The 56932-nt window shown below is 67.3% G+C and carries 51 protein-coding genes (1 of these 51 running past the window's edge); 22 read left to right on the top strand and 29 right to left on the bottom strand.

Going from position 1 to position 56932, the window contains the following annotated elements:
• The 6 genes in view from J2W36_RS12505 to otnI are tightly spaced (at most 41 nt apart) and all read left to right on the top strand, a layout consistent with a single transcriptional unit that may run on beyond the window.
• On the top strand, window positions 1–1247 hold the 3' portion of the coding sequence (locus J2W36_RS12505) for an MFS transporter (protein ID WP_307690062.1). Its footprint begins 67 nt before the window's first position; only the last 1247 of its 1314 coding nucleotides appear in the window; its start codon lies off the left edge, out of view; the stop codon is at window positions 1245–1247.
• A 31-nt stretch (window positions 1248–1278) separates the two neighbouring features.
• On the top strand, window positions 1279–2166 hold the full coding sequence (ltnD, locus tag J2W36_RS12500; protein ID WP_307690061.1) for an L-threonate dehydrogenase: 888 nt from the start codon (window positions 1279–1281) through the stop codon (window positions 2164–2166).
• Between the two features lie 41 nt (window positions 2167–2207).
• Window positions 2208–3233: a D-erythronate dehydrogenase gene (gene denD, locus J2W36_RS12495; protein ID WP_307690247.1), complete on the top strand. Its 1026-nt coding sequence runs from the start codon at window positions 2208–2210 to the stop codon at window positions 3231–3233.
• 4 nt (window positions 3234–3237) lie between these two features.
• On the top strand, window positions 3238–4509 hold the full coding sequence (otnK, locus tag J2W36_RS12490) for a 3-oxo-tetronate kinase (RefSeq protein ID WP_307690060.1): 1272 nt from the start codon (window positions 3238–3240) through the stop codon (window positions 4507–4509).
• Window positions 4506–5168: a class II aldolase/adducin family protein gene (locus J2W36_RS12485; protein ID WP_307690059.1), complete on the top strand. Its 663-nt coding sequence runs from the start codon at window positions 4506–4508 to the stop codon at window positions 5166–5168. The genes otnK and J2W36_RS12485 overlap by 4 nt, the downstream gene beginning before the upstream one ends.
• 23 nt (window positions 5169–5191) lie before the next feature.
• Window positions 5192–6004 (top strand): 2-oxo-tetronate isomerase, encoded by an 813-nt coding sequence (gene otnI, locus J2W36_RS12480; protein ID WP_307690058.1) that lies wholly within the window; start codon window positions 5192–5194, stop codon window positions 6002–6004.
• Window positions 6005–6009: 5 nt separating this feature from the next.
• Here otnI and J2W36_RS12475 read toward each other — a convergent pair whose 3' ends face one another.
• Complete coding sequence (locus tag J2W36_RS12475) at window positions 6010–7632, bottom strand: MFS transporter (protein ID WP_370869308.1); 1623 nt, start codon at window positions 7630–7632, stop codon at window positions 6010–6012.
• 190 nt (window positions 7633–7822) lie between these two features.
• On the opposite strand from J2W36_RS12475, the gene J2W36_RS12470 reads away from it, so the two are divergent.
• Window positions 7823–10846, top strand: a complete 3024-nt coding sequence (locus J2W36_RS12470; protein ID WP_307690056.1) for an autotransporter outer membrane beta-barrel domain-containing protein — start codon at window positions 7823–7825, stop codon at window positions 10844–10846.
• Window positions 10847–10880: 34 nt separating this feature from the next.
• Here the strand turns inward: J2W36_RS12470 and J2W36_RS12465 are convergent, their stop codons facing one another.
• Window positions 10881–11357, bottom strand: a complete 477-nt coding sequence (locus tag J2W36_RS12465) for an Lrp/AsnC family transcriptional regulator (protein ID WP_307690055.1) — start codon at window positions 11355–11357, stop codon at window positions 10881–10883.
• Between the two features lie 178 nt (window positions 11358–11535).
• Between J2W36_RS12465 and J2W36_RS12460 the strand changes: the two genes are divergently transcribed.
• The gene (locus J2W36_RS12460) at window positions 11536–15141 is read left to right on the top strand and encodes an indolepyruvate ferredoxin oxidoreductase family protein (RefSeq protein ID WP_307690054.1); all 3606 of its coding nucleotides are present in this window, start codon (window positions 11536–11538) and stop codon (window positions 15139–15141) included.
• 75 nt (window positions 15142–15216) lie between these two features.
• Here the strand turns inward: J2W36_RS12460 and J2W36_RS12455 are convergent, their stop codons facing one another.
• Window positions 15217–15828: a glutathione S-transferase N-terminal domain-containing protein gene (locus J2W36_RS12455; protein WP_307690053.1), complete on the bottom strand. Its 612-nt coding sequence runs from the start codon at window positions 15826–15828 to the stop codon at window positions 15217–15219.
• 162 nt (window positions 15829–15990) lie between these two features.
• On the opposite strand from J2W36_RS12455, the gene purB reads away from it, so the two are divergent.
• From purB to J2W36_RS12435, 4 genes are read left to right on the top strand one after another with little or no spacing between them, the layout of a single operon-like run.
• Window positions 15991–17370, top strand: a complete 1380-nt coding sequence (gene purB, locus J2W36_RS12450; protein WP_307690052.1) for an adenylosuccinate lyase — start codon at window positions 15991–15993, stop codon at window positions 17368–17370.
• An 18-nt stretch (window positions 17371–17388) separates the two neighbouring features.
• Entirely contained in the window at window positions 17389–17679 is a 291-nt protein-coding gene (locus J2W36_RS12445) for a nucleotidyltransferase family protein (RefSeq protein ID WP_307690051.1), read from the top strand.
• Window positions 17676–18023 (top strand): HepT-like ribonuclease domain-containing protein, encoded by a 348-nt coding sequence (locus J2W36_RS12440; protein WP_307690050.1) that lies wholly within the window; start codon window positions 17676–17678, stop codon window positions 18021–18023. Before J2W36_RS12445 ends, J2W36_RS12440 begins: the two co-directional genes overlap by 4 nt.
• A 4-nt stretch (window positions 18024–18027) precedes the next feature.
• Window positions 18028–18588, top strand: coding sequence for a YaeQ family protein (locus tag J2W36_RS12435; protein WP_307690049.1), 561 nt, complete (start codon window positions 18028–18030; stop codon window positions 18586–18588).
• Between the two features lie 119 nt (window positions 18589–18707).
• On the opposite strand, the gene J2W36_RS12430 is transcribed toward J2W36_RS12435, so the two are convergent.
• Both J2W36_RS12430 and J2W36_RS12425 read right to left on the bottom strand, forming a co-directional pair.
• A complete protein-coding gene (locus J2W36_RS12430) occupies window positions 18708–19007 on the bottom strand; it encodes a putative signal transducing protein (protein WP_307690048.1) in 300 nt (99 codons plus the stop codon).
• 4 nt (window positions 19008–19011) lie between these two features.
• A complete protein-coding gene (locus J2W36_RS12425) occupies window positions 19012–19470 on the bottom strand; it encodes a DUF3717 domain-containing protein (protein WP_307690047.1) in 459 nt (152 codons plus the stop codon).
• Window positions 19471–19895: 425 nt separating this feature from the next.
• Between J2W36_RS12425 and J2W36_RS12420 the strand changes: the two genes are divergently transcribed.
• From J2W36_RS12420 to J2W36_RS12410, 3 genes are all read left to right on the top strand, one after another.
• Window positions 19896–20630 (top strand): TerC family protein, encoded by a 735-nt coding sequence (locus J2W36_RS12420; protein ID WP_307690046.1) that lies wholly within the window; start codon window positions 19896–19898, stop codon window positions 20628–20630.
• Window positions 20631–20701: 71 nt separating this feature from the next.
• Window positions 20702–21166 (top strand): hypothetical protein, encoded by a 465-nt coding sequence (locus tag J2W36_RS12415; RefSeq protein ID WP_307690045.1) that lies wholly within the window; start codon window positions 20702–20704, stop codon window positions 21164–21166.
• A gap of 64 nt (window positions 21167–21230) precedes the next feature.
• Window positions 21231–21581, top strand: coding sequence for a phage holin family protein (locus J2W36_RS12410; RefSeq protein WP_307690044.1), 351 nt, complete (start codon window positions 21231–21233; stop codon window positions 21579–21581).
• A 46-nt stretch (window positions 21582–21627) separates the two neighbouring features.
• Here J2W36_RS12410 and J2W36_RS12405 read toward each other — a convergent pair whose 3' ends face one another.
• Window positions 21628–23241, bottom strand: coding sequence for a M48 family metalloprotease (locus J2W36_RS12405; RefSeq protein WP_307690043.1), 1614 nt, complete (start codon window positions 23239–23241; stop codon window positions 21628–21630).
• Between the two features lie 65 nt (window positions 23242–23306).
• Here J2W36_RS12405 and moaC point away from each other — a divergent pair, with 65 nt between their 5' ends.
• Window positions 23307–23786 (top strand): cyclic pyranopterin monophosphate synthase MoaC, encoded by a 480-nt coding sequence (moaC, locus tag J2W36_RS12400; RefSeq protein ID WP_307690042.1) that lies wholly within the window; start codon window positions 23307–23309, stop codon window positions 23784–23786.
• A gap of 18 nt (window positions 23787–23804) precedes the next feature.
• Here moaC and J2W36_RS12395 read toward each other — a convergent pair whose 3' ends face one another.
• The 7 genes from J2W36_RS12395 to sucC form a co-directional block, all read right to left on the bottom strand.
• Complete coding sequence (locus tag J2W36_RS12395; protein WP_307690041.1) at window positions 23805–25559, bottom strand: PglL family O-oligosaccharyltransferase; 1755 nt, start codon at window positions 25557–25559, stop codon at window positions 23805–23807.
• 42 nt (window positions 25560–25601) lie between these two features.
• On the bottom strand, window positions 25602–26126 hold the full coding sequence (locus tag J2W36_RS12390; protein WP_307690040.1) for a pilin: 525 nt from the start codon (window positions 26124–26126) through the stop codon (window positions 25602–25604).
• 183 nt (window positions 26127–26309) lie between these two features.
• Window positions 26310–27125, bottom strand: a complete 816-nt coding sequence (locus J2W36_RS12385; protein ID WP_307690039.1) for a 3',5'-cyclic-nucleotide phosphodiesterase — start codon at window positions 27123–27125, stop codon at window positions 26310–26312.
• Entirely contained in the window at window positions 27122–29395 is a 2274-nt protein-coding gene (locus tag J2W36_RS12380) for a CHASE2 domain-containing protein (RefSeq protein ID WP_307690038.1), read from the bottom strand. The genes J2W36_RS12385 and J2W36_RS12380 overlap by 4 nt, the downstream gene beginning before the upstream one ends.
• A gap of 82 nt (window positions 29396–29477) precedes the next feature.
• Window positions 29478–30161 (bottom strand): TerC family protein, encoded by a 684-nt coding sequence (locus J2W36_RS12375; protein WP_307690037.1) that lies wholly within the window; start codon window positions 30159–30161, stop codon window positions 29478–29480.
• 107 nt (window positions 30162–30268) lie between these two features.
• Window positions 30269–31162: a succinate--CoA ligase subunit alpha gene (sucD, locus tag J2W36_RS12370; RefSeq protein ID WP_286647620.1), complete on the bottom strand. Its 894-nt coding sequence runs from the start codon at window positions 31160–31162 to the stop codon at window positions 30269–30271.
• Between the two features lie 10 nt (window positions 31163–31172).
• Complete coding sequence (sucC, locus tag J2W36_RS12365; RefSeq protein ID WP_307690036.1) at window positions 31173–32336, bottom strand: ADP-forming succinate--CoA ligase subunit beta; 1164 nt, start codon at window positions 32334–32336, stop codon at window positions 31173–31175.
• 175 nt (window positions 32337–32511) lie between these two features.
• Here sucC and argC point away from each other — a divergent pair, with 175 nt between their 5' ends.
• Window positions 32512–33435, top strand: a complete 924-nt coding sequence (argC, locus tag J2W36_RS12360; protein WP_307690246.1) for an N-acetyl-gamma-glutamyl-phosphate reductase — start codon at window positions 32512–32514, stop codon at window positions 33433–33435.
• Here argC and J2W36_RS12355 read toward each other — a convergent pair.
• From J2W36_RS12355 to J2W36_RS12315, 9 genes are all read right to left on the bottom strand, one after another.
• Window positions 33432–34250 carry a M55 family metallopeptidase gene (locus J2W36_RS12355; RefSeq protein WP_307690035.1) on the bottom strand — a complete coding sequence of 273 codons (819 nt, stop codon included), beginning with the start codon at window positions 34248–34250 and terminating at the stop codon, window positions 33432–33434. The two genes, argC and J2W36_RS12355, sit on opposite strands and share 4 nt — an antisense overlap.
• Window positions 34247–35296 carry a DmpA family aminopeptidase gene (locus J2W36_RS12350; protein WP_307690034.1) on the bottom strand — a complete coding sequence of 350 codons (1050 nt, stop codon included), beginning with the start codon at window positions 35294–35296 and terminating at the stop codon, window positions 34247–34249. The genes J2W36_RS12355 and J2W36_RS12350 overlap by 4 nt, the downstream gene beginning before the upstream one ends.
• A gap of 2 nt (window positions 35297–35298) precedes the next feature.
• Window positions 35299–36183, bottom strand: coding sequence for a glutathione ABC transporter permease GsiD (gene gsiD / locus J2W36_RS12345; protein ID WP_307690033.1), 885 nt, complete (start codon window positions 36181–36183; stop codon window positions 35299–35301).
• Between the two features lie 10 nt (window positions 36184–36193).
• Entirely contained in the window at window positions 36194–37114 is a 921-nt protein-coding gene (gsiC, locus tag J2W36_RS12340) for a glutathione ABC transporter permease GsiC (protein WP_307690032.1), read from the bottom strand.
• A gap of 24 nt (window positions 37115–37138) precedes the next feature.
• Window positions 37139–38677, bottom strand: a complete 1539-nt coding sequence (gene gsiB / locus J2W36_RS12335; protein ID WP_307690031.1) for a glutathione ABC transporter substrate-binding protein GsiB — start codon at window positions 38675–38677, stop codon at window positions 37139–37141.
• Window positions 38678–38735: 58 nt separating this feature from the next.
• Window positions 38736–40631, bottom strand: a complete 1896-nt coding sequence (locus J2W36_RS12330) for a dipeptide ABC transporter ATP-binding protein (protein WP_307690030.1) — start codon at window positions 40629–40631, stop codon at window positions 38736–38738.
• A 12-nt stretch (window positions 40632–40643) separates the two neighbouring features.
• A complete protein-coding gene (locus J2W36_RS12325; RefSeq protein ID WP_307690029.1) occupies window positions 40644–41585 on the bottom strand; it encodes an isoaspartyl peptidase/L-asparaginase family protein in 942 nt (313 codons plus the stop codon).
• An 8-nt stretch (window positions 41586–41593) separates the two neighbouring features.
• Window positions 41594–42574, bottom strand: coding sequence for a MurR/RpiR family transcriptional regulator (locus J2W36_RS12320; RefSeq protein ID WP_307690028.1), 981 nt, complete (start codon window positions 42572–42574; stop codon window positions 41594–41596).
• Between the two features lie 253 nt (window positions 42575–42827).
• Window positions 42828–43625, bottom strand: a complete 798-nt coding sequence (locus J2W36_RS12315; RefSeq protein ID WP_307690027.1) for a tRNA-uridine aminocarboxypropyltransferase — start codon at window positions 43623–43625, stop codon at window positions 42828–42830.
• Window positions 43626–43761: 136 nt separating this feature from the next.
• On the opposite strand from J2W36_RS12315, the gene J2W36_RS12310 reads away from it, so the two are divergent.
• Window positions 43762–45888 (top strand): ankyrin repeat domain-containing protein, encoded by a 2127-nt coding sequence (locus J2W36_RS12310; RefSeq protein ID WP_307690026.1) that lies wholly within the window; start codon window positions 43762–43764, stop codon window positions 45886–45888.
• 61 nt (window positions 45889–45949) lie between these two features.
• Here the strand turns inward: J2W36_RS12310 and scpC are convergent, their stop codons facing one another.
• The 4 genes from scpC to recA all read right to left on the bottom strand — a co-directional run bounded on the left by scpC (window position 45950) and on the right by recA (window position 50143).
• Window positions 45950–47446 (bottom strand): succinyl-CoA:acetate CoA-transferase ScpC, encoded by a 1497-nt coding sequence (scpC, locus tag J2W36_RS12305; RefSeq protein ID WP_307690025.1) that lies wholly within the window; start codon window positions 47444–47446, stop codon window positions 45950–45952.
• 44 nt (window positions 47447–47490) lie between these two features.
• A complete protein-coding gene (locus tag J2W36_RS12300) occupies window positions 47491–48441 on the bottom strand; it encodes a bestrophin family protein (protein WP_307690024.1) in 951 nt (316 codons plus the stop codon).
• Window positions 48442–48554: 113 nt separating this feature from the next.
• A complete protein-coding gene (gene recX / locus J2W36_RS12295; RefSeq protein WP_307690023.1) occupies window positions 48555–49019 on the bottom strand; it encodes a recombination regulator RecX in 465 nt (154 codons plus the stop codon).
• Entirely contained in the window at window positions 49019–50143 is a 1125-nt protein-coding gene (recA, locus tag J2W36_RS12290; protein ID WP_307690022.1) for a recombinase RecA, read from the bottom strand. The genes recX and recA overlap by 1 nt, the downstream gene beginning before the upstream one ends.
• 144 nt (window positions 50144–50287) lie before the next feature.
• Here recA and J2W36_RS12285 point away from each other — a divergent pair, with 144 nt between their 5' ends.
• Window positions 50288–50770: a MarR family winged helix-turn-helix transcriptional regulator gene (locus tag J2W36_RS12285; protein ID WP_307690021.1), complete on the top strand. Its 483-nt coding sequence runs from the start codon at window positions 50288–50290 to the stop codon at window positions 50768–50770.
• Here the strand turns inward: J2W36_RS12285 and ilvB are convergent.
• Window positions 50758–52596: a biosynthetic-type acetolactate synthase large subunit gene (gene ilvB / locus J2W36_RS12280; RefSeq protein ID WP_307690020.1), complete on the bottom strand. Its 1839-nt coding sequence runs from the start codon at window positions 52594–52596 to the stop codon at window positions 50758–50760. The two genes, J2W36_RS12285 and ilvB, sit on opposite strands and share 13 nt — an antisense overlap.
• A 64-nt stretch (window positions 52597–52660) precedes the next feature.
• On the opposite strand from ilvB, the gene J2W36_RS12275 reads away from it, so the two are divergent.
• From J2W36_RS12275 to J2W36_RS12265, 3 genes are all read left to right on the top strand, one after another.
• Window positions 52661–53155, top strand: coding sequence for an Lrp/AsnC family transcriptional regulator (locus J2W36_RS12275; protein WP_307690019.1), 495 nt, complete (start codon window positions 52661–52663; stop codon window positions 53153–53155).
• 119 nt (window positions 53156–53274) lie between these two features.
• Entirely contained in the window at window positions 53275–53949 is a 675-nt protein-coding gene (locus J2W36_RS12270) for a response regulator (RefSeq protein WP_307690018.1), read from the top strand.
• A gap of 6 nt (window positions 53950–53955) precedes the next feature.
• Entirely contained in the window at window positions 53956–55401 is a 1446-nt protein-coding gene (locus J2W36_RS12265) for a sensor histidine kinase (RefSeq protein WP_307690017.1), read from the top strand.
• Between the two features lie 42 nt (window positions 55402–55443).
• On the opposite strand, the gene J2W36_RS12260 is transcribed toward J2W36_RS12265, so the two are convergent.
• Both J2W36_RS12260 and J2W36_RS12255 read right to left on the bottom strand, forming a co-directional pair.
• The gene (locus J2W36_RS12260; RefSeq protein ID WP_370869318.1) at window positions 55444–56250 is read right to left on the bottom strand and encodes a biotin--[acetyl-CoA-carboxylase] ligase; all 807 of its coding nucleotides are present in this window, start codon (window positions 56248–56250) and stop codon (window positions 55444–55446) included.
• Entirely contained in the window at window positions 56247–56882 is a 636-nt protein-coding gene (locus J2W36_RS12255) for an SET domain-containing protein (RefSeq protein ID WP_307690015.1), read from the bottom strand. The genes J2W36_RS12260 and J2W36_RS12255 overlap by 4 nt, the downstream gene beginning before the upstream one ends.
• Window positions 56883–56932: the final 50 nt, after the last annotated feature.

The raw sequence follows: 56932 nt of genomic DNA, 5'->3' as shown, positions 1-56932 counted from the left end.
AGGTGTTCTGGCGCCTCGTGCCCTTCCTGATGCTCTGCTACGTGATCGCGTACCTCGACCGCGTGAACGTGGGCTTCGCCAAGCTGCAGATGGGCCAGGACCTGGGCTTTAGCGAAACCGTGTTCGGCCTGGGCGCCGGCATCTTCTTCCTCGGCTATTTCCTGTTCGAAGTGCCGAGCAACCTGCTGATGAGCAAGGTCGGCGCGCGCATCTGGATCGCGCGGATCATGATCACCTGGGGCCTGTTGTCGGCCTGCTTCATGTTCGTGAAGACGCCGACGAGCTTCTACATCCTGCGCTTCCTGCTGGGCGCGGCCGAGGCCGGCTTCTATCCGGGCGTGATCCTGTATCTGACCTACTGGTACCCGGCGCACCGGCGTGCCAAGATCATCGCGGTGTTCATGTCGGCCATTCCCGTCGCAGGCATCTTCGGCAACCCGCTGTCGGGCTGGATCATGGACGCGTTCCACGGCTCGTCCTCGCTCAGCGGCTGGCAGTGGATGTTCGTGATCGAGGCCGTGCCGGCGGTGCTGATCGGCGTGGCCGTGCTGTTCTACCTGGACAACGGCATCGCCAAGGCCAAGTGGCTGAATGCAGAAGAAAAGCAACTGCTGACGCGCGAGATCGAGGTCGACCAGCAGCACGGCAAGAAGGGGCCGCACACAGTGGCCGGCGTCTTCAGCGACCGCCGCATCTGGTGGATGGCCGCGATCTACTTCGCCTTCGTCATGGGCCAGTACGCGCTGACCTTCTGGCTGCCCACGCTGGTCAAGTCCACGGGCATCCAGGGCAACCTGAACATCGGCCTGCTCAGCGCCATCCCATTCATTTGCGCGATCGTCGCGATGAACCTGTTCGGCCGCAGCGCCGACCAACGGCGCGAGCGCCGCTGGCACCTGATCATTCCGGCGCTGATGGGCGCGGTCGGCTTCACGGTGGCGGCGTCCTACTCGCACAACACGGTCGTCTCGCTGGTGTTCCTCTCGCTGGCTGCCGCGGGCGTGCTTACCTGCGCGCCACTGTTCTGGTCGCTGCCCACCGCCTTTCTCTCAGGAACGGCGGCGGCGGCAGGCATCGCCGTGATCAACTCGGTGGGTAACCTGGCGGGTTTCGTCAGCCCCTACCTGATCGGTTACCTCAAAGACACGACCGGCAGCACGCAGATCGGCATGTACGTGCTGGCCGGCTCCCTGGTCATCGGTGCGCTGCTGGTGTGGTTCGTGCCCAAGCAGCTCGTGAACCGCTGACCTTTCTTCCCTTCTTCTTCAGGATGACTCTATGACCACCATCGGATTGATCGGCCTTGGCGCCATGGGCAGCGGCATGGCCCGCTCGCTGCGACGCGCCGGCCACGCGCTGCGCGTGTTCGACGTGCGGCCCGAAGCGGCCGCCGCCTTCGCCAGCGAGGGCGGCACCGCCTGCGCGTCGCCGGCCGCGCTGGCCGCGGGCTGCGACGTGGTGGTGTCGGTGGTCGTGAATGCGGCGCAGACCGAAGCCGTGCTGTTCGGCCCCGACGGTGCGGCCTCGGTCATGCCGCGCGGCAGCGTGTTCGTGATGTGCTCGACGGTCGACCCGAACTGGTCGATCGCGCTCGAAGCGCGCCTGGCCGAACTCGGCGTGCTCTACCTGGACGCACCGATCTCCGGCGGCGCGGCCAAGGCCGCCAGCGGCGAGATGACCATGATGACCGCCGGCACGCCTGCGGCTTATGCGAAGTGCGGCGACCTGCTCGACGCGATGGCCGCCAAGGTCTACCGCCTGGGCGACAAGGCGGGCGCGGGCAGTAAGGTCAAGATCATCAACCAGTTGCTCGCAGGCGTGCACATTGCCGCTGCCGCCGAAGCGATGGCGCTGGGGCTGCGCGAGGGCGTGGAGGCCAAGGCGCTGTACGAAGTCATCACGAACAGCGCGGGCAACAGCTGGATGTTCGAGAACCGCATGGCGCACGTGCTGGCGGCCGACTACACGCCGCTCTCGGCGGTGGACATCTTCGTGAAGGACCTGGGCCTGGTGCTCGACACCGCACGCGCCAGCAAATTCCCGCTGCCACTGGCCTCGACCGCGCACCAGATGTTCATGCAGGCCTCGACGGCCGGCTTCGCGCGCGAGGACGACAGCGCGGTCATCAAGATCTTCCCCGGCATCGAGCTGCCGAAGAAGGCCTGACCGCGCCCGACCGCGCCACACTTCAAAGCATCACCATGTCCCTGAACATCCTCATCACCGGCGGCTGCGGCTTCCTCGGCGCGCGGCTGGCACGCACGCTGCTCGCAGGCGGCCCGCTGGCGCTCGACGGCGCGGCGCCGCAGGCCATCGCGCAGATCACGCTGGCCGACCGCGTGCCGCCGCCGGCCGACCTGCAGGCCGATGCGCGCGTCCGCTTCGTCGGCGGCGACCTCAACGAACTGATCGACAACGCGCAACTGCCCGGTGCAGACATCGACCTCGTGTTCCACCTGGCCGCCGCCGTGAGCGGCGACTGCGAGGCCGACCTGGACCTTGGCCTGCGCAGCAACATCGACGCCACTCGCGCGTTGCTACAGGCCTTGCGCCGCAGCGGCCAGACGCCGGTCTTCGTGTTCTCCAGCTCGGTGGCGGTGTTCGGAAATTCCCCCGAACAGCCGCTGCCCGCCACCATCGAAGACACCACGTTGCCCACGCCGCAGAACAGCTACGGCATTCAGAAGTTCATCGGCGAGCAACTGGTCGCCGACTTCACCCGCAAGGGCTTCGTGCGTGGGCGCAACGTGCGGTTGATGACCGTGTCGGTGCGCCCGGGGCGGCCGAACGGCGCCGCTTCCAGCTTCCTGAGCGGCATGCTGCGCGAACCGCTGGCCGGCCAGCGCGCAGTCTGCCCGGTGCCGCCCGACACCGCCGTGGCGCTCGCATCGCCGGCCAACACCGTGGCTGGCTTGATCCGTGCAGCCACGGCGTCACCCACCCAATGGGGCGCACGCACGGCCGTCAACCTGCCAGCGCTGACCACGACCGTGCGCGAGATGGCGCAGGCGCTCGAACGCATCGCCGGCACGGCCGCCACCGACCTGATCGATTGGCAGCCCGACGCCGGCATCGCCGCCATCGTCACGAACTGGCCCAGCCGCATCCACGCCGCACGTGCCGAAGGCCTGGGCCTGTCGGCCGATGCGAGCTTCGATGCCATCCTGCGCGACTATGTGCGCGACAACCCGCAGGCCGTCACACTGCCTGTGAACCTGCCAATGAAGGCCTGAGCCCATGACCTCCCTTGCCCTCGGCTGCATCGCCGACGACTTCACCGGCGCGACCGATCTCGCCAACAACCTGGTGCGCGCCGGCGTGCGCGTGGTGCAGACCATCGGCGTGCCGAGCGCGCCACTGGCCGCCGATGTCGACGCCGTGGTAGTGGCGCTCAAGTCGCGCACCATCGCGCCGGCCGACGCCATCGCGCAGTCGCTCGATGCGTTGAAGTGGCTGCAGGCGCAAGGCGCGCAGCAGATCTACTTCAAGTACTGCTCGACCTTCGACAGCACGGCCGCCGGCAACATCGGCCCGGTCACCGAGGCGCTGATGGACGCGCTGGGCAGCGACTTCACCATCGCCACGCCGGCCTTCCCCGACAACAAGCGCACGGTGTTCAAGGGCTATCTCTTCGTCGGCGACGTGCTGCTCAACGAAAGCGGCATGCAGAACCATCCGCTCACGCCGATGACCGACGCGAACCTGGTGCGGGTGCTGCAGGCGCAGACGACGCGCAAGGTCGGCCTTATCGACCATACGGTGGTGGCGCGCGGCGCCGAGGCGGTGCGCGAGCGCATCGCGCAGTTGCGCGGCGAGGGTGTGGGCGTGGCAGTGGTCGATGCGGTCTCCAACGACGACCTGCTGCGCCTGGGTCCGGCGCTGGCGGCCATGCCGCTGGTGACGGCCGGCTCGGGGGTGGCGATCGGGCTGCCGGCCAACTTCGGCATCGCGCCGTCGTCGCAGGCGAGCGCACTCCCGGCCGCGGGCGGGCTGCAGGCCGTGGTGTCGGGCAGCTGCTCGATCGCGACCAACCGGCAGGTGATGGCCTTCATCCAGACCGGTCGCCCGGCGATGGCCATCGACCCCCTGCGCATCGCGGCGGGCGTAGACGTGACAGCCGAGGTGCTGGCCTGGGCCGAGCCGCTGCTGGCGGACGGCCCCGTGCTGGTCTACTCCACCGCAGAGACCCACGCCGTGAAGTCCGTGCAGGGACGCCTCGGTGTCGAGGAAGCCGGCGCGATGGTCGAGCGCACCATCGCCGCCATCGCCCGCGGCCTGGTCGCGCTCGGCGTTCGCCAGTTGGTCGTGGCCGGCGGCGAAACCTCGGGGGCCTGCGTGCAGGCGCTGGGCATCACGCAGATGCAGATCGGGCCGCAGATCGATCCCGGCGTGCCGTGGTGCCATGCGTTGGCCGAGGCAGCCGGTGGCGCGGGCGTGCACCTGACGCTGAAGTCCGGCAACTTCGGCGCCGACGACTTTTTCAGCAAGGCCTTCAAGGCGCTCGCATGACCGAGAACGACGCTCGCGACGAAATCTGCCGCGTCGGACGCAGCCTGTTCGAGCGCGGCTATGTGCATGCCACGGCCGGCAACATCAGCGTGCGGCTCGACGATGGCTTCCTCATCACGCCGACGGATGCCTGCCTGGGCTTTCTCGACCCGGCACGGTTGGCGCGCCTCGATGCGCAAGGCGTGCAGACAGGCGGCGACCGCGCCAGCAAGACCATCGCGTTGCACACCCGCATCTACGCGGCGGCGCGGCGCTTCGACCCAGCCACGGCCTGCGTCATCCACACGCACAGCACGCACTGCGTCGCGCTCACGCTGCAGCACGACCGCGATGAACTGCTGGGCGCGCTCACGCCCTATTTCGTGATGAAGGTCGGCCATGTGCCAGTGATTCCCTACCATCGCCCGGGTGCCACCGAAGCCGCCGAAGCCGTGGCTGCAGCCATTGCACGTCAGGGCGATGCCGGCACACCGATCCGCGCCGTGATGCTGTCGCGCCTGGGCCCGAACGTCTGGCACGACACGCCGGGCGCGGCCATGGCCGTGCTCGAAGAACTCGAGGAAACCGCGCGGCTTCGGCTGCTTGCCCCCCACGAACCCGCCCCCCTTGCCGACCACCAGATCGACGACCTGCGCCGCACCTTCGGCGCGCGCTGGTAAGCCATCCACCTCCAGAGAACACCATGCCCCGTTTTGCCGCCAACCTCTCCATGCTCTATCCGGAGCTGGCCTTTCTCGACCGCTTCGATGCCGCTGCCAAGGATGGCTTCGAAGGCGTCGAATACCTGTTTCCCTACGACTTCCCGGCCGCCGAGATCGCCGCACGCCTGCAGGCGAACGGCCTGCAGCAGGTGCTCTTCAATGCGCCACCCGGCCACTGGGAGGCCGGCGAACGCGGCCTGGCCTGCCTGCCTGGACGAGAGAACGAGTTTCGCGAGGGCATCGCGCGTGCGCTCGACTACGCGGCCGCACTCGACTGCCCGCGCGTGCATGTGATGGCGGGCCTGATGCCGTCGGGCCTGTCGCGCGAAATGCTGGAGGCGACCTACATCCACAACCTGCGCTGGGCGGCGGGCGAGGCACGCAAGACCGGTCGCGACCTGCTGATCGAGCCGATCAACACGCGCGACATGCCCGGCTTCTTCCTGAACCGCCAGGACCATGCGCATGCGATCGTCGCCGCCGTGGGCGAGCCCCATCTCAAGGTCCAGATGGACCTGTACCACTGCCAGATCGTCGAGGGCGACGTGGCGATGAAGGTGCGCGAGTACCTGCCCACGGGCCGCGTCGGCCACCTGCAGATCGCCGGCGTGCCGACGCGCAACGAACCCGACATGGGAGAGCTGTACCACCCCTACCTGTTCGGCGTGATCGACGAGGTGTCCGCCGCCTGCGGCTGGGACGGCTGGGTCGGCTGCGAATACCGCCCCGCGCGCGGCGCGGTGGTCAACGGCACCACCGACGGCCTGGGCTGGCTGCGCGCCCTGCGCGGCTGAGCCGCCTAGCGCTGCACCACGTAGCGCGTGACCCGCGGCGCGCCTTCGCCCAGGTGGAAGGCCAGGCGCCGCTCGCGCAGCGCGAGGTCGGCCGCCGTCGCGCGGTGGAAGCGCCGCAGGTGGCCCGTCCAGGACTCGTCGACGATCTGCTCCACGTAGCGGCCCGGCTCGGCGATGTCGTGCAGCAACTCCCAGCCGATCGCGCCCTCGCTCAGCCGCGAGCGGCGCGTCTGCTGCATCACCACGTGGAAGGCGGCCGCGCGCGCCGGGTCGATCAGGTACTCGACCGTGATCACCAGCCGGCCTTCGCCTGGTGCCGGATGTGCGGGCGCATCGGCCCAGCCGGGCTTGGCAGGGCTCACGTCGTCGTCGATGCCGCCGTCGACCACCAGGCGCAATGCGAGCAGCATCGTGATGGCGCCGCTGGCCGCAGCGAGCAGCAGGCTCAGCTGCAGCGTACCGACCGTGGCGATCTGCCCCCAGAGCGCGGCACCGAACGCGCTCGCGCCCATGATGGCCATCTGGTACATCGACATGCCGCGCGCGCGCACCCAGTCGGGCAAGGCCAACTGCGCCGACACCGCCAGCGAGTTCGCCACCGTGATCCATGCGGCGCCCGCCAGGCACATGGCGGGCACGGCAACCCACACGTTGGGCGCGACCGCCATCACTGCGGTGGAGAGCGACTGCAGCAAGGTGCCGCGCAGCACCAGCTGGTCGCGCTCGTAGCGCTGGCGCAGTCGCGGCAGGAACAGCACCGCCACGATTGCGCCCGCGCCCATGGCCGCCAGCAGCAGCGTGAAGGTGCCGGCATCGCCGCCATCGAGCCCGCGCGCGAGCAGGGGCAGCAGCGCGAGCAACGCAGTCGAATGCAGGAAGGCCAGCGACACACGGGCCAGCACCGCGCGCATGCGCTGCGACTGCCGCACGAACTGCATGCCCACACGCATGGCGCTGACCAGCCGTTCACGCCCCAGCGGATTGGGCGCGTGCGTGCGCCGCCAGCGCAGCACGATGAAACCCGAGGCCACCGATAGCACCGCGTTGAGCACGAAGACCCAGAGGCTACCGGCGCTCGCGATCAGCATGCCGGCGACCAGCGGGCCGATGATGCGCGAGGCGTTCATGGCAATGCCGTTGAGACCGAGCGCGGCCGGCAGTTGCGCGCGCGGCACCAGCTCGGGCACGATGGCCGAGAACACCGGCCAGCGCATGGCCAGCCCGATGCCGTTGAAGAAGGTCAGCGCCAGCAGCAGCGGCGCGGTCATCATGCCCAGCGCGACCGCCACACACAGCACGATGGCCACCCCCGCCAGCCAGAACTGCGTGGCCACCAGCCAGCGCCGGCGATCCAGGATGTCGGCGAGCGCACCGCTGGGCAGCCCCAGCAGGAACACCGGCAGCGTCGACGCCGTCTGCACCAGCGCCACCCAGATCGGCGAGGTGGTCAGCGACGTCATCATCCACGCCGCCGCCACGTCGTTCATCCACATGCAGATGTTGGCGATGAGCCAGGTGCTCCACAGCATGCGGAAGACGGGCAGCTTCAGCGGGGTCAGGGCGCCGATGCGCGCGGGCATGGGCGATCGCGTCGCGGGGTCTGTCTGTGGGGTCGTGATCGGCGGCATCGCGGCCTATTGTCCACGGACCGTTGCGCGGACCGCGCCGCAGGTCTGTCGATGGACAAATACGATGGCTCCTTCCGAACGCCATTTCTCCCATTTGTTGTCAAAAAAGCATGGCAGCGCTGTCATACGCAAAAACTAGGCTCTCCGTTTTACCTGTGTATTGATTCGATTCGCCATGTTCTATCGCACCTTGACCGCAGCTTCCGTGCTGGCGAGTCTCATCGGTCTGCCGGAAATCGCCAATGCAGCCTCTTCATGCGGAAGCGGTGGCACCCTCAGCGCCAATTCGAGCACCTGCCAGACGCTGACCGGGGGTGCCACGCTGACGGTCAACAGCGGCACCACGCTCACCAACAGCTCGACCAATGCCGTCACCGTCAGCTCGCAGACCTCGGGCGTGACGATCACGAACAACGGCACGATCAGCGACACGAAATCCGGCAGTCGCGCGATCGTGATCAACGGCGCCGCGCAGACCAACCTGAGCATCACCAACAACGGCACCATCACCGCCAGCGGCGACGACGCCATCCATGCAGGCTCATCGAGCACGCCCGTCACATCCGGCACCATCACCGTGGTGAACAACGGAACGATCTCCGCCACCGGTACCACCAGTTCCACCAACGGACAAGGCATCGATTTCGACAACACCAGCGGCACGGTTGTCATCAACATCACCAATTACGGCACGATCAGCGCCGCGGACTCCGATGCGATCCGGCCCGGCGCCAATGCCACCATTTACAACTACGGCACGATCCTGGGCTCTTCGGTGAACGGAGATACCGGCAATGACGGCATCGACTTCCAGTCCCATACCGGGGGCACCGTCTACAACTACGCCGGGGCCACCATCACCGGCGCGCGGCATGGCATCACCGGCTCGGAGGCGATCACTGTCTACAACGCCGGCACCATCACGGGCCTGCTGGGCTCGGGCATCAACATCGATTCGACCTCGGGCACCACCGTCATCACCAATGCAGCGACCGGCCTCATCGTGGGCAATGCCAGCGGTTCCACGGACGGGGATGCCATTGACGTGGATTACCTCGCCACCATCAACAATTACGGAACCATCGCCGCCTACGGCACTTCCACCGCGGGGCTGTCCGAAGCCATCACGATCGGCGGCGGCACGGTCAACAACTATGCCGGCGGCCTGATCTACAGCGTGCAGCGCGCCATCACGGTGGACGACAGCAACGAGGGCAATGCGTTCGGCGCGGTCAGCATCATGAACGCCGGCACCATCACGGGCGGCAACGGCGATGCGATCTACATCACGAGCGCCTACGACAACACGATCGACAATTCCGGCACGATCAACGGCAACATCACGATCACCAGTGCCAGCGGCATGACGGCCGGCAACAACTCCATCACCAACACCGGGACCATCAACGGCTCTGTCACCACGGGCAGCGGCAACGACACGTTCAACCTGTACACCGGCTCGACCGTGACCGGAACGATCGATGGTGGGGCCGGCAGCGACACCATCAATCTCCTGTCCACGACCAGCAGCGGCACCGGGACGCTGTCGAATGTCAGCAATGTCGAGTCGCTGAACGTGGAGTCAGGCACGTGGACCATCTCGGACACGCAGGCCTACTCAAGCGGGGTCTCGATCGACAGCGGCGCTGCGTTGATGGTCGACGGCTCGCTCGCCAGCTCTGCGGTCACGGTGAATGCCGGCGGCCTGCTGGGCGGCAACGGGACCGTGGGCAGCCTGTCGTTGCTCAGCGGATCGACGGTCTCACCGGGCCATTCGATCGGCACGCTGACGGTCGACGGCAACTACACGCAAGCCAGCGGCGCGACCTACAGCGTCGAGGTGAACCCCAACTCCAGCGCCTCTGACCTGATTGCCGTCTCCGGCACCGCCACGCTGGACAGCGGTTCCATCCTCGCGGTCAGCAAGAGCACGAGCGGCATCTACCGCATCGGCACCGTCTACACGGTACTCAGTGCGGCAGGCGGAGTGACCGGCAGCTACACCCTGACAGGTGACACGGCGGTGTCCGCCTTTTACGGGCTGACCAGCTACACCGATGCCACCCACGTGTATCTGGCGGTCAAGCAGGCCCACGCGTTCACCGCCGCCGCATCGACGACCAACCAATGGGCGGTCGCAAGCGGCCTGCAGAGCCTGGCCGAAGGCAACAGCCTGCGCGATGCCGTCGGCTATCTTTCGAGCTACTCGGCCGCCCGCTCGGCCTTCGAGCAACTGTCCGGCGCGACGCATGCATCCGTCCAAAGCATGCGGATGGAAGACAGCCTGCGCGTGCGCAGCGCGGTGCTCGATAGCGCGCGTGCCGGCGCAGTCGACGGCTGCGCCGAAGACCACGCCTCACTGAGCATCTCGTCCTGCACACCGAACGGGCGGCATGACTGGGTGCGCGTGCTGGGGACCGACGGGCACATGGCGGGCGATGGCAATGCAGCGGCCACGCAACGCTCGACCACGGGGCTTCTCGCAGGGACGGATGCACCGATCTCCGGCCGGATGCGCGCGGGCTTCATGCTGGGCTACGACAACGGAAAATTCAGCAGCCTCGGTGACACCGGGGGCATGAAGAACTACCACGCAGCGGTGTACGGCAGCAACAACTGGGGGGCCTGGGGCCTGCGCGTGGGTGCGGCCTATGGCGTCAGCGAGATCGACACGAAGCGCTCCATCGAGTTCAGCGGCTACAGCGATACGCTCACTGCCAACTACCGCGCCAACACGGCCCAGGCCTTCGGAGAATTCGGCTACGCCTGGGAGTCCGGCACAGGACCGCAGAAGACCACGGTCGAGCCGTTCGTCGGCCTGGCCCTGGTCAACGTCCATACCAATGCCTTCTCCGAAAGTGGCGGCGCGGCCGCGCTGACGGGAGCGGCAGAGAACGATCGCAATGCCTTTTCCACCGTGGGGGTGAACGTCGACCGGCCGATCTCGCTGGCCGGCCTCCAATTCCGTGTCGGCGGCGGCATCGGCTGGCAGCATGCGTGGGGGTCCGTGACCCCGGTCAGCTCGCTGAATTTCGCAGGCGGGAGCAGCTTTTCGGTGTCGGGCCTTCCCATTGCGCGTGATGAGGCGCTGGTCCATGTCGGCCTGAGCGCTGCGCTCTCCAAGAATGCCGTCGCCACCCTCGCCTATGCGGGACAGTTTGCGCATCACACCCGCAGCCAGGAACTGACTGCACGCGTCGCCCTGCAGTTCTAGCCTCGAGGCCCTCGGCCGCCCGCCAGCGCGCGCCTCACTTCGTCAGATGCCCCAGCGGCAGCGAATGGCTCGCCTTCACCTCCCCCAGCGAGAAGCTGGTGTGCAGGTCCTTCACGTTGGGCAGGTGCATCAGGCTGTTAAGGGCGAAGCGCGAGAAGGCATCGAGGTCTTCGGCGACCACCTGCAGCTCGAACATGCCGGTGCCGCTGATGTAGTGGCAGGCGATGACCTCGGGCAGCTTGCGGATCGCCTCCTCGATCTTCCGGGTGACCTCGCTGGTGGCGCGCTCGGTGTCCAGGCGCACGAAGGCGAGCACGCCCAGGCCGATCTTGCGGCGGTCGATCTCGGCGTAGTAGCCCTTGATGAAGCCGGACTCCTCCAGCGCCCGCACGCGGCGCCAGCAGGGCGCGGCCGACAGGCCCACGCGCTGGGCCAGTTCGGCATTGGTCAGGCGGCCATCGGTCTGGAGTTCTTTCAGGATGGCGAGGTCGAACTTATCAAGGCTTTCCATAAAGTGCGATTCTAAGAAAGGATCTTCCAGAAACTAGGGTTTCCCTGGCGATATCTGAAAGCACCTGTCCGACACCCGCCAATACACTTTCCGGAGCATCATGAGGGCTGAGAGTCCCTATCAGGGGCACCCCCGCCCAGCCAGGCCCACGAGGCCATGCCAAACCGGAGATCAGACGATGAACGCCCCCCTGCCCGAGCACATCCGCAAAGCCCTCGAGACGGTCACGCTCGACGACAAATACTCGCTCGACTACGGTCGCGCCTTCATGTCGGGCGTGCAGGCCCTCGTGAAGCTGCCGATGCTGCAGCGCCTGCGCGACCAGCACAACGGCAAGAACACCGCCGGCTTCATCAGCGGCTACCGCGGCTCGCCGCTCGGCGGCTACGACCAGGCGCTATGGAAAGCCAGCAAGTACCTCAAGGCGCAGAACATCGTGTTCCAGCCGGGCGTGAACGAAGAGCTGGCGGCCACCGCGCTCTGGGGCACGCAGCAGCTCGGCTTCTCGCCGCCGGGCACCAACAGGTTCGATGGCGTGTTCGGCATCTGGTACGGCAAGGGGCCGGGCGTGGACCGCTGCTCCGACGTGTTCAAGCACGCCAACATGGCGGGCACCACCGAATTCGGCGGCGTGATCGCGGTGGCGGGCGATGACCACATATCCAAGAGCTCGACGGCCGCGCACCAGAGCGACCACATCTTCAAGGCCTGCGGCACGCCGGTGTTCTTTCCGACCAACGTGCAGGAGATCCTCGACCTGGGCATCCACGCCTTCGCGATGAGCCGTTTTTCGGGCGTGTGGTCGGGCATGAAGACGATCCAGGAGATCGTCGAATCCAGCGCCACCGCGATGATCGACCCCGAGCGCGTCGACATTGTCATCCCCACCGATTTCGAGATGCCGCCCGGCGGCCTGCACATCCGCTGGCCCGACCACGCGCTGGAGCAGGAGGCACGGCTGATGCACTACAAGTGGTACGCGGCGCTCGCGTACATCCGCGCCAACAAGCTCAACCACAACGTCATCGAAGGCCCGAACGACCGCTTCGGCATCATGGCCAGCGGCAAGGCCTTCAACGACACGCGCCAGGCGCTGATCGACCTGGGCCTGGACGACGCGGCCTGCCGGCAGATCGGCATCCGGCTGCACAAGGTCGGCGTGGTGTGGCCGCTCGAGGCCCAGCTCACGCGCGACTTCGCGACCGGCCTGCAGGAGATCCTGGTGGTCGAGGAGAAGCGCCAGGTCATCGAGTACCAGCTGAAGGAAGAGCTCTACAACTGGCGCTCCGACGTGCGGCCGAACGTGGTCGGCAAATTCGACGAGGGCGTGGGTGCCAGTGCCGACGGGTACTCCGGCGGCGAATGGTCGATGCCCAACCCGACCTCGCACACGCTGCTGCGCGCCAACGCCGACCTCAACCCGGCGCTGATTGCCAAGGCCATCGCGCAACGCCTGCGCAAGACCGGCCTGCTCGACCAGGTCGGTGCGGACATGCGCGCGCGCATCGACGCGCAGCTCGCCATCCTCGAGGCCAAGGAGCGCTCGATGGATGTCATCAAGCTCGATGGGGTGCAGGGTGCCGACCGCCAGCCCTGGTTCTGTTCGGGCTGCCCGCACAACACCAGCACCGTGGTGCCCGAAGGCTCGCGCGCGATGGGCGGCATCGGCTGCCACTTCATGGCGACCTGGATGGACCGCAGCACCATCGGCTTCACGCAGATGGGCGGCGAGGGCGTGCCGTGGGTGGGGCAGCAGCCCTTCACCACCGACCAGCACATCTTCGCGAACCTGGGCGACGGCACCTACTTCCACAGCGGCCTGCTCGCCATTCGCCAGAGCATCGCGGCCGGCGTGAACATCACCTACAAGATCCTCTACAACGACGCGGTCGCGATGACCGGCGGCCAGCAGGTCGGCGAACGGCCCGAAGGCCACTCGGTGCTGCAGATCGCGCAGAGCCTGCAGGCCGAAGGCGCGGTGAAGGTCGTGATCGTCACCGACGAGCCGGAGAAGTACGAGGGCGTGAAGGTCGCGGGCGATCCTGAGGTGAAGCACCGCGACCTGCTCGACGACATCCAGCGCGAGTTCCGGGAGATCAAGGGCACCACCGCCATCATCTACGACCAGACCTGCGCCACCGAGAAGCGCCGCCGCCGCAAGCGGGGCACGGCGGTCGACCCGGCCAAGCGCGTCGTCATCAACGAGCTGGTGTGCGAAGGCTGCGGCGACTGCAGCGTGCAGAGCAACTGCCTCTCGGTCGAGCCGCTGGAGACAGAGTTCGGCCGCAAGCGCACCATTAACCAGAGCACCTGCAACAAGGACATGAGTTGCTTGAAGGGCTTCTGCCCGAGCTTCGTCACGGTCGAGGGCGGCGCGCTGAAAAAGAAATCGAAGGCCAAGGCCAACTCGCCTTTCGAGATGGGCGCGATGCCCGAGCCGGCTGTGCCGCAACTGACGCGCGACCAGGTGTGGGGCATCGTGGTCGCCGGTGTCGGCGGCACGGGCGTGATCACGATCGGCCAGCTGCTCGGCATGGCCGCGCACATCGAAGGCAAGGGCATCGTCACGCAGGACGCCGCCGGCCTGGCGCAGAAGGGCGGCGCGACATGGAGCCATGCGCTCATCGGCGACACGCAGGAGGCGATCCGCACGACGCGCGTGGGCACGGCCGCGGCCGACCTCATCCTCGCGGCCGACCCCCTGGTGGCGGTCAACGCCGAGACGCTGGCGCGCATGCGCGAAGGGCGTACGCACGTGGCGCTCAACAGCCACAGCACGCCGACGGCCGCTTTCGTGCGCAATGCCAACTGGGTGAACCCGCAGGACGACTGCGCGAACCAGATCGCGCGCATCGTCGGGCTGGACGGTCTTGGTAGCTTCGACGCCGATGCAGCTGCCGTTTCACTGATGGGCGACAGCCTCTACGCCAACCCGATGCTGCTGGGCTATGCCTGGCAGAAGGGCTGGGTGCCGTTGGACTATGCGTCGCTGATGCGTGCGATCGAGCTCAACAACGTCGCCATCGAGAACAACAAGACGGCCTTCGAATGGGGCCGTCGCGCGGCGCACGACCTGGCCTCGGTGCAGAAGCTGGTGTCGCCCGGCCAGGTAATCGCATTCAAGAAGCGCGAGACGGTCGACACGCTGGTGGCGCGTCGCGTGGAATTCCTCACCGGCTACCAGAACGCCGCCTATGCCGCGCAGTACCAGGCCTTCGTCGCCAGGGTGCAGCAGGCCGAGACGGCCGCCGTCGGCAAGACGACGATCACCGAATCGGTGGCGCGCTACCTGTTCAAGCTGATGGCGTACAAGGACGAGTACGAGGTGGCGCGCCTGCACTCCGACCGCTCGTTCCTGGATCGCGTCGAGGGCATGTTCGAAGGCGACTTCAAGCTCAACTACCACCTCGCCCCGCCGCTCATCGCCAAGAAGAACAGCAAGGGGCAGTTGCTCAAGCAGAAGTTCGGCCCCGGCATGTTGACGGGCTTCAAGCTGCTCGCCAGGCTCAAGGGCCTGCGCGGCACCACGCTGGACATCTTCGGCCGCAGCGAGGAGCGCAAGACGGAACGCGCGCTGATCGGCGAGTACCGCGCCAGCATCGAGGAGGTGATCGCCGGGCTGAACGCGGGCAACCACGACGCGGCGCTGGAGATCGCGAAGCTGCCGGAGCAGATCCGCGGCTATGGCCACGTGAAGGAGCGCAATCTGGCGGCGGCACGCACGCGCTGGACCGAATTGATGGCCAAGTGGCGCAACCCGACGGCAGAACGCGCGGCAGCCTGAGAGAGACTGTTCCAGAAACACCGCGGAACCGGCTTCGCCGGGCCACTGGTGTTGCCCCTCCCCCCGAAAGCAGGACTAAGGTCGGGTGTCCGCGAAGCTCGGCCGGAGCATCAGCTTGTCCATGAGCTTGACCAGCTTGGGATGCTCGGCACGCCACTCGATTTCCGGGAAGCGCAGGTCGATCCAGCCAAGCGCGCAGCCCACCGCGATGTCCGAAAGACTCAGGTGGATGCCGCTGCAGAAGGGTTTGTCGCCCAGCCCCTTGGCCATGGCGGCGATGCCGGCGACCACCTTGCCGCGCTGGCGGTCCATCCACGCCTGGCTGCGCTCGTCGTCGGCGCGGCCGGTCCAGGTGGCTTCCAGGCGCCAGAGCACGCCAGCGTCCATGACGCCATCGGCCAGCGCCTCCCAGGTCTTGACCTCGGCGCGCTCGCGGCCCTGCTGCGGAATCAGCTTGCCCACCGGCGACAGGGTGTCCAGGTATTCGACGATCACGCGGGAGTCGAACATCGCCTCACCGCCTTCCATCACCAGGCAAGGCACCTTGCCCAGCGGATTGGAGGTCGAGATTGCGGTGTCGGGCGCCCACACGTCTTCGACGATGAACTGATAGTCGAGCCGCTTCTCGGCCATGACCACGCGCACCTTGCGAACGTACGGGCTGGCTGCCGATCCGATCAATTTCATGCGATTTCTTCCTCTCCCTTCTGGGATCTCCGTTGTATCGATTGGATTCTAGGGGGAATGCAGTTGTTACGAGTGAGTCGGGCGCCGGTGCGCCGAACAGCCACCGCCTTCTTGCTGCGGCCACGACACCCGTCCCTGCCGCAGCCACCTAAAATCGGCGGCATGAGCTTCTCCACCGTTTCCGCCCTTTCCCCCCTCGACGGCCGCTATGCCGCCAAGCTGGCCGCGCTGCGCCCCCTGATGAGCGAGCAGGGCTACATGCACCGCCGCGTGCAGGTCGAGGTGGCCTGGTTCATCGCGCTATCGGACTGCGGTTTTGCCGAATTCAAGCCGCTGACCCCTGGCGCGCGCAAGTACCTGATGGGCCTGGTCGCCAACTTTTCGGAGGCCGACGCGGTCGCGATCAAGGAGATCGAGAAGACCACCAACCACGACGTGAAGGCCGTCGAGTACTGGATCAAGTCGAAGTTCGACGCCCGGCCCGAACTGCTGGCCGCGGCCGAGTTCGTGCACTTCGCCTGCACCAGCGAGGACATCAACAACACCAGCCATGCGCTGCAGATCCAGGCGGCACGCGACACGGTGATGCTGCCGGCGCTCGACGGCCTGATCGCCAAGCTGCGCGAGATGGCGCACCAGTTCGCCGAGGTGTCGATGCTCTCGCGCACGCACGGCCAAACCGCCAGCCCGACCACCGTGGGCAAGGAAATCGCCAACGTCGCGGTGCGCCTGGCCAAGGCCCGCGAGCAGATCGCCGCGGTGAAACTGCTGGGCAAGATGAATGGTGCGGTGGGCAACTACAACGCCCACATCGCGGCCTGGCCCGACTTCGACTGGGAGGCCTTCAGCCGCAAGGTCATCGAGACGCCGGCGCCGCTCGGCCTGGGCCTCACCTTCCAGCCCTACAGCATCCAGATCGAGCCGCACGACTACATGGCCGAGCTGTTCGACGCGGTGGCACGCGCCGACACCATCCTCATCGACTTCTCGCGCGACATCTGGGGCTACGTGAGCCTGGGCTACTTCAAGCAGCGCCTGAAGAAGGGCGAGATCGGCTCGTCGACCATGCCGCACAAGGTCAACCCGATCGACTTCGAGAACGCCGAGGGCAACCTGGGCCTGGCCAATGCGGTGCTGCGTCACCTGAGCGAGAAGCTGCCCATCAGCCGCTGGCAGCGCGACCTGACCGACAGCACCGTGCTGCGCAACATCGGCGTCGCGCTGGGCTATGCCACGCTGGCCTACGCCAGCCTCATGACCGGCCTGGGCAAGCTGGAGATCAACGAGGAAGCCATCGCCGACGACCTGGACGCGTCGTGGGAAGTGCTGGCCGAGCCGATCCAGACCGTCATGCGCCGCTTCGGCGTGCAGGGCGCCTACGAGCAACTCAAGGAAGTCACGCGCGGCAAGACAGTGACGGCCGAGGCGCTGCACGGCCTGATCCGCTCGCTGGAGATTCCCGAGGACGAAAAGGCGCGGCTGCTGGCCATGACGCCCGCCAGCTACATCGGCAAGGCGGCGGAACTGGCGAAGCGGGTCTGAGGCGGCGACAATCGCGGCATGAAGCCTTCCGATCTGCTCGTCCAGCACCGATCCGCCATCCGGCAGATCGCGCTTCGGCACGGCATGCGTTCGGTATCGGTGTTCGGCTCGGTGCTCAAGGGGCTCGACTCGGAGGGCAGCGATCTGGACCTGCTGGTCGAACCGACGCCGACGACGAGTACCTTCGACATCGGCGGTGTGCAGTTCGAAGTATCCGAATTGCTTGGCATCCCTGTAGACGTGCTTACCCCCGACGCTCTGCCAATGGCTTTCCGTTCGCGTGTCATGGCCGAGGCCGTGCGGCTGTGAGCGACCCGGCACGGATTCCGTTTTTTCTCGGTCACGTGGTCGAGTCAATCGACCGGATTCAAGGCTACGTTGCCGGACTGGACGAGTCCAAATTTCTCGACAATCACTTGGTGCAGGATGCGGTGGTTCGCAATCTTGAAGTGATCGGCGAGGCTTGCAACAACGTGCGCAAGCACGACCTGTCGTTCGTTGAAGCACACCCCGAGATCCCTTGGGGCAGCGTCATAGGCAATCGCAACTATCTCTCACACGGCTATTTCAACGTGAGCTACATCTCGGTGTGGAACACGGTGCAGCTTCATCTTCCCACGCTGCGCCGAGCGGTCGCTGCGCTGCTTACCTGATCGCATGGCCCTCAAATCCACCATCTTCAAGGCGAACCTCGCGGTCGCCGACATCGACCACAACTACTACGCCGACCACGCGCTCACGCTCGCTCGCCATCCGAGCGAGAACGACGAGCGGATGATGGTGCGGCTCATCGCGCTGGCGCTCAACGCCCACAAGCTGCAGAGCGTGTGCGACGGCGACGGCGTGCTGGGCTTCGGCGCGGGACTGTCGAACCCCGACGACCCCGACGTGTCGCTGCGCGACTTCACCGGCCGCACGCGCGTCTGGATCGAGGTCGGCCAGCCCGAGGACAAACCGCTCTCCAAAGCCTGCAGCAAGGCGGACGAGGTGCTGCTCTACTGCTTCAGCCATGCGGCCGGGATCTGGTGGAAGGGTATCGAGACCAAGCTCACGCGCTTGCAGAACCTGCAGGTGTGGCGCATCCCGAGCGAGACCTCGCAGGCAGTGGCCGCGCTGGCGCAGCGCAGCATGCAGCTCCAGGCGACCATCCAGGAAAACGCGCTGATGCTGGGCGACGGCAAGAACAGCATCGACATCGAGCTTCAGAAGCTCAAGTAACCGCCACGCGCCTTCGCGGAACACCGCGGAGCGGGCTCTGCCCGGCCGCTGGTGTTGCCCCCGGCAAAGGGGTAGGAGAAGCTAAACGACGTAGGCGCAGCCTTGGGGGCGGGCCCGGATCACGGCATCATCGCGCCGCACTGCCAGCACTGCTCGAAGCCACCCTCGACGAGTTCGCCGCAACTGCAATGCCAGCGGCGCTGCGGGCGATTCTGCAGCGCATGGAGCAGGCCCTGCGCCCGCTCGAACTGCGCCTCGTCCTCCACCCATATTTCCGGCAGGCACTGGTCGGGCGGCAGCTGGCCGACCGCTGCACCCAGGAATTCGCGCTGGATGGAGGCGGCCACGCCATCTTCTCGCAAAGCGTGCGCCCACAGCGTGGCAATGGCGAGATTGGGTGCCTGGGCGAGCCGGCGCATCGGTTCAGGCCGGCGCGTCGTCGTCGCCGGCCGCTGGTGCTGCATCGGCCCGTGGCACCGCTTCGCGGGCGCGCTCGGCATAGGTATTGAACCGCCAAGCCTTGTCTTCCATCGTGATGCGGCGCCAGGTGGCGCGCTTGGCCACGGGCGTCATCGCGGGCCAGTGCTGCACCTCCTCGAAGCTGCGCCCGCAGCCTTTGCATTCGTCGTCGCCCTGGCTGGTCGAGCAGATCGCGATGCAGGGCGTGTCTGGCGTGCTGTCGTACCAGCTGAGCCACGCGGCCCAGGCCTTGGCAGGGAAGCCGGCTTCGTCGACCTCGTCCTCGTGGTGATAGACCATGAGCGCGTACACCTCGGCCAGCGCGCGCAGCTCGGGCGCCAGCGTGATGCCGTCGGGCGACGGCTTCTTCGCGCGCCAATGATTGATGGCGGCCTCGATGTCGGTGATGTGGATGGCGGCCATGAAGGAAGCGAAAAACAGCGGGCTGGCATGATAGTCCGGCCAAATCCACTCGGAATGGAAGGACATCTGAACCGCTCTCAATAAGTGAGCGTCAAGTCCTTTGCAGACATGCGTTTCAGCGACTTTCCTCTTGAAGATCTGGGCAGGTGCGATTGCCAGCACACAGGCGCAATGCTCTAATCCGCGCACGAAGGGGAGTAGCTCCCGCCCGTTGCCCCGCGCAGCGGGTATCGACAGGTCGTCAATACGAAGCACAACAAATCTTCCGGCCTGTCGGGCCGCCTTAAAGGCGGCCGAGCAAGACCTTCGATTGGAACCTGCGCAGGTTTGATCGAAGCGATTGCACGTCCGGACCTTCCCCGGTCCTCTTACAGCCGCTTCGATCCGACCCGCCCGGAAAAAGCATCAAACGTACAGAGGACGCTATGGAAGCCTTTATGACCCCGGAATTCTGGGTCGCCGTCGGTCAGATCATCATGATCGACATTCTTTTGGGCGGTGACAACGCCGTCGTGATCGCACTGGCCTGCCGCAAGCTGCCGCCAGCACAACGTACCAAGGGCATCCTTTGGGGCACTGCGGGCGCCATCGTGCTGCGCGTGATCCTGATCTTCTTCGCGCTCACGCTGCTGGCGATCCCGTTCCTGAAAATGGTCGGTGCGCTGCTGCTGGTGTGGATCGGCGTGAAGCTGCTGGCGCCCGAGCATGACGACGCACACGGCAACATCGCCGGCAGCGACAAGCTGTGGGCCGCCGTCAAGACCGTGATCGTCGCCGACCTGGTGATGAGCGTGGACAACGTGATCGCCATTGCCGGTGCCGCGCAGGGTGCAGGCGATGGCCATCAGATGCCGCTCGTGATCTTCGGCCTGCTGGTGAGCATCCCGATCATCGTCTGGGGCAGCCAGCTGGTCATCAAGCTGATGGACCGCTTCCCGATGATCATCACGCTGGGCGGCATGCTGCTGGGCTGGATCGCCGGCACGATGCTGATCTCCGACCCGGCCGTGGTGCGTCTGGACGCCTGGACCTGGGTGCCCAAGATCCCGCAGACCGACACCGTGAAGTACGCCGCCGGCATCATCGGTGCGGTGCTGGTACTGCTGATCGGCAAGTGGATGGCCAGCCGCAATGCGGCCAAGGCCCACGCGCCGGTCTGAATCCCTGCCCGCACGCCGATCTCCCGCGAATGAATGTCTCTGCCACTCCAACTAACTGATAGGAGCACCTCATGGAAAAGATCATCCTGTACGTGGACGACGCCGCCTATGCGCGCGAATTCCTGGCCAAGGCGCCTGCGCCGGCAGCGACCGCACAGCGCCACTGGGTGTTGGTGGCGTGCGCACCGCGCATGACGGCGCGTATCAGCAAGTGGGTCAGCCACAGTGCACGCGTCAACTGGCGCGCCAAGTGGTTCTCCAAGGCGCAGGAACAGATGCTGCCGCTGCTGCAGCGCGAAGGCGACGCGGTCACGCCGGTGCTGGCCGAAGGTCCGCTGCTGGCAATGACCCAGCGCCTGCGCACCGAGCACGGCGCATCGACCCGCGTGGTCGACGCGCGTCGCCCGAAGATCGGCGTCGACATGGAGCCGGTGGCGCCCGACCAGAAGCCCGCCGGCCAGTCTGGCTGGGCATTGCCCGGCGCGGTCGCGAGCATGGGCGCGCTGCTCGTGCTGGCGAACGAACTGGCCGATTAAGCGCCCATCGTCAGTTGCAGCGGGCCGGGCACCCTGTCCAGGCCCGCTGCGGTATCCTGCGGCCATGCGACTACTCATCAAATGGCTGCTCAGCGCGCTGGCACTGCTGGCGGTCACCTACATCTACAGCGGTGTCCAGGTCAACAACTTCACGTCGGCGCTCATTGCGGCTGCCGTGATCGGGTTGCTCAACATGATCGTGCGACCCGTGCTGGTCGTGCTGACCCTGCCCGTGACGATCGTCACCCTGGGGCTTTTTCTCTTCGTGATCAATGCCCTCATGTTCTGGTCCGCCTCGGGGCTGCTCAACGGCTTTGCCGTGGCGGGCTTCACCGCAGCCTTGATCGGTTCGCTGCTGTACTCGCTGCTGCATCTCGTGATCGAGGCTGCGCTGGGCGGGTTGTTCAGGCGCTGACGCGCCCCCCCCCCGGAACGCCCCGGCACGCCCCGGCGGCGGGCGCTCACAGCGGCGGGTCCGCCTGCTGGTCCTTGAGCATTGCGTCCACCGCACGGGCGCGGGTGTCGATGATCGACGCTTCGTAGAAATCCACCGGTACGCCGCCAGCGCCGTTGCGTACGAGTTCCTGCGCGGCCTTGAAGCGGTCGCGTGCGCCCGCGTAGTCGAGCACGGCGACGTTGGCCTCGGCGTCCGCGCGCACCGCGCGCACCGTGTCGTTCTGCGCACCGTACAGCGCGCTCAACAGGCGCCAGGCACCGGCATCCCTGGGATGCACGGCGACCCAGTCGCGCAGCGGCGCAACCATCGGCGCCGGATTTCGCAGCGCCATGGCGACCTGGGCCGACAGGAACATCTCGGGCCGGTCCTTCGATTTCGCGTCGAGCAGGGCGGCCGCCTGCGGCGCGGCGCCTGATGCCAGGGCGATCTCGGCGCGCAGCAGGCGCGCCACGCGGCTGGCCGACGCATCGCCCGCGGTACGGGCAGCCAGGCGGTCGGCGAACAGGCGGGCCTGCACCAGGTCTTGCGTTTCGCGCGCAGCAAGCGCAGCCGCACAGAGTGCGCCCGCCTGCGCGGCCGGCGTGCTGCGTTCGAATTCACTCCCCGAGGCCGCACGCATCCATTGGCGCAACACGTCCACGCCTGGCCGGGAGAACACGCGGGCGCGCGCCGCCATCAACGCGTGGGTCATCTGGGGGCCCTTGGACGGCAGCGCACCGACGACACCGGGCGCTACAGGGGCGGCGCCTTCGGTCGCGCGGAACTGAAAACGGGCCTGCATGTCGGAGATGCGTTCGGTCGTCAGCGGATGGCTGCGCAGGTAGGGATAGGAGCCGTTGTCGTTGAGGCGCGAGGCGTACTGCAGCTTCTCGAACATCGCGGCAGCGCCCTGTGGCGCGAAGCCCGCCTGCGTCATCACGCCATAGCCGATGCGGTCGGCCTCGCGCTCCATGTCGCGCGAAAAGCTCAGCTGGTTCTGCATCGCCATCGCCTGGCTGCCCATGATCACGGCCTGGCCGGCGTCGCCGTTGCGGCTCTTGGCCGCGGCGATGATTCCCAGCACCATGGCCGCGAGGAGCAGCGGCATCTGGCGGCCCTGCCGGCTCATGATGCGGGAGATATGGCGCTGCGTGACGTGCGACAGTTCGTGGCCCAGCACGGTGGCGAGTTCATCCGGACTGTCGGTGACGGCGATCAGGCCCAGGTTCAGGCCGAGGTAGCCGCCGGGCAGCGCAAAGGCGTTGATATTGCGGTCGCGGCCCATCAGCAGCGTCCAGGCGAAACGCTCGTCCAGTTCGGGTGTGAGTTCGCCGCGCAGGCGTGCCGCGGCGAGCAGGCGGCTCCAGATGTCCTGCACGTAGGCCTCGAGCACCGGATCGTCGATGTAGTCGGGGTCGCGGTAAAGCTCCCGCGCGATCTGGTCGCCCAGCCGGCGCTCGGCCGCCGCGGTCATCTCGCCGCCGTCGCCCATGCCGGGCAGCAACTGGGCGCGTGCGGCCGGCGGCGCGAGCAGCTGGCATGCCACCAGCACCGCCACGCAGGCCGCGCGAAGCCCGGGAAACCGGGGAAACCCGGCAAGCCGCAGGCGGGCGCGGGAGTTCGAAAGTGCGTCGGGCATCGGGCGCGGCATTCCTCGTCAGTGGCTCGGCCTCTTATGATGCACGCTTCAGCGGAACGTTCACCATGTCCAAACTCACCCATTTTGACGGCCAGGGCCAGGCCCACATGGTCGATGTCGCTGCCAAGCAAGCCACCCATCGGGTGGCGGTGGCGACCGGACGCATCGAGATGCAGCCGGCCACGCTGGCGCTGATCGAGTCGGGCACCGCCAAGAAAGGCGACGTGCTCGGCATCGCACGCATCGCGGGCATCCAGGCCGCCAAGAAGACCAGCGACCTGATTCCGCTGTGCCATCCCCTCGCGCTCACGCGCGTGGCGGTGGCCTTCGCCGTGTCCGAGAACGGCCCGCCGCAGGTCAGCTGCACCGCCACCGTCGAAACCGTCGGCCCCACGGGCGTCGAAATGGAAGCGCTGGCCGCCGTGCAGATCGCCCTGCTCACCATCTACGACATGTGCAAGGCCGTCGACCGCGGCATGCGCATCACCGACGTGCGGGTGCTGGAGAAGCACGGCGGCAAGTCGGGCAGCTACGTGGCGGACTGACGCCGCCACTCGGCCAAATCACTCGTCCGCGGCGTCTGGCGGTTTTCCTGCCAGCCAGCGGATGTAGTCTTCCGGAAAGGCACGCTGCAGCCGCACGGCCTGCGCCATGGCCTCGTCGGTGCGCCCGAGCAGCACGGCGCTGTCGATGAGCTTGACGATCACCCGCGGTTCCGGCGAGAAATGAAGCGCGCGCAGGGCCTGCGCATGCACCTCGGCGGCATTGCGACGATCGACCAGGGTCAGCGACAGTTCCGCAAACTGCACCTGGCGCGCGAACAGCCAGGACGCTTGCAGCTTGCCGACCGTGCCGTCCCGCCAGACCGGCAGCCGGTCCTCGCGCGCGAGGTAGATCTGGCTGATGCGGACATAGTCCCAGCCGGCATACGCCACGCCCGCCAGCAGCAAGGCCGCCGCTGCGCCCACGGCGTTCGCCGCCACCCACCCGCGTCCGCGCGCCATGGCACCCGGCGCCTCGGCCGCTGCCGGCGCCCCCGGCCACAGCAGTCCCAGGCACAGCCCGAAGACGAGTTGAAACGGTCCATACCAGAGCGGGTACTCGAGCAGGCTGTGCAGCACGATCGCGCCGAGCACGCCCCAGGCCATGAGCCGCACCGGATCGCGCGCCCGCCACGGGGGCGCGGCCAGCACCAGCCACGTGAAGCCGCCGCAGATCGCCACCGCCGCCGGGATGCCCAGCTCGACGGCCAGGTGCAGCGGCAGGTTGTGCGCGTTGTCCAGAATCTCGACGAAGCGCGGACCGGCATACGGATGGCTGTAATGGGCGAAGCTCAGTTCGCCCCAGCCCCAGCCGCGCCAGGGATGCACCGCGATCAACTCCAGCACGTTGTGCCACAGCAGAAGCCGGCTGTGGCCCTCGGGTGCGCCATCGCGCAGGCGGCGCAGCATGTCCTCGACCTCGGGGCCGGCAAGCATCGGCAGCGCCCATGCCGCAATGAAATAAGCCGGGACCAAGGCCAGCAGCAGTCCGGGATGCGGCAAGCGAAACGCGTGCAGGGCCAAATCCGTACCCGGGGCGCCCGCATCGCGCAGGCAGGGTCGGTGTCGCTCGCGCCACGCGATGAAAGCCGCAACGCCGCTGATCAGCACCCACTGCAGCAGGCCGGTGCGCGAGGTCGAAGCCGCTGCGGCCAGCAGCAGCAAGAGCACGCCGGGCAGGCTGGCGATGCGCTGCCCTCGGGTCCAGCCGCCGTACAGCGTCAGCCCCGCGACCAGCGCCATGCCGATGAGCGTGGCGAACTGGTTGCGCTGGCGCAGGTTGCCGTAGGCCTGGCCGAGCTCGGGGGCCGTCGTCCAGGGCACCAGCACTGCGGCGTGGCCGTCGTACTGCAGCAGGCCCAGCACGGCACTCACGAGGCCCGCTGCGAGCAGACCCCAGGCGAGCGCAACGGGCGCGGGAGGCACCACCGGCTGCGCCGAGCGTGCCCCGCCCACCCATGCCGCGCCGACGCAGGCGGCAAGCGCCACCACGGCGACTGCCGCCACGGCACTGACCTTCAGGGCCACAGCCCCGGCAGGTGCCAGCGTGATCGACAGCGCGACCACGCCCAGCCACAGCGCTAGGCCCCGCGAGGGCCTCGCCGGGCCACAAGGCAGCGCCAGGAACGCCACGCAGGCCCAGGACGCGAACAGCTGCCAGGCATTGGCAGAGGGGCCCGCGACCAGCGGAAAGAGAAAGGGAAAAGCGACCAGCCCGGCGGCAACGGCAAGTGCGCGCGCAGCGGCTTGTCGGTCGGAGGTGGCCGCAGACGTCATGACGGGATTGTGCCGAACGGCAGGCCCCGCCACGACGCGGGATCAGCCGGCGGCAGGTGCCGTCTCAGGCTGCGTGGCGGGATTCGCCGTGCAGGTGGACGGTGCAAGCCGGGCCGCGACCGTCGTCGTGCAGGTCCAGACACCGGGCGTGTTCGCGGCGGTGTCTGCCGCACGCGACCAGGTGAGCGTCTGTCCGGTGATCTGGCCGTTGCCGCGGATCGTGCACTGCACGCTGGCCACACCCGTGGTGGCAGCGCTGATGGCGATGGCGCTGCAGCGGCTGGTCTGCGCGCCCGAAAGGCCTGCCGCCTCGGCGTTGGTGGCGGCACTGCCGGTCAGCGCGCTGGCCTGCTCGGCCGTGAGGCCCTGGCTCGCCCTTTCTTCAATCACCACCTTGGCGGGGGTGATCTCGGCCAGCGCCGCCGTCACCTGGGTGCGGGAGACATAGTCTTGGTACTTGGGCAGCGCCACGGCCGCCAGAATGCCGATGATCGCCACGACGATCATCAGTTCGATCAGGGTGAAGCCCTGCTGCACGACGCTGCGTGCATTGAAACCACGGTTCATTTTTTTCCTCCAGTTGATAACGCCGCCACGGTTCCTACCGGGCCGTGCGCCGGGGGTCGAAGCTAGCACATGGACGTGCCCTTCCAACGCAGTCGACCCCCAGCGGCAAGCAGAGGCCGCGTCCTGGCGTGATGGAATCGACGGCTGGGGCCGGCTTCGGGCAATCGGAGGCACGCCTTCGACTCAGACCTCCAGGATGTCGTTGGCCGACAGGCCCCGGATGTCGAATGTCCTGCCCTGGACGGCATCGCGCCGCGCCAGCGCGGCAATCTCGCTCATGATGGCCACCGTTTCTGCGGGCTTGGTGTGGGTGATGTAGATCGGATAGCAGCGCTCCGGTGCGATCCAGGCGAGCTCGCTGGCCAGGCTCGACGGCGACAGGTGGCTGCTGCGCAGCGCCAGCGCCTGCTCGCTGTCGCTGAAGGCCGTCTCGATCACGAGCGCGCCGACGTCCAGGGCGTTCAGGCGCCTCCACAGGAGAGGATTGCGTTCGGTGTCGCCGGTGAAGACCCAATGCGCGTGCGCCGTCGCACGCCGGACGGCAAAGCCGCAGGCCGGCACCGTGTGGCGCGCGGGCAGCACCTCGACGTGCTTGGGTGCGGGCCCGCCGAAAGCGATCGCCTGCCCGACGGTGATCGGATGCAGGCTCAGGAGCGGCGCCTCGGCGGTGGGAAGGCGCTCGAAATCCGGCCAGATCACATTGTTGAAAACGTGCGCGCGCAAGGCGTCGAGTGTTTCCTGCAGCGCATGCACGCGCAGCGCCCGGGTGCGGCGGCGGGCCACGGCGTCGATCATCAGCGGCAGCGCCACGATGTGGTCGAGGTGGGAGTGGGTGAGCAGCACGTCGTCGACAGCGGCCATCTCATCGAGCGTGAGGTCGCCAACGCCGGTCCCCGCGTCGACCAGCAGGGTGCCGTCGATCAGGAACGAGGTGGTGCGGCAATCCCGGGCGATGGCGCCGGAGCATCCGAGGACGCGAACCTGAAGGGTGTCTGTCATTTGGAGTCGAAGCGGGTCGCACAATCCCCGTCGGGATCGGGTGGATGCAAACCACCGGAGGCTACCCGTTGCCGGTACAGCGCGACAAGGACTTTGTTGACGTTCTGCTGTGTATCGAGCGACGCCAGAAGATCCTGCGCCTCGCTCCAGCGCTGGGCACGGCAGGCCGCGAGCAGCGCGTCCCATTGCGCCAGGCCGGCCGCCCACCTGGCCTCGCCGATTCGGCCCACGGGCGTGCAGATGGTCACGGCGCGCGCGCTGCCCCGCACGCGGACGGTGTCGAGGGCGTGCCACGCAAAGCCGGGCGCAGCGTGGCGCGTGGCCTCGCTTGCGACGATCTGCACACCATAGGTGCTGCCCAGTCCTTCGAGCCGCGCGGCCAGGTTCACCGCGTCGCCGACCACGGTGTAGCTGCGGCGCACGGCCGAACCCATGTCGCCCACGCTCATCACGCCCGTGTTCAGGCCGATGCCCACATCGATGCGCGGGCGCCCGGCCAGGCGCTGGGATTCATCGAACTCGCGCACGGCGGCAGCCATCTCGAAGGCTGCCTGCACGGCCAGCGCTGCATGGTCGGGTGTGTCGACCGGCGCCCCCCAGAAGGCCATCACGCAATCGCCCATGTACTTGTCCACGGTGCCGCGATGGCGGCTGATGATGGCCGTCAGGCGGCTGAACAGCGCGTTGAGCAGCGTCTGCAGTTCGGTGGGTGTGACCTGTTCGGACAGCGATGTGAAGCCACGCATGTCGCAGAACATGACCGTGAGCTCCTTGCTCTCGGCCCGCATGCTGTAGCGCCCGGGGCGCTTCATCATCTCGTCGACCAGTTGCGGCGGCACGTAGGAGCCGAAGAGCCGCGCCAGCCCCCGGCGAGCGCGCGTCTCCAGGAAGAAGCCCCAGCTCAGGTTCAGCACGAAGGCCAGCGCCGTCATCAACAGCACGGCCGACAGAGGCAGCACCAGACCGCCACGCACATACAGCAAGACATTGACCACGACGAGCAGCGCCGCCGTGCCCACGCCCAGCAGCACGGCCTGGAACGCCGGCAGCGCCGACATGCCGAAGGCCAGCAGCAACCCGGCGAACAGCATCTGCACCAGGTCGTAGCCCGACGCATAGTCCGGCACCGACGCGAAGCGCCCGTCGAGCAGGCCGGAGACGACGTTCGCATGCACTTCGACCCCCGGGAAGATGCTGTCGACCGGCGTGGCGCGCAGGTCCTGGAGCCCGCGGGCCGTGGTGCCGACCAACACGATCTTGCCGCGCATGGCGCCCGGCGCCAGCTCGCCGCGCAGGATGGCCGCGGCCGTCACGTAGCGAAACGAACCGCCCTCGCCACCGCCCGGCCCGCGAAACGGCACCAGCACGCTGGCATTGCCATCGACCGGCACGCGCCGATGCGTGGTGCCCTGCCCGACCTGCAGCGCCGTCAGCGGCGCCGCACGCCCGACCACGCCGTGGCTCGCGAAGACCGGGGCGACGGCGTATGTGCCTCCGCTGGCCACCTGGTACACCGCCAGCGCGAACGACGCGTAATAGCCCGCTGGCGCTGCGGCCCCCTCGTACCGCGCGAGCAAGGGCACGGCGCGCACCACGCCATCGTCGTTGCGGCCGATGAGCACGTTGAGGAAGCCGCCATGGGGTGCGGCCTGGACCAGGGGGGCGATGTTTCCGCCAAAGCTGTTCCAGACCACCGCGGGCGGCGATGCGCCATCGAAGGCATCGGGCAGCAGCGCTGGCGCGGGCAATCGCCCATTGGCCAGCGCGTTGCGGGTACCGTTGAAGTAATAGCCAAGCACCACGGGCCGCCCGGTCAGCGTGCGCGCAAAAACACCATCATGGTCGAGTGCAGGCGCCAGGCGCTCGACCTCGGCGGCAAAACCCGGTTGCGCCCGCAGCCGGCCTTCGGCGAGCCGTCGCAGGTCCGACAGGCCCGAACTTTCGTCCGGCTCGGGAAACAGGATGTCGAAGCCGAGCACGGCGACCTGCTGGCGCACCAGCAGTTCGGTGCTCAGGCGCGCCAGCTTGTCGCGGCTCCAGGGCCATTGACCGAACTGCTGCAGGCTCGCGTCGTCGATGTCGACGATCACGATGCGCGAGTCCGGCGTGCCGGGCATGTGAGCGCGCAACCGCACGTCGTAGATGAAATTGTCCAGCCGCTCCACCACGGGCAGCTGCCAGACGCCAGCGGCCTGCAGCATGGCCACCACCATCGGCAGCAGCGTGAGCACGACGCGCGCCGCATGCCGGCGCACCAGCCTCAGGGCCATGGTGGGCCTGCAGCAGTGGCCGCCGGGTGTGTCATGGGCGCAGCCGCTGCGTCGCCGTTGAACGTGGGCCGCGCGTCGGTGTTCAGTGCGCGGCGCGGTGCGCGCGCACCTGCATCCAGCGGCCCGAAATCACCACGAAAGCCGCACCCAGTGCCGCCGCCACATAGTGCAGCCACGGGTTGTCCTCGACCACGTCCCGCAACGCCACGTCGCCCGCAATGGTCTCGCCACCGACCCAGCCGATCAGCGCAGCGCCCAGCATCACGATGATGGGGAAACGCTCCATGAGCTTGATCATCATCGTGCTGCCGAAGATCACCAGCGGAATGCTGATGGCCAGGCCCAGGATCAGCAGCATGTTGTTGCCTTGCGCGGCAGCCGCCACGGCGATCACGTTGTCCAGGCTCATCACCAGGTCGGCAATGAGGATGGTGCGCACGGCCGCGAACATGCTGCCGTACTCCTTGGACTCGCCCTCGCCGTCTTCCTCGTCGCTGAGCAACTGGAAACCGATGTACAGCAGCAGCAGGCCACCAACGATCTGCAGATAGGGCAACGCCAGCAGGCGTGCGGCCACCACGGTCAGCGCGATGCGCAGCACCACGGCCGCGCCCGACCCGATCAGCACAGCCTTCTTCTGCTGCGCCGGGGGCAAGGAACGGGCGGCCAGCGCGATCACGACCGCGTTGTCGCCCGAGAGAATGATGTTGATCCAGATGATCTTGACCAGACCGATCCAGAAGTCTGCCGTTTGCAGCATGTCCACTTGTCTTCTCCTTTGTTATTGATACACGGACAAAAGCGCTCGCAACCGAAGCTGCGAGCGCTTTGCCGTTTTTGGAGTGCTCAGTTCAGAAGGCGCGGGGCCTCAGATCAGAGCTTGGCCTTTAGCAGCTTCGCGAGTTCCGAGAAGTTGCGCGTCACGGTGAAGCCCGACTCTTCCATGATGGCGAGCTTGGCATCGGCCGTGTCGGCACCGCCCGAGATCAGCGCGCCGGCGTGGCCCATGCGCTTGCCCGGAGGTGCGGTCACGCCAGCGATGAAGCCGACCACCGGCTTCTTCATGTTGAGCTTGCACCAGCGTGCGGCGTCGGCTTCGTCCGGGCCGCCGATTTCGCCGATCATGATGACTGCGTCGGTGTCCGGATCGTCGTTGAAGGCCTTCATCACGTCGATGTGCTTCAGACCGTTGATCGGGTCGCCGCCGATGCCGACTGCCGACGATTGGCCCAGGCCGATTTCGGTGAGCTGTGCCACGGCTTCATAGGTCAGCGTGCCCGAGCGCGAGACCACGCCGATGCGACCCTTGCGGTGGATGTGGCCGGGCATGATGCCGATCTTGATTTCGTCGGGCGTAATCAGGCCGGGGCAGTTCGGGCCGAGCAGCAGCGTCTTCTTGCCGCCGGCGGCTTCCTTGGCCTTCATCTTGTTGCGCACTTCGAGCATGTCCTTGACCGGAATGCCTTCGGTGATGCAGATGGCCATGTCCAGGTCGGCTTCGACGGCTTCCCAGATGGCGGCAGCGGCGCCCGGAGGCGGCACGTAGATCACCGACACGGTCGCGCCGGTCTGCGATGCGGCTTCCTTGACGGAACCGAAGATTGGAATGCCGAAGATCGACTCGCCGGCCTTCTTCGGATTCACACCGGCGACGAAGGCGTTCTTGCCGTTCGCGTATTCCTGGCACTTTTCCGTGTGGAACTGACCGGTCTTGCCGGTGATGCCTTGCGTGATGACCTTGGTGTCTTTGTTGATGTAGATCGACATGACTTATTCCTTACTTGGCGACTGCCGCAACCACTTTTTGGGCCGCATCGGCCATCGTGTCGGCGCTGATGATCGGCAGGCCGGAATCGGCCAGCATCTTCTTGCCTTCGACTTCGTTCGTGCCCTTCATGCGCACGACCAGCGGCACGCTGAGGTTCACCGCCTTGCAGGCTGCGATCACGCCGGTGGCGATGGTGTCGCACTTCATGATGCCGCCGAAGATGTTGACCAGAATGCCCTTGACGTTCTTGTTCTTCAACATGATCTTGAAGGCTTCAGTCACCTTCTCGGGGGTGGCACCGCCGCCCACGTCCAGGAAGTTGGCCGGCTCGCCGCCGAACAGCTTGATGGTGTCCATGGTTGCCATCGCCAGGCCGGCGCCGTTGACCAGGCAGCCGATGTTGCCGTCCAGCGAGATGTAGGCCAGGTCGAACTTCGAGGCTTCGACTTCGGCCGCGTCTTCTTCGTCCAGGTCGCGCAGGGCGACGAGTTCGGGGTGGCGGAACAGTGCGTTCGGGTCGAAGTTGAACTTCGCGTCGAGCGCCATCACGTTGCCCTTGCTGTCACGGTTGAGCGGGTTGATCTCGACCAGCGAGGCGTCCGTCTCCATGTAGCAGGTGTAGAGCTTCTTGAGGATGTCGACGGTCTGCGCGGTCGAATCGGCCGGCATGCCGATGCCGTCGGCTATTTCCTTGGCTTGCGCGTCGGTCAGGCCGAGTTCGGGGTCGGCGTACACCGTGATGATCTTCTCGGGCGTGGAATGCGCCACTTCCTCGATGTCCATGCCGCCTTCGCTCGAGGCGATGAACGCGACCTTCTGCGTGGCGCGGTCGGTCACGGCGGACACGTAGTATTCCTTGTTGATGTCGGCGCCGTCTTCGATGTAGAGGCGACGGACCTTCTGGCCTTCGGGGCCGGTCTGGTGCGTGACGAGCTGCATGCCGAGGATTTCGCCGGCCAGCTTCTTCACGTCTTCGATGCTCTTGGCGACCTTGACGCCACCGCCCTTGCCGCGGCCACCCGCGTGAATCTGGGCCTTGACCACCCACACCGGGCCGCCAAGCTTCTGGGCGGCTTCGACCGCCTCCTGGACCGTGTAGGCCGCAATGCCGCGCGGCACGGGCACGCCGAACTTGGCAAGAATCTCCTTGCCTTGGTACTCGTGAATCTTCATGAGGTGTCTCTCGGAACGGGGGTTGAGAACGGAGTCTGAATTGGCTGTTGTCCGCAGGCCACGGCGCCTGGAACGGGCGGGGGCGGGGGACAACCGCAGACTGTATCATGGTGCGCCGCAACAAGCCCGACTTGGCAGCGCGGTCAATCCCTCGACTCTCGTGAGCACACCCACCATGGCCAAGGTTTTCATCGACGGCGAGGCTGGTACCACCGGCCTTCAGATCCGCGAACGTCTCGCAACGATGGCGAATATCGAGCTCGTGAGCATCGCGCCCGAGCTGCGCAAGGACGTCGCCGCCAAGCGCGAGCTGATGGCCGGCGTCGACCTCGTGGTGCTTTGCCTGCACGACGACGCGGCCATCGAGTCGGTCGCGCTGATCGACCAGTTGTCCGGCACCAAGCCGAAGATCATCGACGCCTCCACCGCGCACCGCACGAACCCGGCCTGGACCTTCGGCTTCCCGGAACTCGTCGAAGGCCACTGGCAGGCCGTGGCGCAGGCCGACCGCGTGGGCAATCCCGGCTGCTATGCCACCGGCGCCATCGCCATCCTGCGTCCGCTGATCGATGCGGGGCTGCTGCCGGCCGACTTCCCGGTCGCCCTGCCCTCGGTCAGCGGCTACTCGGGCGGCGGTCGCCCCATGATCGAAGCCTACGAAAAAGGCGAAGCTGCGCCCTTCGAGACCTACGCGCTGGGGCTCAAGCACAAGCACATCCCCGAGATCATGAAGTTCACCGGCCTCACACGCCGGCCGGTCTTCATCCCCTCGGTGGGCAACTTCAAGCAGGGCATGCTGGTGCAGCTGCCACTGCATCTGGACGACCTGCCCGGCAAGCCGAAGGCCAGCGACCTGCACGACGCACTGGCCGCGCACTATGCGCGCAGCAACACCCCCGACCGGTTCGTGTCGGTGCTGCCGCCGACCGAAGACGGCAAGCTGGAGCCTACCGCGCTCAACGACACCAACCAGCTCGAACTGCGCGTGTTCCCGAACGAGGACCATCGCCATGCGGTCGTCATCGCGCGCCTGGACAACCTGGGCAAGGGCGCCAGCGGCGCGGCGGTGCAGAACCTCAAGTTGATGCTCGGGATCTAGCGCAGCATAGCCGACATCGCCGAGCAGCAATTGAGCATGCGCACCGCATGCTCGACGCTCGGCGCCGCAAAGCGCAGTTCCACCGGCGCGACGCGCTCGAAGGTCGGCCACTGGCAGAACAGATCGGCCATGGCTGGCGTCTGGGTGCGCAGCGTCACGCGCAGCGGCGTGGGCCACACGAGCGCTTTGGCGGCCGCACGCGCGGCCATCGCTTCGACAACGCCCGCGCGGATCGCCGCACAGGACTGCGCGGGCGACAGCGAGATGCCGCTGGTCTGGCCCGTCGCGCGCTTGGTCTGCACGAAGGTCGCATGCGGGAACAGCGGACGGTTCTCGGTGATGAACAGGTCGTCGCCGCTGGCCATCAGCACCGGCGCGCCGTACTCGCCCGCAAGCGCGCCGTAAAGGCCGGCCTCGCTCATCGGCTGGCCATCGAACTCGATGCCTGCGAAGGCGAAGCTGTTGATGGTGTGCGCGAGGATGCCCGCGCCCTGCGCGCGTGCGTGGTAGCCGACCATGCAGACGCCGTCGATGCCCAGCTCCACGCCGGCCACCATGCTGAGGTAGCGCGGCTTGCCCTGGATCGCCTGCGCGCGCGGATCGAGCCCGTCGGGCAGCAGGTTGCGGAAGTCGCCATGCGAGTCGTTGACGTAGACCTCGGTCGCGCCGCCGTCGAAGGCACCGGCGATGGCGGCGTTGGCTTCGTCGGTCATCCAGCGACGGGCGCGTTCGTACTCGCCGTTGCCTGCGCGCGTCTGCTGCGGGTGGTAGACGCCGGCCACGCCTTCGATGTCGGTGGAGATCAAGATTTTCATGAGGGCTTGATGAGGGTGAGGGGAGCGAAGGCGTCGGTTGGCGCATCGCGCAGCAGGTCGGCCAGTGCGGGCCGCGCGTGGCCATCGCGGCCGACGAAGGCAGTTGCCCGCCACAGCGCGTGCAGGATGGCCTGCTCCACGCTGTCGGCCACCGCCTGGAACAGGCCGTCGAGCAGCGCGTCGTGCAGCATCGCCACGGCCGGCATCGGCTCGCCCGGCCGCTGCGGCAGCGTGTAGGCGGTCGAGAAGGCCAGCGCGATGTCACCGCTGCCGTGCCCGAAGACCGAGCCGGTGCGCGCGAGGCCCGCGCCCGCGCGCAACGATAACCGGCGCAACTGGCGCGCGTCGAGCGGCGCATCGGTTGCGATCAGGATGATGATCGAGCCCTTCTCGGGCTCGACGGGCACGCTGGGGCTCGGCGGATCGACCGCATGCCCCGCAATCACGAGGTTGTCGCGCACGCCATAGTTGGCCAGCACCAGCGCGCCGACGGTGTGCGCGCCGGCAAGCCGCGATGCGCTGCCGATGCCGCCCTTCAACCCGAAGCTCGTCATGCCGCGCCCCGCGCCGACCGAGCCCTGCGCGAAGTCGGCGCTTGCGGTCGACCAGGCGCGCTGGTAGTCGACCTCGCCGACCGCCATGCGCTGGAGGTCGTTGAGGAAACCGTCGTTGCACTCGAAGACCAGCGGGTTGACCGTGGGCAGGCCGCGGCCGCAATCGGGGTTGGCCGCCACGCACTGGCGGATCTGCGCCGCGGCGACCGCAGGCACCGCGAAGGTGTTGGTCAGTGCGATGGGCGTCTCCAGCACGCCCAGTTCCTCGACCTGCATCAGCCCCACGCTCTTGCCGAAGCCGTTGAGCACCGTGAAGCCGGCCGGCACACGCTGCAGGTATGGGTCGCCGCCATGCGGGCGCACTACGGTCACACCGGTGTGCACATCGCCTTCGTCGAGCGTCACATGCCCGACGGTGACACCCGCCACGTCGGTGATCGCATCACGCCGGCCCGAGGGCAGCCGGCCGATGCGTGGGACCGGGACCGCCATGTCTACAGCCGGTCGATCTTCGGATCGAGCGCGTCGCGCAGGCCGTCACCCAGCAGGTTGAAGGCCAGCACCGTGAAGAAGATCGCGAGCGACGGGAACAGCGCCACGTGCGGCGCGTTGACCATGTCGGCGCGCGCCTCGTTGAGCATCGCGCCCCATTCCGGCGTCGGCGGCTGCGCGCCCAGACCGAGGAAGGACAGGCTCGCCGCCGTGATGATCGAGGTGCCCAGCCGCATCGTGAAGTACACGACGATGGCCGAGATGGTGCCCGGCAGGATGTGCCGTAGAAGGATGGTGCGGTCGCTCGCACCGATGCTCTGCGTGGCCTCGATGTAGGTGAGGTTCTTGAGCACCAGCGTGTTGCCGCGCACCAGGCGCGCGAAGGCCGGCACGCTGAACACCGACACCGCGATCACCACGTTGATCATCCCGCTGCCGAGGATCGCCACCACGCCCAGCGCGAGCAGCACGCCCGGGAAGGCGAACAGCACGTCGGAGATGCGCATGACGATGCGGTCCCACCAGCCGCCGTAGTAGCCCGCCAGCAGGCCGAACACGGTGCCGATGATGGCACCCAGCACCACCGAGAAGAAGCCCGCGGCCAGTGAGATGCGCGTGCCCATCAGAATGCGGCTGAAGATGTCGCGACCCAGCGGGTCGACGCCGAACCAGTGCATGGCCGACGGGCCCTGGTTGATGCGGTCGTAGTCGAAGAAGTTCTCGGGATCGAAGGGCACGATCCACGGCGCAAGCACCGCGACCAGCACCAGCAGCACCACAAAGATCAGCGCGCCGAAGGCGACGTGCTGCATGCGGAACTTGCGCCAGAACTCACGCCAGGGCGTGCGCACCGTGTGGTCGGCGGCGACCGTGGAAGAAATCGTCATGGTCGGGGCTTCACTTGTAGCGGATGGTCGGGTTGATGAAGCCATACAGCACGTCGACCACGAGGTTGATCAGGATGAACTCGAGCGAGAAGAGCAGCACGAGCGTCTGGATGATGGGGTAGTCGCGCATCTCGATCGCGTCGACCAGCAGGCGGCCCAGCCCCGGCCAGTTGAAGACGGCCTCGACCACGATCGAGCCGCCCAGCAGGAAGCCGAACTGCAGGCCCATCATGGTGACGACAGGAATGAGCGCATTGCGCAGGCAGTGCTTGAGCACAACCCACTTCTCGCTCACGCCCTTGGCGCGCGCGGTGCGCACGAAGTCTTCCTGGATCACCTCGATGAACGACGAGCGCGTGAAGCGCGCCATCACGGCGGCCACCGCCGCGCCCAGCGTGAGCGAGGGCAGGATGTAGTGGCGCCACGAATCGGCACCGACGGTGGGCAGCCAGCCCAGTTGCACCGAGAACACCTGCATCAGCAGCATGCCCAGCGCAAACGCGGGAAAGGAGATGCCCGACACCGCCAGCGTCATGCCGATGCGGTCGGGCCATTGGTTGCGGTACACGGCGGAGACGATGCCGATCACCATGCCGAAGACCACCGCCCAGACCATGCTGGTGATGGTGAGGAGCAGCGTCGGCATGAAGCGCTCGGCGATCTCGGTGGACACCGGCCGCTTCGAACGCAGCGAGTGACCGAAGTCGCCCTGCACGATGTTCACGAAGAAGTTGAGGAACTGCTGGGGCATCGGCTTGTCGAGCCCCAGGTCCTGGCGGACCAGTTCGACCGTCTCGGGGCTGGCGTCAACGCCCGCCGCGAGCCGAGCCGGGTCGCCCGGCAGCATGTGGACGAACAGGAACACCAGCACCGCGACGATGAAGAGCGTCGGCAGCAGACCCAGCAGGCGCTTGAGGATGTAGGAAGTCATCGTCGCTGAACGGCTGCGTTGCGTCTACTTCAGCTCGACTTCGTCGAAGTTGAAGCTGCCGTCCGGGATCACGTAGAAACCGGCCAGGTTGCGCGCGCGCACCGACAGCAGTTGCTCCGTCACCAGGAAGGCCCAGGGTGCGTCCTTCCAGATGCGTTGCTGCACATCGGCATAGACCTTGGCCTTGGCGGCCGGGTCGGTGGTGACCAGTGCCTTCTTGATGCCGGCGTCGACTTCGTCGTTCTTGTAGTAGGCCGTGTTGAAGAGCTTCGGCGGGAACGATTCGGAGGCCAGCAGCGGACGCAGCGCCCAGTCGGCTTCACCGGTCGACGACGACCAGCCCACGTAGTACATGCGTACCGGAGCGGTGGCCGGGTCCTGCGCGCTCTCGACGCGTTCGACGCGCTGGCCGGCTTCGAGCGCCTGCACCTGCACCTTGATGCCGACCTGGCCCAGCTGCTGCTGCACGAACTGGATCACCTTCTGCGCGGTCGTGTAGTTGTAGGCCGACCAGAGGATGCTCTCGAAGCCGTTCGGGTAGCCGGCTTCCTTCAGCAGTTCCTTCGCCTTGGTCGGGTTGTAGGGCCACGGGCCCAGCTTGACCGCGCCGTCGACACCCTTGGGCAGCACGCCTTCGGCCGGGATCGCGTAGCCGGAGAAGGCCACCTTGACCAGCGCTTCCTTGTTGATCGCGTAGTTGATGGCTTCACGCACCTTCGGGTTGTCGAAGGGCTTTTGCTGCGTGTTGAACGAGATGTAGCGCTGGATGATCGACGGCGCCGCCGTGACTTCCAGGCTGGGCTTGCCCTGCAGCGTCTGCGCGGCTTCCGGCGGCATCGGGAAGGCGAAGTGCGCCTCGTTGGTCTGCATCATCGCGGCGCGGGTGTTGTTGTCCACCACAGGGCGCCAGGTGATCGTGTCGACCTTGGGGTAGCCCTTGCGCCAGTAGCCGTCGAACTTCGCGACCTTCAGGTAGTCGGTCGACTTCCACTCGACGAACTTGAAGGGGCCGGTGCCCACCGGGTTCTGCGCAATGCCCTTGCTGCCGAACTTGGCCAACGCGGCCGGCGAGATGATCACGGCCGACGGATGCGCCAGCGTATTCATGAACGGAGAGAAGGGCTCGGTGAGCGTGAACTTGACCGTGGTCGCGTCGACCGCTTCGGTCTTGGCGATGTTCTTGTAGAGGTTGTAGCGCTTGAGCTTGTTGTCGGGGTTGGTCACGCGGTCGAAGGTGGCCTTCACCGCTTCGGCGTTGAAGTCGGTGCCGTCATGGAACTTGACGCCGCTGCGCAGCTTGATCGTGTAGACCAGACCGTCCGGGCTGACGGTGTAGCCGGTGGCGAGCACCGGCACCATCTTCATGTCCTTGTCGAAGCCGTAGAGGCCTTGGTAGAAGGACTTGGCGACGGCCTGCGACAGCGTGTCGTTGGCGTCGTACGGGTCGGTCGTCGTGAAGTTCGACTGCACTGCGACAACCACATCCTTGGCGGCATGGGCGGACAGCGCGACGCCGGCCAGTGCCAGCGCGCCTGCGATTCGGGAAAGGCGTTGGGTGAACATGCGAAGACTCCTTTGAAGTCGTTGGGGTGGGGATGAAAGTGAAAGAACTGAAAGCGCGTCAGACGACCGGATGCCGCGCCACGAAGTGACCCGGGCCGACCTCGACCAGCGGCTGCACGTCGGGCTCGTAGCCCACCGGGTGCACCGGGCTCGGGATCTCGCCCTTCTGCAGCGTGCGGCCGATGTGGCGGCGCGTCGGGTCGGCCACCGGCACGGCGGCCATCAGGCGCTTGGTGTAGTCATGCTGCGGGTTCTCGAAGATGGCGCGGCGCGGGCCGATCTCGACGATCTGGCCGAGGTACATCACGGCGACGCGGTGGCTCACGCGCTCGACCACGGCCATGTCATGCGAGATGAAGAGAAAGGCCACGCCCAGTTCGCGCTGCAGGTCGAGCAGCAGGTTGACGATCTGCGCCTGGATCGACACGTCGAGCGCCGACACCGACTCGTCGGCCACCACGACCTTGGGGTTGAGCGCCAGCGCGCGCGCGATGGCGATGCGTTGCCGCTGGCCACCGGAGAACTCGTGCGGATAGCGCTGCGCATGGTCGGCCGGCAGGCCGACCTTCTCGAGCAGCCAGCGCACGCGCGCCTGCGCCTCGTCGCCGCTGGCGATGCCGTGCACCAGCAGCGGCTCCATGATCGAGTAGCCCACGGTCACGCGCGGGTCGAGCGAGGCGAACGGGTCCTGGAAGATGAACTGGATGTCGCGGCGCAAGGCCTGCACGTCTTTCTTCGGCAGCTCGAGGATGTTGCGGCCGTTGAATTCGATGACGCCGCGCTGGCTCTCGACCAGGCGCAGCAGCGAGCGGCCGGTGGTCGACTTGCCGCAGCCCGATTCACCGACCAGCGCCAGCGTCTCGCCCGCGTGCAGGTCGAAGCTCAGCTTCTCGACCGCATGCACGCGGCGCGTGACGCGGCCGAGGATGCCGCTGCGCAGATCGAAGCGCGTGACCAGGTCCTTCACGCGCAGGATGGGCGGCTGGCCGGCGCGCACGGTGTCCTGCGGCATGGCCGCCACCGGTGCCGCGTCCCCATCGACCCGCAGCAGCTCGAACTTGGCAGGCAGGTCGGTGCCGCGCATCGCGCCGAGCTGCGGCACGGCCGACAGCAGGGCGCGTGTGTACGGGTGGCGTGGATCGGCGAACACCTGCGTGGCGGTGTCGGCCTCGACCTTGTCGCCGCGGTACATCACAAGCACGCGGTCGGCCACTTCGGCCACCACGCCCATGTCGTGCGTGATGAAGAGCACGCCCATCTGCATCTCGGTCTGCAACTCGCGGATGAGCTGGAGAATCTGCGCCTGGATGGTCACGTCGAGCGCGGTGGTGGGCTCGTCGGCGATCAGCAGCGACGGCTTGCACGACAGCGCCATCGCGATCATCACGCGCTGCCGCATGCCGCCCGAGAGCTGGTGCGGGAAGCGGTCGAGCACGTTCTTCGCTTCGGGGATGCGCACCAGTTCGAGCATGCGCAGCGCCTCGGCACGCGCGGCGGCGCGGTCCTTGTTCTGGTGGATCGCGATGGCCTCGGCGATCTGGTCGCCGGCCGTGAACACCGGGTTCAGCGAGGTCATCGGCTCCTGGAAGATCATTGCGATGTCGGCGCCACGGATGCCGCGCATCGTGGCGTCGGGCGCGCGCGCCAGGTCGAGCACCTGGCCGTTGCGGCGGCGGAAGGCCATGCGGCCGTTGACGATCCGGCCGCCGCCGTATTCGACCAGCCGCATCAGCGCGAGCGAGGTGACCGACTTGCCCGAGCCCGATTCGCCCACGATGGCCAGCGTCTCGCCGCGCTCGACGTGAAACGAGAGGTTGCGCACCGCATCGACCACGCGCTCGGAGGTCGAGAAGCGGACGGTGAGGTCTTCGACCGCCAGCACTTGGCCGTCGGGCAGGGTCGGCGTGGAAGCGGCAGCAGCGCGCGCGTTGGGGGCGGTGAGAACGGCAGACATGGGCAACCCGATTCAGCGGTGAACGGCGGTGTGCGGCGCTTCGGCGCCGCGGGCATGGGCGCGGTACATGCCCTCGGTGTTGAAAGGCAGGCAGACATTGCCCAGCCGGTCGACCGCGATCAGTCCGCCCCGCCCGCCGATGGCGGGCAGCGTCTCGTGCACCATGGCATCGGCGGCCTGCTGCAGCGATGCGCCGGCGTAGCGCATGCGCGCGCAGATGTCGTAAGCCGCCACGGCGCGCATGAACATCTCGCCGCTGCCGGTGCAGGAAACAGCCGCGCTGCGGTCGTCGGCATAGGTGCCCGCGCCGATCAGCGGCGAATCGCCGATACGCCCGACGCGCTTGTTGGTCATGCCGCCGGTGGACGTAGCCGCCGCCAGATGGCCGTGCATGTCGAGCGCCACCGCGCCCACGGTGCCGAACTTGCTGCCTTCGACCAGCGGTGCGCCGTCGTGGTCGAGCGCCACGCGGTCGGCCGAACGCGCATGGCGCAGCTGCTGGCGCCGCGCCTCGGTGGAGAAGTACGACGGGTCGACCATCTCCAGCCCCTGCTCGCGCGCGAAGGCTTCGGCGCCCATACCGGCGAGCAGCACATGCGTGCCGTCCTGCATCACGGCACGGGCGGCGCGCACCGGACGGCGGATGTGGCTGACGCCGGCCACCGCGCCGGCGCGCAGGTCGGCGCCGTCCATCACGGCGGCGTCGAGCTCGTGGGTCTCGTCGTGGGTGAACACCGCGCCGTGGCCCGCGTTGAAGAGCGGGCAGTCCTCCAACATCTCCACGGCCAGCGTGACCGCGTCGAGTGCCTTGCCGCCGCCCAGCAGCAGCGCCTGTGCAGCGCTGACGATCGCGTGCAGCGCATCGTGGTAAGGCTGCGCGGCCAGGGAACCGGGAGGGACGGCGGCAATGGTGCCGGCGCCGCCGTGGATGGCGATCACGGGAATGACGTTCATGGTGTGTGTCAGGTGGCCGCCCGCGCAATGACCGCGCCGGCTTCGGATTCAGGGACAGGCGGTACAGGCGTTGGGGCCGCCACGGTTTCAGCGGTTGCCGCGGTGCGCAGGCCCTGCGCGCCGTGCAGCCAGGGCACCACCGACTCGACCACCTTGCCGGCGAGCTGGAAGGCGCCGGGCGTGCGCAGCGCGACGGCGCTGGAGAGCGCCTCGATCAGCGCCAGCACGCTGGTCTCGCAGTTGGGGCGGTAGCGGGTCTCGGCCTGCGCGTAGAGCACGACATCGGCCAGCGGCGCGAGCGGCGAGCTGGGGCGGTCGGTCAGCACCAGCACCGGCACGCCGTGGGCACGGGCAATGCCGGCGAGCGTCACGGTGTCGGTCAGATAGCGCGGAAAGCCGATCGCCACCAGCAGGTCGCCGGGCGTGCCGCGCGAGAGCGACCGCGCGCCATGTGTCGCACCGCTGACGGTCGGCAGCAGGCGCAAATCGGCGCAGTAGGCATCCAGGCCATGGTGCAGGAGGCCGGCCAGATGGGCGCTGGCACCGTATCCGGCGATGAACACGGTGCGCGCATCCAGGATGTACTGCACGGCGCGCTCGCAGGAACCGTAGTCCAGCGTGCGACGCGTGGCCTCGATGTTCCGATGGCTCTCTTCCAGCGCGGTGGCGAAAACCTCCGCCACGGTGGAAGGCTGCGCGAGATTGCCGCGCAGCTGCTCGACCGGCGCAATCAGCGGCTCGAAGCCGCGCACCAGCTCACCGCGAAAGCTCGCGTACCCCTCGAATCCCAACGCCCGGGCGAAGCGGTTGGCCGTGGCCACCGACACACCCGCCACTTCGGCCAGCTCGTCGATCGGCAGCGTAGCCACCTGCAGCGGGTGCGTGAGCACGTAGTCAGCCACCTGCCGGTGCGAACGCGTCAGGCGCGGCAACGCCTGCGCGATACGCTGCGCCACCGTGGTGCCAAGGGTCGAGGAAATCGAGGTCATGCCGTCGTGAATGCACGCTTCGTGGGCAAAAAAGTAAATTTGATTACAAATATACCGCCACAAAGAAAATTTTTGGTCATTTCTGATCGCGCAAGCAAATTTCAGACCACCTTTTCTGATCGCTGGAGCTCCGTGTCGTTCCGGGACTACGTGCCCAACCGGGAGACTTCACCAGAACGGGCATCACCCGCTTGACGACACTCGCTGTCCTGCGCACCTGTCGGCGTCGCTCAAGCGCCTTTCCTGGCGTTCCTCAAGCAGGAAGTCCGTCGGTTGCAGGCGGCGGCCTGAGTTGGCTTCCCGGCCGCTCAGGTCTGGCGAGCGCAGCCCGCAGCCTGCTGTACGCGACGCCCTCCCATTCAACGGGCTGCTGATTTTTCGCGCACAGGTAGTGGTGAGTGAAGACCGACAGGTAGGCGTCCAAGGTCTGCGCAGTGCGATGCTCGCCCGCCAGATCCATGCACAGTGCAGCCACCTCGCTGGTGCAGAAATGGTCGCCGCGGCCGGAGCGGCGCAGCTGGTATTGGGAGACCTGGTCGGGCTGCAGGCTGAGCACCGGCAAGGCGTCGAGGTACGGGCTTCTTCCGAACATCTTGCGGGCCTCGGCCCAGGTCCCGTCAAGCAGGATGAACAGCGGGCGCCTTCCGGTTCCTTCACCCCAGGGCGCTGGCGGAGGCACGGCATGCACCACCACCCGCTCGGGCGCCGCGTACTGCCCCGGGAACACCACGAAGGGCTGCCACTGCGGATCGCTCAGCAGGGCGAGCAGCGCAGGATCAGTCTCGGTGCGTGCCCAGCCAAAGGCAAAGGTGTCGGCCACCACATCGGCGATCAGCCAGCCAGTGTTGCTGGGCTTGAGCGGCTCCTTGTACGACATGAGCAGGCACACGCCGGCGCGCGTGTCCATGCTCGGGTGCAGGGCACACATGCAATGGCTCGGCGCCAGCCTGCAGCCCTCGCAACGCTCGCGTTTGAAGCCGCCATGGGCGAGAAAGGGATTGCCGCTGCGCGCAAGGCGTGCGGCGCGCAGCAAGGCGACGGCGTGAGGCATCCGGGGATTCTCGGGCAGCGCGCGATCCGGTAATCTGGGCGCAGGCCAGAAGACCTGGAAACGGAACCCTCTCGCACGCAATGACCTCCCCCTCAGCATGACCCTGCGGCGCCAATTTATCGAAGCAGGACTGATCATGCTGGCTTCGTCGACCTTGCTGGGTGCCTGCACCAAAGAAGACCCTCAGATGCAGGCACGCTGGACACAATGGCAATCCCGTTGGCGATGGATGCAAGGCATTGCCCGCCAACGCGGCTGGGAGGTGACACCGCTGCACACGGCGCCTGCGGCCACCGAAAGCCAGGTCGCCGCCGTCGAGCAGCGCCATCGCATGGCCATTCCGGCGCAGCTGCGCAGTGTGCTGACGCAGCTGTCTGCCGAGGTGGCCTTCGGCTGGCATGTGCCGTCCCATCTTCGGTCGATGGAAAAAGACGAAATGCCCAACATGAGCTTCAACCGCGATGCGGTGTGGAGCCTGGCGCATATCGACGATATGGCAATGCCGATCTTCCTGGAATGGAAAAAGGACCTGGCGGGCAAGGACCTGTCCGAAGCCCCCAACCGGCCGGACATGTGGGAGCATCAGTTCGCCTTCTACAACCTCGTCAATGGCGACTGGTTGACGATCGATGCGACCCAGCCCGACCCCGCGAAACAGCCGGTGCGCTACTTCTCGCACGAACTGGAGATGCTCCATGGCCTGGCGCTCGCGCCGGACTTCTTCACGTTCATCACGCAGATGTCGCAGCTCGGCCTTGCTGGCACCGAATGGGCTTCATGGATGCGCTTTGGCAATGGCGTGAAAGGCGATACGTTCTACCTCGACGCCGGCAGCGACGGCGCCAAGGGGTGGATCGCGTGGCTGGAGCGCGATCCGAAGAATGTCGGCCCCGATGAGCCACCGCTGGCGGTGGTGGAAAGAACGGGTGCGGATCGTGCGCTGCTCAGTGCAGCGCGCGCCAATTCGCTCACCGGCGTCGATGCAGCGCTGCGCGCCGGTGCCACCCCGGACTGCGTACCGAGCAGCGATTGGCTGCTGGACGAGACGGCAAGCGAGCAGGAGTTTTTCACAGCCATCACTTACGCCACACGCCACGACAACACAGCCATGATCGAGCGCCTGCTCCAGGCGGGTGCGACACTGAATACACGGCTGCTGCCGCTCAACGCAGCGGTCAAGGAAAGCGCGCTTGGCACCGTGCGCTGGCTCGTGGCGAACGGCGCACGCGTGAACGGCTGGAAGCACCAGCGCTATTGGCCGCTGCACGATCTGGTCGTCACGCGCGCAGAGATCGCCTCGATGACCCGCGAGCAGTACAGGCAACGACTGCTCAAGCGCTACAGCTTTGGCGATCTGTCGCGGCTCGACACATTGATCGATCAAGCCAAGGACGAACAGACCCGCCAGCGGTATCGGGATGCCAAGCGCGCCCTCGAGGCGTACGCCAAGGAGCCCCCCAAGGAACTCGACAAGCAGCTCAAGGCCCACATCAGCCAGGCGGACTACCTGAGCATGCTGGAGGCGTTGTTGAGTGCCGGCGCCGACCCGGACGCGCCCTGGGACAACGGCGTCACGATGCTCGGCTGGGGCGGTAGCGCCACGGCAAGGGTGCTGCTCGCACATGGCGCCAATCCGAATGTCCGCGACGCCCACGGTCGCATGCCGTTGCACTCGGCCAACACAGGCGACAAGGTGCGCGTGCTCGTTGCCGGCGGCGCCGAGGTCAATGCCCGGGCCCTCCCGCCGAACGGCGAGCAAGGGACGAAGTACACGCCGCTCCAGGCGGCGCTGCTGTCTCGCTCGCTCAGCGGCGACAGCGCCATCCTGGCCCTGCTCGAACTGGGTGCAGACGCGACTCTTGCCGATGGCAACGGACGTTCGACCCTGGCCTATTGCTCGCAAGAGGACGTCTTTCGGTTGATCATGGCCAAGGGGCTCGACCCGGTGGCGCTGGAGCCGGGCAGGCAGACGCTGCTGCACAACCTGACCCGCTATCACTGGCTACCGCGCCGGTCGTTTCCGCAGGAAGTCGCCTTTCTCGATTTCCTCCTCGGCTTGGGAATCGACATCAACGCCCGCGACGACCAAGGCCGCACCATGCTGCACTACGCCGCCGAGCGGGAGAGCGATGACGAGAGCGTGCCCAACTACGACATCGTCCTGGTCAGAGGTGCAGACAAGAACATCCAGGACAACGAGGGAAAGCGCCCGGTCGACCTGCTTGCAGGCTCGCTGAGAAAGGTGCGCACGCTGTTGCAGTGAGACGCACGGCAGACCTGCAAGGCCCGAGCCGGGCCCATCGGATCACGCTCGAGCCGGAGTGTCAGCCGAGCATGGTGCCCGTGTCCCGGTAGCGCAGGTGCCAGGACAGCGCCTTCTCCAGCACATGCGGCGTCTGCCCGCCACGCGTGGCGACGGCCTCTTCATAGTACGCGCGCAGCATGTCGCGGTAGGGCTGGGCCGTGCAGTTCTCGATGATGGCGTGCGCCCGCTCGCGCGGTGCCAGGCCGCGCAGGTCGGCCAGCCCGACTTCGGTGACCAGGATGTCCACGTCCTGCGGGATATGGTCCACGTGCGAGACCATCGGCACGATGCTCGACACCGCGCCGCCCTTGGCCACCGACTTGGTCGCGAAGATCGACAGGTAGGCGTTGCGCGCGAAGTCGCCCGAGCCACCGATGCCGTTCATCATGTGCGTGCCCAGCACGTGCGTCGAATTGACGTTGCCGTAGATGTCGGCCTCGAGCGCCGTGTTGAGCGCGATGATACCGAGCCGGCGGATGATCTCCGGGTGGTTGCTGACCTCCTGCGTGCGCAGCACCAGCCGGTCCTTGTACGCATCGAGGTTGCCGAAGACCTGCGCGGCGCGCGCCGGCGACAGCGTGATCGACGAGCCCGACGCGAAGTCGAGCTTGCCGGCATCGAACAGGTCGAAGGTCGAGTCCTGCAGCACCTCCGAATACATGCTCAGGTGCCGGAACGGCCCGGCGCCCAGCCCTGACATCACCGCATTGGCGACGGTGCCGATGCCCGCCTGCAGCGGCAGCAGCCGCTCGGTGAGCCGGCCCTGCGCGACCTCGCGCTCGAAGAATTCGACCAGATGCCCGGCGATGGCCGCCGTCTCGGCATCCGCAGGCAGCACGTTCGAGGTGCTGTCGGCCTTGTCGGTGATGACGATGGCGACGATCTTCTCCGGCGGGATCTCGATGGCGGTGGTGCCGATGCGGTCGTACGGCGTCATCAGCGGCATCGGCTCGCGCTGGGGGCGGTGCTTGGGAATGAAGATGTCGTGCAGGCCTTCCAGCGCCGCCGATTGCGTCATGTTGATCTCGACGATGACCTTGTCCGCCAGGATCGCGAAGCTCGCGCTGTTGCCGATGGAGGTGGTCGGCACGATGGCCCCGGTTTCGGTGATGGCCACCGCCTCGATCACCGCGATGTCGATGGGCGGTATCTGCCGGGTGCGCAGCAGTTCGACCGTCTCCGACAGGTGGTGGTCGATGAACATCACCTCGCCGCGGTTGATCGCGGCGCGCAGCGTCGGGTCGGCCTGGAAGGGCATGCGTCGCGCGATGGCGCCGGCCTCGGCCAGCGTGCGGTCGATGTCGCTGCCCAGCGAGGCACCCGTCATCAGCGTGATCTTCAGCGGCTCGCGCCGGGCGCGTTCGGCCAGGGCCAGCGGCACGGCCTTGGCATCGCCTGCGCGGGTGAAGCCGCTCATGCCGACGACCATGCCGTCGCGGATCCATCCGGCGGCGGCGTCCGCGCTGGTGACGCGGTTCAGCAATTCGGGCAGGCGGATGCGGCTTTCGTAGGACATGGCGGGCTCTCGTGGATGGGCAGGGGAAGGAAAAAACGCGGGGCTCATTGCAGCCGGTAGTCGACCGGCCGCAGCGGCGGCGGCGCGGGTGCGCCGACCGTCTCGAGCAGGTCGATTTCCAGCGTGCGGCAAATCGCCTCGAGCGGGAGGTCGTTGGGTTCGATGCCGAAAGGCTCCTCGATCTCGTCGCCCAGCGCGTCGAGGCCGAAGAAGGTGTACGCGATGATCAACGTCACGAAGGGCGTCATGAAGCCGATCGAGTCGATCAGACCGAAGGGCAACAGGTAGCAATACAGGTACGCGGTGCGATGCAGCAGCAACGTGTACGAGAAGGGGATGGGCGTACCGCGGATACGCTCGCACGCCGCGGCCGCGCCGCTCAGGGCGGACAGCGTCCCATCGATCGCCACCGCGACGCAGGGGTCGATGCGGCGGCCGCGCAGCGCCTCTTGCAGGTCATCGCCCATGCGCAGCATCAGGAAGTGCGGTCGGTTGGAGAAGGCGCGCATAGCCTGCCGTTCAGGTTCGCGCAGAAAGCGCTGCACGTCGGTCATCGGATCGCTGCCGCGCAGTTGATGCCGCAGCGCATGCGCGAAGGCCGCGGCGCGCAGGGTCATGCGCACGCGCAGGTCGTCCAGGCCACCTGAACCCGGGCCTTCCAGGCGCGCCGGCCCGTCGCCGTCGATCAGGCTCTGGCACTGCCGCGCCAGATTGCGCGAGCGCAGCACCACTTCGCCCCAGAGCTTGCGCGCCTCCCAGAATCGATCGTAGGCGGCACTGTTGCGAAAGCCCAGGAAAATAGCCAACGGGAGGCCAATGAGGGTGAAGGGCACGGTGCCGATCGGGATCTTGAACTGCCCCAGGTGGCCGTGGGCCAGGGTCACGAGGATGGCGACGATGAGGTTGACCAGCAGCGCGGGGCCGATGCGCCACAGGATCGAGCCGCGCCAGAGAAGAAACATCTTCAGCCCGGAAGGGCGATTCCGGACGATCATGGGAAGCGGGGTCGAGGAGGCATGGAGCGGGGGGCGGCGCTGAGCAGGACGGCAGCCACCATTGTCCTCCAAGGCGCCGCAGGGGGTGCCGAAGGGGGCGCAGCGGGGCGCGCTCAGCTGAACGCGTCAGGCTCCGTGGGGTCCATCCGCAGCACCTTCGCCACGACCGCGCCGGAAAAGCCACGCGCCATCAGGAAGCGCATCTGCCTGGCGCGCTCCTTCGCGTCCTGCGGCGGCACCTCGAAGCGGCGGCGCCACACCTCGAAGGCACGCGACGTTTCGCTTTCCCGAAGGCCGGCCACTGCTTGGGCAATGGCTTCAGGCGCAATCCCCTTGTGCTGGAGTTCTTGCCGCACCCTTGCCGCGCCCATGCGCGGCGCGCGCTGGTGCACCACCGACTGAACCACGCGCGCCTCGCTGATGAAGTCTTTCGCGGCGAGTTCGTCGAGCGCCGCGGCCAGGGTGCCGGGCACCTCCTCGTACTTCGCCAGCTTGCGTTCGAGCTCGGTGCGCGAATGCTCGCGCTGGCTCAGAAGCCGCAGTGCGCGGCCCTTGAGCGAGGGCGCGGCAAAACCCATTATTCCTTGGCTGCCAGCTTGGCCGCCTTGGCATCGGCCTTGGTCTTGGCGTCGCTCTCGGCCTTGGCTTCCGCCGAGCCGGCTTCGGCGGCGAGCAGCGGGATGCCCAGCGACTCGCGCACCTTGTTCTCGATTTCACGCGACAGCGTCGGGTTCTCGCGCAGGAATTCGCGTGCGTTGTCGCGGCCCTGCCCGATCTTCTCGCCGTTGTAGGCGTACCAGGCGCCCGACTTGTCGACGATCTTGGCGACCACGCCCATGTCGATGATCTCGCCCTCGCGGCTGATGCCCTCGCCGAACAGGATGTCGAACTCGGCGGTCTTGAACGGCGGCGACACCTTGTTCTTCACCACCTTGACCTTGGTCTCGTTGCCGATCGCCTCGTCGCCCTTCTTGATGGTGCCGATGCGGCGGATGTCCAGGCGCACCGAGGCGTAGAACTTGAGCGCATTGCCGCCGGTGGTGGTTTCGGGCGAACCGAACATCACGCCGATCTTCATGCGGATCTGGTTGATGAAGATGACCATGCAGTTGGTCTTCTTGATGGTGGCGGTGAGCTTGCGCAGCGCCTGGCTCATCAGGCGGGCCTGCAGGCCGGGCAGCGAATCGCCCATTTCGCCTTCGATTTCGGCCTTGGGCGTCAACGCGGCCACCGAGTCGACCACGATCAGGTCGACGGCGCCCGAGCGCACCAGCGAGTCGACGATTTCCAGAGCCTGCTCACCCGTGTCCGGCTGGCTGATCAGCAGGTCGGACAGGTTGACGCCGAGCTTCTGGGCGTACTGCACGTCGAGCGCGTGCTCGGCGTCGACGAAGGCGCAGGTGCCGGCCTGCTTCTGCATTTCGGCGATGACCTGCAGCGTGAGCGTGGTCTTGCCCGACGATTCCGGGCCGTAGATCTCGATGACGCGGCCGCGCGGCAGGCCGCCGACGCCCAATGCGATGTCCAGGCCCAACGAGCCGGTCGAGACGACCTGCACGTCTTCCAGCGCCTCGCCTTCGCCCAGCCGCATGATCGTGCCCTTGCCGAACTGCTTTTCGATTTGCGCGAGTGCGGCCTGCAGGGCCTTGGCTTTTTCGCTGCCTGCGACCGAGATGCTGGTGCCCTTGACGAGTGCGTCCATGAGAAAACTCCTTGAATATCAACGGTGGTGTGGGATGCCATCCTCGCTGCTTTTAACCACAGGCTGGATGCTTGAACAGTAGTGTAGCGATGGGTCTGATGAAGTAAACCCATTTTTTGGTCAGTTTGCTTTACTATTTGCACCATGACCGACATGCCCTTCGCCAGCGACCCCGACGCCTGGCGCCAGACCCATCTGGGTCGCCTCCTCGGCCATGCGATGCGGCGCTTCGACGAGCGGGTGCTCGCACTCATGGCGCACGACGCCGAAGTGCCGCTGGCGTTGTCCAACCTGGCTGCCCGCGCGCAGGTGAGCGCCGCGCACATCCACATCACGCGCCACCTGGCGCGCGGCGGCTCGCGGCTCACCGACATGGCCGAGCGTGCGGGCATGACGAAGCAGGCCATGGGCGCACTGGTCGACCAGTGCGAGGCCTGGGGCCTGGTCACGCGCGGGGCCGACCCGCACGATGCGCGGGCGCGCCGCGTGCTTTTCACCGCCGACGGCCTGGCCTGGCTCGACGCCTTCCGGCGCGCCGTGGCACAGGCCGAAGCCGAGTTCCGCGCCAGCGTGGGCAAGGACGTGGCAACGGTCGTGATGCTGGGGCTGGAGGCCTACGCGACCTGAGCCCCTGAGGCCGCCGCGCCCGCGCCGTCCTCGTACCAGCGGTCCTTGCCCAGCATCACACGGTGATGCCCGACGCCCGAAGGCATCATCGGAAAACAGTTTTCCTGGGCGACCACCTGCACGTCGAGGAAAAAGGGGCCGGGGTACGCCAGGCATTCGGCCAGCGCAGCGTCGAGTTCGCCCGGATCGGCCACGCGGCGCGCACCCCAGCCAAAGGCCCGGGCCAGCGCCACGAAGTCGGGCAGCGCCTCGTTCCAGCTGTGACTCAGGCGGTTGCCGTGGTTGAGCTCCTGCCATTGGCGCACCATGCCCATGTAGCCGTTGTTCGACAGCACCAGCTTGACGGGCGTGCGATGCTGCATGGCGGTCGACAGTTCCTGGATATTCATGAGCACCGAGGCGTCGCCGCTCACGCAGACGGTGAGCGCCTGCGGATGCGCCACCTGGGCACCGATGGCCGCCGGCAGACCGTAGCCCATGGTGCCGGCGCCGCCCGACGTGAGCCAGCGGCGCGGCCGTTCGAAGCGCAGGTACTGCGCGGCCCACATCTGGTGCTGCCCGACATCGGTCGAGACGATGGCGTCGCGTCCGTCGAGCTGGCGCTGCAGCGCCGTCATCAGTTGCTGCGGCAGGATGGCGTCGGCACGCGGCGCGAAGGCCAGGCAGCGCTCGGCACGCCAGCGCGCGATGCGCTGCCACCAGGGCGCCAGCCGCTCGGAGGCCCCGAGCGCATCGTCGGCATCACCGAGTTCGGGCAGCGCGAGCAGCGCATCGAGCACGGCGCCGCAATCGCCCACCATGGGCACGTCGACCTGCACCACGCGGTTGATGCTGCCAGGGTCGATGTCGATGTGGATCTTGCGTGCGTGCGGACAGAACTCGTCGAGCTTGCCGGTCACGCGGTCGTCGAAGCGCGCGCCCACGCAGACCACCAGGTCGGCTTCGTGCATGGCCAGGTTGGCCTCCAGCATGCCGTGCATCCCGAGCATGCCGAGGAACTGCGGGTCGCTGCCCGGAAAAGCGCCCAGGCCCATGAGCGTGAGCGTGACGGGTGCCTGCAGGCGGCGCGCGAGCTGCACAAAGGCCGCACAGGCGTGCGGTCCGGCATTGACCAGACCGCCGCCGCCGTAGAGCACCGGCCGGCGCGCGGTCGACAGCAGGTCGGCGGCGCGCTGCAACGTGTTGCGCGGGGGCAGCTTGCGCGCGCCGTTGAGCGTCTCACGCAGCGCACGACGCGGCGCGGCGGCGGCCACCCGTCCCAGCACGGCCAGCTGCACATCCTTGGGCACGTCGAGCAGCACCGGGCCGGGCCGGCCGGCGGCGGCGATCTCCAGGGCACGGCGCACGGCGTCCGGGATGTCGTCGGGGCGGCGCGGCTGGTGGTTCCACTTGGTCACGGAGCGCGACATGCCCAGCGCGTCGCTCTCCTGAAAGGCCTGCGTGCCGATGCCGGCGGTGGCGACCTGGCCGCTGATGCACAGCACCGGCACCGAATCGCTGATGGCGTCGAGCAGGCCGGTGATGGTGTTTCCCACGCCCGGCCCCGACGTGACGAGCACCACGCCGACGCGGCCGGTGCTGCGCGCATAGCCTTCTGCTGCGTGCACGGCGGCCTGTTCGTGGCGCACCAGCACGTGGCGCAGCCGAGGCTCACCGTGCAGCGCGTCGTAGAGCGGCAGCGCGGCGCCCCCGGGATAGCCGAACAGCGTGTCCACCCCGCATTCGACCAACGTGTCGAGCAGCGCCTGGGCGCCGTTGCGCAAGCGCGTCGGCGAGGCCACAGGGGGCAGCGAAAGTTCAGAAGGGGGTGCGGAAACTTGATTCATGCGGTGATTCTTCCGGTTCACGCGCAGAATTTGCTTCATTCTTTGGACTCATTTGCCCTTATTCATGAAAAACAATCGCCTCAAGTCGGAAGAACGCGAAGAATTTTTTGACAAGACCGACATGGCCATCCTGCGGCTGTTGCTGGCCGACTCGCGCCAGACGCTGCAGGACATCGGCAGCCAGGTCGGCCTGTCGCCCACCACCTGCTGGAGCCGCATCAAGAAGCTGGAGGCACAGGGCGTGATCAAGCGCTACACGGTCGACGTCGATGCCGACAAGCTGGGCTACCACGACTCGGTGATCGTGCAGCTCACACTGGAGAGCCACACCGACGAGACGCTCTACGAGTTCGGCCGCGTGCTCGCCACCATTCCCGAGGTGCAGGAGGCCTACCTGGTCTCGGGCGACTACGACTACTACATCCGCATCGCCGTGCGCGACACCCGCGACTACGAGCGCCTGCTGCGCGAGAAGCTCTACAAGATTCCTGGCATCCGCCACAGCCAATCGCACTTTGTTCTGCGCGTGCTCAAGGAAGCGAGCGTGCCACTGCTGTAGAAACGGCCTCACGCGCTGCGGGCCGTGCGCGTAATCCACAGGGCGCAAGACCGCACTTGATCCCTAGAATCCGCCCGACCTGACCGGTGCGGTCACGCCCCGGCACCCAAGGAGCAGCCATGAGAATCCTGATAGCCGAAGATGACCAGGTGCTCGCCGACGCACTGCTGCGCAGCCTGCGCACCTCGGGGGCGGCGGTCGATCGCGTGGCCACCGGATCGCAGGCCGATGCAGCGCTGATGATGAACAATGAGTTCGACCTGCTCATTCTCGATCTGGGCCTGCCCAACATGCACGGCCTGGAGATCCTGCGGCGCCTGCGCGCGCGCGGCTCCCAGCTGCCGGTGCTGGTGCTGACGGCAGCCGACAGCGTGGAAGAGCGCGTCAAGGGCCTGGACTATGGCGCCGACGATTACATGGCCAAGCCCTTCTCGCTGCAGGAGCTCGAAGCCCGCGTGCGCGCGCTCACGCGCCGCGGCATGGGCGCCACCAGCAACGCGATCAAGCACGGCCCGCTGGTCTACGACCAGGCTGGCCGCGTGGCCACGGTCGACGGCAAGATGGTCGAGCTGTCGGCGCGCGAACTCGGTCTGCTCGAAGTGCTGCTGCAGCGTGCCGGGCGGCTGGTGAGCAAGGACCAGCTGGTCGAGCGCCTGTGCGAATGGGGCGAGGAGGTCAGCATCAACGCGATCGAGGTCTACATCCACCGCCTGCGCAAGAAGATCGAGAAGGGCCCGGTGCGCATCGCCACCGTGCGCGGGCTGGGCTATTGCCTGGAAAAGATCCCGGGCTGAACGGCCTTGAAACTTTTCCAGCGCGCGCAGCGCTCCCTGTTCGGAGAGATCCTCGACTGGATGCTCACGCCGCTGCTGCTGCTGGTGCCGGTGAGCATCGGCGTGACGTGGCTGGTGGCTCAAGGCATTGCCAATGCGCCCTACGACCGGGCGCTCGAATACAACGTGCAGACACTGGCCCGGCTGGTCACGGTGCAGAACGGGCGCCTGCAGTTCCTGCTGCCGCAGCCCGCGCGCGAAATCCTTCGCGGCGACGAGTCCGACCGCGTTTACTACCAGGTGCTCGACGGCCAGGGCGCGTTGCTCAGCGGCGAGCGCGACGTGCCGCCGCCGCAGGCAGACGAGCCACCCGTGCCGGGCGTGGTCTACCTGCACGACGCGGCCATGCGCGGGCGCGCCGTGCGCGTCGCCACGCTGTGGGTGCCCTCCGACACGCCCGACGGCCGGCCCGCGCTGGTGCAGGTGGCCGAAACGCGCACCAAGCAGTCGATCCTGGCCACCGAGATCATCAAGGGCGTGCTGCTGCCGCAGTTCGCCATCCTCCCGCTGGCCGTGCTGCTGATCTGGCTGGCGCTGGTGCGCGGCATCAAGCCGTTGTCGGTGGTGGAGGCACGCATCCGCGAGCGCCGGCCCGACGACCTGAGCCCGCTCGACGAATCGACGGTGCCGCTGGAGGTGGCGCCGCTGGTGTCGTCGGTCAATGAACTGCTGCAGAAGCTGCACGACTCCATGGCCACACAGAAGCGCTTTCTCGCCGACGCCGCGCACCAGCTCAAGACGCCGCTGGCCGGGCTGCGCATGCAGGCCGACCTGGCCCAGCGGCAAGGCGCGAGCGCCGAGGACCTGAAGCAGTCGCTCAAGCAGATCGGCCGGGCCAGCGTGCGCGCCACGCACACCGTCAACCAGTTGCTGTCGCTCGCGCGGGCCGAGGGCAGCGGCACCAAGGTGGGCGTGGGCCGCCAGTCCTGCGACCTGGCGCGGCTGACCATGGAAGCGGTGCGCGAGGCGGTGCCGCGCGCCATCGAAAAGCGCATCGACCTGGGCTACGACGGCGCCCAGCCCGGCGCGCCCGGCACGCTGATGCACGGCAACCCGACGCTGCTCAAGGAGATGGTGCGCAACCTCGTGGACAACGCCATCAACTACACGCCCTCGACGCCCACGCACCCGGGGGTGATCACCGCGCGCCTGCTGGCCGACCCTTTCGGCCACATCGCCGTCCTGCAGGTGGAGGACAACGGTCCGGGCATTGCCGAGGCGGACCGCGAACTGGTGTTCGAGCCCTTCTATCGCGTGCTGGGTAACGAGGCCGATGGCTCCGGGCTGGGCCTGCCGATCGTGCGGGAGATCGCACGCCAGCACCACGCGACCGTCCAGCATGAGGATGCGCATCCGGGCCAGCACCCGCCGGGCTCGCGCTTCAGCGTGCGCTTCGATCTGGGGACGAATTAGGGCGTTGCGCCTTGGTGTGCGGATGTGTGCGGATGCGGACCGCTAGAACGCCATGCCGCTCGGCCGCACGCTCACCTCGGCGCTGGTGACTTCCTGCAGGCCCTCGGCCGTGCGCACGCGCAACTCGCCGCCCCAACCCACGCCCTCGCAATGGCCACGCGTGCCGTCGCTGAGTTGCACGTCGCGCCCACGCAGGGCATCGCGCGCGGCAAAGCGCTCGGCGAAAGGCGCAAAACCCCGCTCGGCGAAGGCCTGCACCGTAGCGATCAACGGCGGCACCACGTCGAGGAGCAACTGGCCAGGCGTCGCGTCCGGCCGCCATTCCTGGACCCAGGCCGGCGGCATGCGCAAGCCCTCGGCCTCGCGCGGACCGACGTTCACGCCGATGCCGATCACCACGTAGCGCTGCGCCGCATCGCCCAGCGGCACGGCCGTCTCGATCAGGATGCCGACGAGCTTGCGGTCGTCCACCCACAGGTCGTTGGGCCATTTCAGGCGCACACCGGCCGATGCGGTCGGATCGAGGCTTTCGGCCACGCTCACACCGACGGCCAGCGACAGGCCGGACCAGTCCTTCGGGGTCAGCGGCAGCCCGAGGGAAAAGGTCAACGAGGTCCGTTGCGCGGTGTCCTGGGTACTCTGCCAGGGGCGGCCCAGGCGGCCCCGGCCGGCGGTCTGGCGTTCGGCCACCAGCAACACGGGCTCGCAGCGGCCGGCGCGCGCACGGCGCATGAGTTCGGTGTTGGTCGAGTCGATCTCGGCGACCTGCTCGACGCCGAAACCCGGCAAGATCGGCGTGACAGCGGCTGTCAGCCCTGCTGCGAAGTCAGGGGCGGTACCCACGCTCAGACCCCTGGCGCCCGCACGGCCTTCTGTGGCTTTTCCGACTTGTTGGCCTTCTTCTCTGCCTTCTTCAACGCCTTGACCGCCTTGGCCTCCGCCTTCGCGGCCTTGCTTGCCTTCTTCTCGATGGCCTTCTTCTTGGCGCCCTTCTTCTTGCGTTTTTCCTTCTCCGGCTTGGGCGCGAGCAGCGTGCCGCGGCAGCTCGGGGCTCCGCACCAGCAAGGGAAGTCGTCCAGCAGTTCCTGGGTGTACGGCAGGTCGATCACCAGGCCGTAGTCGTAGTTGAGCTCTTCACCGGCGGCGATGTTGCGCAGCGCTTTGATGAAAATGCGGCCATCGACTTCGTCGGCCTCGCAGTTCGGCTCGCAGGCATGGTTGATCCACCGGGAGGCGTTGCCGCCCACCTTGCCATCGATCACATTCTTGTCATCGACATGGAAGTAGAAGGTGTGGTGGGGCTGTGCAGGATCGTGCGGATGGCGGCGCAGCGCTTCCTTCCAGTTGATGACCTCGCCCTTGTATTCGATGAGCGTTTCGCCCTCGGCGATGTCCTGTACGGCGAACACGCCCTTGCCATGGACGCCGGAGCGCCTGGTCTGGATGCGGCGGCCATGCGCCGAAGGGGTTTTTGAAGGCATCGCCGAAGTCTGATAGTTTGAATGTGCACACATGTGCGCGTGCGCGTACG

It is taken from the genome of Variovorax ginsengisoli (genome assembly GCF_030811835.1).
GTDB lineage: Bacteria > Pseudomonadota > Gammaproteobacteria > Burkholderiales > Burkholderiaceae_C > Variovorax > Variovorax ginsengisoli_C.
This window is presented reverse-complemented; position numbering and strand designations above follow the sequence as displayed.

Coding starts and splice junctions, on each gene's coding strand:
- ltnD (WP_307690061.1), top strand. CDS start 1,279: ATGACCACCATCGGATTGATCGGCCTTGGCGCCATGGGCAGCGGCATG.
- otnK (WP_307690060.1), top strand. CDS start 3,238: ATGACCTCCCTTGCCCTCGGCTGCATCGCCGACGACTTCACCGGCGCG.
- J2W36_RS12485 (WP_307690059.1), top strand. CDS start 4,506: ATGACCGAGAACGACGCTCGCGACGAAATCTGCCGCGTCGGACGCAGC.
- otnI (WP_307690058.1), top strand. CDS start 5,192: ATGCCCCGTTTTGCCGCCAACCTCTCCATGCTCTATCCGGAGCTGGCC.
- J2W36_RS12475 (WP_370869308.1), bottom strand. CDS start 7,632: ATGCCGCCGATCACGACCCCACAGACAGACCCCGCGACGCGATCGCCC.
- J2W36_RS12465 (WP_307690055.1), bottom strand. CDS start 11,357: ATGGAAAGCCTTGATAAGTTCGACCTCGCCATCCTGAAAGAACTCCAG.
- J2W36_RS12460 (WP_307690054.1), top strand. CDS start 11,536: ATGAACGCCCCCCTGCCCGAGCACATCCGCAAAGCCCTCGAGACGGTC.
- J2W36_RS12455 (WP_307690053.1), bottom strand. CDS start 15,828: ATGAAATTGATCGGATCGGCAGCCAGCCCGTACGTTCGCAAGGTGCGC.
- purB (WP_307690052.1), top strand. CDS start 15,991: ATGAGCTTCTCCACCGTTTCCGCCCTTTCCCCCCTCGACGGCCGCTAT.
- J2W36_RS12445 (WP_307690051.1), top strand. CDS start 17,389: ATGAAGCCTTCCGATCTGCTCGTCCAGCACCGATCCGCCATCCGGCAG.
- J2W36_RS12435 (WP_307690049.1), top strand. CDS start 18,028: ATGGCCCTCAAATCCACCATCTTCAAGGCGAACCTCGCGGTCGCCGAC.
- J2W36_RS12430 (WP_307690048.1), bottom strand. CDS start 19,007: ATGCGCCGGCTCGCCCAGGCACCCAATCTCGCCATTGCCACGCTGTGG.
- J2W36_RS12425 (WP_307690047.1), bottom strand. CDS start 19,470: ATGGCCGCCATCCACATCACCGACATCGAGGCCGCCATCAATCATTGG.
- J2W36_RS12420 (WP_307690046.1), top strand. CDS start 19,896: ATGGAAGCCTTTATGACCCCGGAATTCTGGGTCGCCGTCGGTCAGATC.
- J2W36_RS12415 (WP_307690045.1), top strand. CDS start 20,702: ATGGAAAAGATCATCCTGTACGTGGACGACGCCGCCTATGCGCGCGAA.
- J2W36_RS12410 (WP_307690044.1), top strand. CDS start 21,231: ATGCGACTACTCATCAAATGGCTGCTCAGCGCGCTGGCACTGCTGGCG.
- J2W36_RS12405 (WP_307690043.1), bottom strand. CDS start 23,241: ATGCCCGACGCACTTTCGAACTCCCGCGCCCGCCTGCGGCTTGCCGGG.
- moaC (WP_307690042.1), top strand. CDS start 23,307: ATGTCCAAACTCACCCATTTTGACGGCCAGGGCCAGGCCCACATGGTC.
- J2W36_RS12395 (WP_307690041.1), bottom strand. CDS start 25,559: ATGACGTCTGCGGCCACCTCCGACCGACAAGCCGCTGCGCGCGCACTT.
- J2W36_RS12390 (WP_307690040.1), bottom strand. CDS start 26,126: ATGAACCGTGGTTTCAATGCACGCAGCGTCGTGCAGCAGGGCTTCACC.
- J2W36_RS12385 (WP_307690039.1), bottom strand. CDS start 27,125: ATGACAGACACCCTTCAGGTTCGCGTCCTCGGATGCTCCGGCGCCATC.
- J2W36_RS12380 (WP_307690038.1), bottom strand. CDS start 29,395: ATGGCCCTGAGGCTGGTGCGCCGGCATGCGGCGCGCGTCGTGCTCACG.
- sucD (WP_286647620.1), bottom strand. CDS start 31,162: ATGTCGATCTACATCAACAAAGACACCAAGGTCATCACGCAAGGCATC.
- sucC (WP_307690036.1), bottom strand. CDS start 32,336: ATGAAGATTCACGAGTACCAAGGCAAGGAGATTCTTGCCAAGTTCGGC.
- argC (WP_307690246.1), top strand. CDS start 32,512: ATGGCCAAGGTTTTCATCGACGGCGAGGCTGGTACCACCGGCCTTCAG.
- J2W36_RS12355 (WP_307690035.1), bottom strand. CDS start 34,250: ATGAAAATCTTGATCTCCACCGACATCGAAGGCGTGGCCGGCGTCTAC.
- J2W36_RS12350 (WP_307690034.1), bottom strand. CDS start 35,296: ATGGCGGTCCCGGTCCCACGCATCGGCCGGCTGCCCTCGGGCCGGCGT.
- gsiD (WP_307690033.1), bottom strand. CDS start 36,183: ATGACGATTTCTTCCACGGTCGCCGCCGACCACACGGTGCGCACGCCC.
- gsiC (WP_307690032.1), bottom strand. CDS start 37,114: ATGACTTCCTACATCCTCAAGCGCCTGCTGGGTCTGCTGCCGACGCTC.
- gsiB (WP_307690031.1), bottom strand. CDS start 38,677: ATGTTCACCCAACGCCTTTCCCGAATCGCAGGCGCGCTGGCACTGGCC.
- J2W36_RS12330 (WP_307690030.1), bottom strand. CDS start 40,631: ATGTCTGCCGTTCTCACCGCCCCCAACGCGCGCGCTGCTGCCGCTTCC.
- J2W36_RS12325 (WP_307690029.1), bottom strand. CDS start 41,585: ATGAACGTCATTCCCGTGATCGCCATCCACGGCGGCGCCGGCACCATT.
- J2W36_RS12320 (WP_307690028.1), bottom strand. CDS start 42,574: ATGACCTCGATTTCCTCGACCCTTGGCACCACGGTGGCGCAGCGTATC.
- J2W36_RS12315 (WP_307690027.1), bottom strand. CDS start 43,625: ATGCCTCACGCCGTCGCCTTGCTGCGCGCCGCACGCCTTGCGCGCAGC.
- J2W36_RS12310 (WP_307690026.1), top strand. CDS start 43,762: ATGCTGGCTTCGTCGACCTTGCTGGGTGCCTGCACCAAAGAAGACCCT.
- scpC (WP_307690025.1), bottom strand. CDS start 47,446: ATGTCCTACGAAAGCCGCATCCGCCTGCCCGAATTGCTGAACCGCGTC.
- J2W36_RS12300 (WP_307690024.1), bottom strand. CDS start 48,441: ATGATCGTCCGGAATCGCCCTTCCGGGCTGAAGATGTTTCTTCTCTGG.
- recX (WP_307690023.1), bottom strand. CDS start 49,019: ATGGGTTTTGCCGCGCCCTCGCTCAAGGGCCGCGCACTGCGGCTTCTG.
- recA (WP_307690022.1), bottom strand. CDS start 50,143: ATGGACGCACTCGTCAAGGGCACCAGCATCTCGGTCGCAGGCAGCGAA.
- J2W36_RS12285 (WP_307690021.1), top strand. CDS start 50,288: ATGACCGACATGCCCTTCGCCAGCGACCCCGACGCCTGGCGCCAGACC.
- ilvB (WP_307690020.1), bottom strand. CDS start 52,596: ATGAATCAAGTTTCCGCACCCCCTTCTGAACTTTCGCTGCCCCCTGTG.
- J2W36_RS12275 (WP_307690019.1), top strand. CDS start 52,661: ATGAAAAACAATCGCCTCAAGTCGGAAGAACGCGAAGAATTTTTTGAC.
- J2W36_RS12270 (WP_307690018.1), top strand. CDS start 53,275: ATGAGAATCCTGATAGCCGAAGATGACCAGGTGCTCGCCGACGCACTG.
- J2W36_RS12255 (WP_307690015.1), bottom strand. CDS start 56,882: ATGCCTTCAAAAACCCCTTCGGCGCATGGCCGCCGCATCCAGACCAGG.